Below are 54,195 nucleotides of genomic sequence, written 5' to 3' on the forward strand. Positions count from 1 at the left end.
GTCGCGGGCGGGCAGGCGGGCGACCTGCACGGCGGCGTCCAGCTCGACGACACGGGCGCGCGCCTGGGCCAGCGTCGTCGCGGCATCGTCCACGCGCGACCTGGCCACGAAGCCCTGTCCGAGCAGCTCCTGCTGACGGGTCAGGTCGATGCTGGCCAGGCGCTCGGCGGCGCGGGCCTGGTCCAGCTGCGCGCGGGTCACGGCCAGTTCTGGCGCGCGCCGGCCCTTGTCGGTGTCCTGCGCCTGGGCCTGGGCGCTCTGCACGCGGGCGCGGGCCTCGGCGTCGGCGGCGAGCTCGGGCGTGGCGTCCAGCTCGAAGAGGGCCTGGCCGGCGGCCACCGCTTCGCCAGAGCGCACGGACAGCGTCGTCAACCGGCCCGCCACCGGCGGCGCGATGTAGACCAGCTCAGCCTCGGCATAGCCCGTCCAACCCTCGGGCGGCTTGGGCGCGCAGCCGGCCAGCAGGGCGGGGATCAACAACAGCGCAACTCTCATTGGCATCTCCATCAGACTCCGCTCGCCAGGCCCAGCAGCGCCCATTCGATGCGGCGCTCCAGCGCCGCATCGGACAGCACCTCGTCGTCCACCGCCGCCAGCAGCACGGCCGGCACGGCGTTGACGGCCTTCATGCCACCCACCAGCACCAGCGGCGCGATGACGGCGCCCATCAGGAAGGAAAAGCGCGTCAGCAGCGGCCGCTGCGGCAGGCGGCCTTGCGCCTCGGCCTCCTGCAGCAAGGCCATCAGCACGCCCAGGTGGCGCGGCGCGTTGGCGCGCAAGAAATCTTGCGCCACGGCCTGGCCGGCCTGGGCGTCGGCCCAGACGCGGGCGATCAGCGGCCGGTGCTCGCGCACGAAGCGGCCCACGCCCAGCAGCGCGGCACCCAGCCGCGCCATCACATCGGCCTCGCCCTGGCTGGTCAGCGACAGCACGCTGAACATCTCCTCGTAGTGGCGCTGCAGCAGCGCACGCAGGAAGGCGTCCTTGCTGCCGAAGTGGTAATGGACCATGGCCGGGTTGACGCCGGCCGCCTCGGCCACGCGGCGCACCGACAGCCCGGCGCAGCCCAGCTGCGGGTAGAGCGCGGCGCCGGCGGCGAGCAGCAGCTGATCCTGATCCTGGCCGGGGCGGGGCATGCGGCGGATTATTGGTCAGCTGTTCAATAACGGCAAGCTCACTAGGATGAGACGCACAAAGAAAGACCTGCCCGAGCAGACCTTCAGGAGACACCATGGACCTCGCTACCTGGATGCGCAGCTTCACCATCCGCACCCGCATGCACGGGGCCATCGCGATGGTGCTGCTGATGTTCGCGGCCCTCGGGCTCACGGGCCTGCTGGGCGGCCGGCAGCTGATGGCGCTCAATGTCGACGTGACGACGCACGGCATGCGCGACCTGCAGCAGCTGGGCGCCATCCGCCAGGGCCTGGCTGATGTGCGGCTGGAGGAGAAGCAGATGGTCATCGCCTACGAGGACCCCGACCAGGTGAAGCAGTTCCGCCAACGCTGGGACGCCGCCGCCCAGCGCCTGGCCACGGCGCTGCAAGGCCTGCAGGCCGGCAAGCAGGAGGACATTAAGGCCGTGGCCGCCGAGGCCCTGAAATTCCTGCAGGACTACCGCACCGCCGCCCAGCCCGTGCTCAACCAGATCGAGGCCGGTGGCTTCGACACCGCCAAGGTGGCCGACCGCATGCTGAACCGACCCAAGGCGGCCATGCGCGAGATCGAGCAGCGCGTGGAGAAGGTGTCCGGCCTCATCGAGGCGCAGGCCAAGGCGACGGAGGCCGAGTTCGGCGCCGAGATGGGCCGCATCGGCTGGCGCTCGCTGGCGGTGCTGATCGTCGTGATGGTGCTGGTGGTGCCGCTGACGCTGATCAACTCGACCACCATCACCAGCCCCATGCGCTACGCCGGCAGCGTGGCCCAGTCCATTGCCGGCGGTGACCTCAACAACGACATCCGCATCGTCGGCCGCGACGAGGCTTCGGACCTGCTGCGCGCGCTGGACGCCATGCAGACCAGCCTGCGCGAGCTGGTGCGCCAGGTGAAGACCTCGGCCCAGAGCATAGAGACGGCCAGCAGCGAGGTCGCCTCGGGCAACCAGGACCTGAGCCAGCGCACCGAGCAGGCGGCCGCCAGCCTGCAGGAAACGACCAGCTCCATGGAAGACCTGACCAGCGGCGTGCGCCACGGCGCCGACGCAGCCGGCAAGGCGCGCCAGCTGGCCCAGAGCGCCGCCGAGGTGGCGCGCCGTGGCGGCCAGGAGGTGGCCGAGGTCGTCACGACCATGGATGAGATCAACACCAGCTCGCGGCGCATCGGCGACATCCTGGGCGTCATCGACAGCATTGCCTTCCAGACCAACATCCTGGCGCTGAACGCGGCCGTGGAGGCCGCGCGGGCGGGCGAGCAGGGGCGGGGCTTTGCCGTCGTTGCCAGCGAGGTGCGCCTGCTGGCCAAGCGCTCGGCGGACGCGGCGCGCGAGATCAAGTCGCTCATTGCCGCCAGCCTGGAGCGCACCGAGGCCGGCGCCCGCCTCGTGCAGCACGCCGGGGCGACCATGCACGATATCGTCAGCCATGTGCAGAAGGTCAGCGACATGATTGGCGAGGTGGCCGAGGGCGCGGCCGACCAGAGCGCACGCATCGGCCAGATCAACGGTGCCGTCTCGCAGCTGGACCACACGACGCAGCAGAACGCCGCCCTCGTGGAAGAGTCTGCCGCCGCGGCCGACAGCCTGCGCCAGCAGCTGCAGTTGCTGACCGGCGCCGTGGCGCAGTTCCGGCTGGACGGTCGGTCTTGAACGGCGGCACGATGGGACGCGCCACCGACGAGGGCCAGCGCTTGATGCTGGATCGCCGCCAGGCCCTGGTGATGACTCTGACGGCGGGGCTGGCACCGGGCGCGCATGCCGCCGAGGCGCTGCAACTGGTCAGCGCCGACTTCCCGGCGCTGATCAGCCCGCAGGGCCCGGACGCCCCCGGGCCTCTGGGCGACTTCCTGGTCCAGCTCTGCGCGCTGGCCGGCTGGAGCCTGCAGCCGCAGTTCTACCCCTTCGCGCGGGCCACGCAGATGGCCCGCAGCGGCTCACGTGTGCTGATGGCGCCACTGTCCCGCACCCCCGCGCGCGAAGCCCAGTACCGCTGGCTGCTGCCGCTGTTCGCCCAACGCTATGTGCTGATGGGCCTGCGCAGCCGCTGGCCCACCGGCATAGACACGACCGAGGCGCGCAATGCCACGGTGCTGGCGTTGCGGGGCACCGTCGGCACCGAGAGTCTGCAGCGCCAGGGCTTCACGCGGCTCGCGATGGAGGGCAACTATGCGGCCATGCTGCGTCGCATCGACGAGGGCAGCGCCGACCTGCTCTATGCCGCTGTGCCCGTGGTCACCGCCGCGTTGCGCGCCGCCGGCCGGGACCTGGCGCACTGGGTCCAGGGGGCGAGCTTCGACCAGCACGAGGTCTGGCTGGTCGGCAGTGCCGATCTGCAGCCCGCCGAGGTCCAGGCGCTCGCCGCGGCGCTGGACAAGCTCAAGCGCGATGGCGGGCACCAGCGCCTGCTGCAGCGCATTGGCGCCCAGCCGCCGGGAGCAGCTTCCTAGGCCACTGGCTGGCTCTAGAATCCCGCCACAGCGCCGATTTGTTCCGGATTGCGGGCGCTCTATAAATGCCGCTAAACAGGGCGCTCCGATCAACCGGCGTCCCGCAAGTGGCACCGGTTTTGTTTTATCTGGAGTGGGCCAATGACGGGCCGAAGCGTCGGCGAGGTCTCGCCGCAGAGTTTTCATTTCGACGAACCCCTGCCGCTGCGCAGCGGCGCCAGCCTGCCGGCCTATGACCTGACGGTCGAGACCTATGGCCAGCTCAATGCCGAGCGCAGCAACGCGGTGCTCGTCTGTCATGCGCTGAACGCCAGCCACCATGTCGCCGGCACCTACGCCGGCGAGGCCAAGAGCGAGGGCTGGTGGGACAACCTCATCGGCCCGGGCAAGGCGCTGGACACCGACAAGTTCTTCGTCATCGGTGTCAACAACCTCGGCTCCTGCTTCGGCTCCACAGGCCCCATGCACGTCAACCCGGCCACCGGCAAGGCCTGGGGCGCGGACTTCCCCGTCGTCACCGTGCAGGACTGGGTGGACGCGCAGGCCCGCCTCGTCGAGCGCTTCGGCATCCTCAAGCTCGCGGCCGTGCTGGGCGGCAGCCTGGGCGGCATGCAGGCACTGGACTGGGCGCTGCGCTACCCGGACCGGCTCGGCCACTGCATCGCCATCGCCACCGCGCCCAACCTGTCGGCGCAGAACATCGCCTTCAACGAGGTGGCCCGCCGCGCCATCGTGACGGACCCCGACTTCCACGGCGGCCACTTCTACGAGCACGGCGTGGTGCCCAAGCGCGGCCTGCGCGTGGCGCGCATGATCGGCCACATCACCTACCTGAGTGACGACGTCATGGCCGAGAAGTTCGGCCGCGAACTCAAGGGTGGGGCGCTGGGGTATTCGACGCAGGAGATCGAGTTCCAGATCGAGAGCTACCTGCGCTATCAAGGTGACAAGTTCAGCGACTACTTCGACGCCAACACCTATCTGCTCATCACCCGCGCGCTGGACTATTTCGACCCGGCCTCCGAGCATGGCGGCGACCTGACGCGCGCCTTTGCCACCGCGCGGGCCAAGTTCCTCATCGCCAGCTTCACGACCGACTGGCGCTTCTCGCCGCAGCGCTCGCGCGAAATCGTCAAGGCCCTGCTCGACAACCGGCTGGACGTCTCCTACGCGGAGATCGACGCCCCCCACGGCCACGACGCCTTCCTGCTGGACGACCCGCGCTATCACGGCGTGCTGCGCGCCTACTTCGCGCGCATCGCTGCGGAGCTGGAGCGGCCTGCGGCTCTTCAATTCAAGGGAGTCGCGATATGAGCTTCGACCCCGCGATTGCGGCTCTCGTGCCGGCCGGCTCACGCGTGCTCGACCTGGGCTGCGGCACCGGCGAGCTGCTGGAGCACCTCATCAAGCACAAGGGCTGCACGGGCTACGGCGTGGAGCTGGACGACGCCAACCTGCTGGCCTGCATGAAGCGTGGTGTCAGCGTCATCCAGCGCAACCTGGAAGAAGGCCTGGCCATCTTCGAGGACCAGAGCTTCGACGTCGTGCTGCAGCTGGAGACCCTGCAGAACCTGCGCAACGCCGAGGCCATGCTCAAGGAGACGGCGCGCGTCGGCAAGATGGGCATCGTCAGCTTCCCCAACTTTGCCCACTGGCCCAACCGGCTGCAGGTGCTGTTCGGCCGCATGCCGGTCACGCGGGCGCTGCCCTACGAGTGGTACGACACACCCAACATCCGCGTCGGCACGCTGGCCGATTTCGCCGTGCTGGCACGCAAGAACCGGCTCAAGATCCTGGACAGTTTCGGGCTGCAGAACGGCGCCATCGTGCGCACCATGCCCAACCTGATGGCCAGCGTGGCGGTGTTCAAGTTCGAGCGCGAGTAGCTCGAATAGAGCCGGCGCGGCCCAGCACCAGCAGGCCCGCCAGCCACAACGCCAGCGTGGCCGGCTCGGGAATGGCGGCGGGAATGGACAGCGTCACGCCGTGTGCCGAGAACAGGACCGAGGCGCCGCTGCCACCGCCTTCGATGGCGTAGGCAAAGCTGCTGCCGAACTCGCAGCCGCTGCCGCAGTCCAGCAGCGACAGCTCGGCAAGGCTGGCGCCGCCGACGTCGGTGCCGAGCTTGAAGAGCACGGTGCCGTTGAGCAGCATGTGGTCGGCCTTGACGAAGTCGAAGGCGAGCTGGCCGTCGCTGCTGCGCTCCACTTCAAGTTCCAGCACGCCGCCAGGCAGCAGCGTGAAGCCACCGTGGATGGTGAAGGTGCCCGGGCTGTGCGCCGGCTTGAAGCTCGCCGTGCCCGGGCCGCCACCGACGAAGAGCTCGCCGTTGATGAGGCCGGTGCCGGAGAGCACGCCGCCAATCAGTTCGACCTTGCCGGTGCTGTCCGGGAAGGCCGCGTTCGCCGTGGTCGTCAGCGTGCCGTCGACGATCAAACGGCCACCCTCGATCCTCACGCCGCCCTGGGCCATGTCGCCGTCGACCTGGGTCGTGCCGGCCGTCTGCAGATAGCTGCCACTGCCGGTCAGGCCGTGGAAGGGCAGCGGGCCCACCACCTTGACGGTGCCGGTGTTGGTCAGTTGGCCGTCGTTCCACAGCACGGTGTTCACGTCCATGTAGCCGGCGTTGAAGATCTGGCCGCCGCGCTGGTTGGTGACGGACTGCGAGATGTAGAGCGTGCCGCGGTTGTCGATGACGCCGGAGTTGCTCGTCGGTTGCCCGAAGGCGAGGATGCCGGCCGGCGCCACGTCGACGCGTGCGCTGGCGGCGTTGTCGAAGTAGGCGTTCTGATGATCGATGTCGTTGGTGAACAGGAAGTAGCCCACGACGGCCAGCCTGCCCTCGTTGCGGAACGTCACCGAGCGCATGACGCTGGCCCATTCGTTGGGCGTGTAGGTGGCGCGGTTGACCAGCGTGCTGCCGGGCAGCATTTCCAGGTGGTCCAGCATTGCCGCCGTCTGCGTGAAGTCGGCTTCCAGCGTCAGCGTGCCGGCGACGCGCAGGATGCCTGCGGTGAAGTCGTAGCTGGCGCCTGCGGCCAGGGTCAAACCGTCGCCGCCATCGGCCAACACGTTCACCACGCCGCTGTTGGCGATCTGCCCCTGGGCCAGCAGGCGGCCGCCGATGTCGAGCGTGCTGGTATTGGTCAACGTGGAGCCGGCCTCCAGCACCGAGGTGCCCAGCAGCCGGGTGATGCCGTCGTTGGTCAGCGCGCCGCCGGTGCGGTTGTTGAACTGCCCCTGGCTGACCAGCGTGACGCCGGCCTCGTTGCCGACGCGGGCGTAGTTGTTCAGCGTGCCGTCGTTGTGCAGCGCGCCCTGGTTGGTCAGGTCGCCGTAGTTCTCGATGTTGCCGGATACGGCATTGGTCATCACGCCGGAGGCGCCATTGATGAAGCTGGTGTAGTTGAGAACGAACAGCAGATTGTTGAATGTGCCGTCGTTCTGCAGGGTGCCGCGGTTGGTCAGCTGCCGGACGTTGTGGAAGCTTCCCCGCGCGCCGTTCGTCAGCAGGCCCCAGTTGTCCAGGCCCGCGTCCTGCACCCAGGTGTTGCCGCTGAGGTCACTGGCGCCGTTGATGAAAGTTCCCACGACCTGGTCAAACAGGGTCAGCGAGCCGCTCTCCCGAACCACCAGATAGGTCAGGTTGCAGGCGTTGATGTTCAGCGTCAGCGTGGCAGTGATGACCTGGCCCACATCATCCGCAAAGCTGCTGTTGCAGGCGGCCGTGGCGGCGCCGCCCGCGGCGGCCAGCGACGCGGCGAAGGTCAAGGCGGCGACACGGCGGAGCGCGGAGTTGGGCATTGCGGGTTCCTGACGGTGGGTTGGATGAAGCGAGCCGCTCAATGTCTTTCGAGTATGCGAGCGGGGCATGCGCTGCGACGCCGCCACTCAAGCCGGCCTCCCCTCGGTTATGGAGGATGGCGGCCTGCTTGTCATGCGCTGATTGGGTGATGCCGACCAGGGCCTGTAAACACGACGGCAGTGGGTCGCGAAGGCGATCCGCCAGGGGCCAATCAAGGCGCAGCGCGCTGCTCGCATTGACCTGCTGCGCAGTGCCATCGAGGACCTGCGGCTGACGAACGACTCGCTGGAGCACGAGCTGGCCAGGCTGCGCACGCGCGTGGGCCACCGACTGGAGAGCGCCGCGCTGAAGCTGGAATGGCAGATGGCCGACACGCCGCCGCTGCCCTGTCTGGAGCCGGCACTGGCGCTGCAGGCGCTGCGGCTGATTCAGAAGGCGATGATCAGTGTCATCAAGCATGCGCAGGCGCGCACGCTGAGCCTGTCGGCGCGGCAGGAGGGCGATGCGCTGGAGGTGCGCATCGAGGACGACGACCCTGGGTGCAACGCTGCACGGGGCGAGCGCCCCCGCGAGGGGACGCGGGTCAGCCCGCAGCTGCCGCTGCGACCCGCGTCAGCGGGCGGCCTGGAGTGACGCCTTCTTGGCGTGCTTCTTGTGCTTGGCCTTGCCGGCCTTCTTGCCTGCCTTCTTGCCGGTCTTGGCCTTGACCGTGCTGCTGGCGTGGCTGCTGTCCTGGTGCTTGGCCACGCGGGCCTCGGCGGCCGGGGCCAGGAAGGCGATGGCGAGGGCGGCAGCGGTGAGCAAGGTCTTCATGGCGGTCTCCTGAAAGTGTTGGGGCGAGGGTAGCGCAGCGGCAAGCGTTCAATTGCCTTTACGGATGGTGTGGCCGTCGTCGGTGCGTTCGTCGTCCTTGAAGACGCCCTCCCAGCGGTCGCCGCTGGGCCAGTAGAAGATGCCGGTGCCGTGCTTCAGGCCGCCCGCCCAGGCGCCTTCGTAGCGCTCGCCGCTCTTCCAGGCGTACTTGCCTTCGCCATGCGCCTTGCCGAGCTCGAACGTGCCTTCGTAGATGTCGCCGCTCGGGAAGATCATGCGGCCCCGGCCATGCGGCAGGCCGCCGCTGAGCTGGCCTTCGTACTGGTTGCCGTTGGCAAAGCGCATCTTGCCCGTGCCCTGCGGCTTGTCGTTGACCCAGTCGCCCTCGTAGCGCTGGCCGCTCATCCACACATAGCTGCCCTTGCCGTGCGGCAGGCCCTGGCGGATCTGGCCGGTGTAGACATCGTTGGAGGCATAGGTCATCTTGCCTTCGCCGTGCGGCTGGCCCTCCACCAGCGTGCCCTCGAACTGGTTGCCGTTGGCAAACACCATCAGGCCGCGGCCGGTGGCGCGGTCGGTCACCCACTCGCCCTTGTAGCGCTGGCCGTTGGCCCAACGAATCTCGCCCACGCCGTGGCGCTGACTGCGCACCAGCGGGCCTTCGTAGACATCGCCGTTCTTCCACTCGACGCGGCCGGTGCCGGTGACGGTGTCGTCGTCGTTGCGCACGAACTGGCCCAGGTAGCGCGTGTCGCCGGCGGTGCGGTCGAAGAGCTTGGGTTCGGGCGCGGGTGCGGTGGCTGTTGGCACGGGGGCGGGTGTGGGTGTCGGTGTGACGGCCTTGGCCAATGGCACGACCGGCACGCTGGCGGCCTGGCGCATCGGTGTGGTCGCGGCGGCAGCCGCCGCAGTGGCTGCGATCGCTGGCGCACCTGCCGGCTTGCCTGCGCTGCCGGCAGGTGCAGCCGTCGGCTTAGGCGCAGCGGCCACGGCGGTCGGCGGCGGCGCCCCGGGTAGCGGCGTCGAGACCCAGGGCGTGCCGCGCTCGCGGGCCAGGGCCTGGGCGTTGTTCATCGCCAGCTCCTGGGCGCTGCCCTTGCACTGGCCGGCAGTCTCGCGCCACAGCGTCTCGCCGATCTGGCTCTGCGTCTGACGCTCGGCCAGCGGCAGCGCGGCGGCGCTGTTGCGCAGCTTGCCGGAGAACTCCCGCGCCCGCTCGAAGGGCGGGGCGCAGAACTCGGCGTTGTGGCCGTCGATCTCAGCCTGCTCGCGGCGGCGCTGGGCGGTCTGCTGCTGGCTGCCGTTGCACTGCTCGGCGGCCACTTCCCACATGCCCTCGGACTTGCGATACAGGCTCGCGGCCTCGGCAAAGCGGCGCTCGCTGAAGGCGCCGCGCGCCAGCTCCTGCAGCGCGCCGGCATCGCGGTGGGCGTTCTCGCACTGGCTGCCGGCCTGCAGCTTCTCGGCCAGCGCGTCGTGGGCCTTCTGGCTGTCGGCCAGGTTGCGCTGGGCGCGCTCGCGGGCGCGGCCGTCACAGGTGGCGATGGCCGCACCCCATTGCGCCACCGCCTCGTCGTAGAGCTTGACCTGGACTTGCAGCGGCTGGTTCTGCGACTGCGCCGTGGCGGCCTTCAGGTCGGCCGAAAGCGCGCGGCTGGTCAGCTGGGGGCAGCTGGGCGGCGGCGGGGCGGGCGCCACCTGGGGCTCGGAGGCGGCGGGCTCGGGGGCGGACGCAGCCGCGTCGGGCGCGGAAGCTGCCGAGGCTGCGGGTTCGGGCGGCGTCTGGGCCCGGGCGGCGGTGGCCGTCAGCAGTGCCACGCAAAGGAGGAGGGCAAGCTTCATTACTTTTTGCGCGCGCCGGACTCGGCTGGCATGTCCAGCATCGCGTCGATGAGGCCGCGCGAGAAACGTCCTGCGCCGGGGTCGTCGGGGTTGTCGAAGGAGAAGGTGGCTTGCGTGGACGCCAGCGGCATGGCGCCGATCTCGGCCACCAGCGCGTCGGGGCGGAAGCCGCCGAGGATGGCCGTGATCTCGCGTTCGAAGCCGCGCGCGGCGGCCACCTTGTTCAGCGCGGCCAGGCGGTCGGCGTCGAACAGCAGCGCGTTGGACGCCAGGCTGCGCTCCAGCAGCTTCTGGTGCAGCGTGAAGCCGGCCAGCGGCGGCGCGCCCAGGGCGGCCATGCGCGAGAAGGCCCAGGCGTCCGCCTTCTCGAAGGCAGTGGCGGCAATACGCGAGATGCCCGACAGCGAGCCGCGGTTGGCGGCGGCCGCCTGCATGACGTTGAGCACCTGCTGGCGCGTGAGTTGCGTCGCAGCGTCCACCAGGCCTTCGCGGATCTTCTGCGTCGCCAGTGCCCGGCCCTGCTCGATGAGCTGCTGCTTCAGGAAGTCGGTGGCGACGTTGGCCGCAGCGCTCTTGGCGGCGGAGATGGCCGCGTCGGCCGCGAGTGCAGCGGCCTTCACGCCCGAGGCCAGCGTGGCCAGGTTGTAGAGGGTGCCGGCGATCTTGATGGCGTAGTGATACGTCTTCATGCGCGCCCCGCCTTCTTCGGAGATGCCCTGTGTCCACAGCACGGCCCACAGTGCCTCGTCGGGCGTGGGTTCGGCCTGCAGCACCTCCAGCGGGTGCAGGCTGAGCAGCCAGTGGTAGTCCTGCAGCTGCGGCGTGTTGGGCGGCGCAAAGCGCGTGTAGCCGCGGCAGACCTCGAAGGGCTTGACGAGCACGGTCTTGCCAGCAATGGTGCCAACGTTGAAGGGCTTGCCGGCGTCGCGCACCTCGGCCAGCCACTCCAGCAGCTTCTCGCCGTCGTCGCTGGCCTTGTCGCCGATGCGGTTCAGCCGCGTGCCCACGGGCAGGGGCGAGTCCTGGGTCACGGCGATGAGGGTCAGTCGCTCGTCCACCTGCAGGGCGCGCGCCCAGGCGACGCGGTCGTTGTCGCTCCAGCCCTCGCTGGTGGCAACGGCAAAGGGCAGCTCCCATTGCTTGTCGCACTCCTTGTCCTTGAGCGCGGCGCTGCGGGCGATGGCCGGGCGGATCAGGCGCTCGCCGGCGCCATAGGCGCGCATGCCGGCCAGCAGCGTCTCGTCGACCCTGCGGCCGTCATCGACGGTGAATTTGGGGCCGGAAGCGCAGCCCGTCAGCAGCGCCAGAAGAGCGATCAGTAACAAGCGGTTCATTGATGCCGAGCCTAAGCGGTCAACAAGACGAACGTCGCCCGTAGTTCTACGGAGCGGGTGTGGAGCCTGTCTCACAGACGCCTAAACTTGTTGGCTGCGCCACAAGCGCCTGCCGCCTGAAGGAGACCGCCATGAACGCTCGAGACCCGAACCTGCCCTTGCAAGCCGACGAAGCCACGGCGTTGGGCGACTTTGCCGCCCGCGTCTGGGACGAAGAGATCGTCCCCGCGTTGACCGACTACATCGCCATCCCGGCCAAGAGCCCGATGTTCGACGCCGACTGGGCGGCGAACGGCCACATCGACAAGGTGCTGACGCAGGCCGCCGCCTGGGTCGAGGGCCAGAAGGTCGCCGGGCTCAAGCTGGAAGTCATCCGCATCCCGGGCCGCACGCCGGTGATCTTCTTCGAGGTGCCGGGCACCAAGGCCGGCAACGATGACAGCATCGTGCTGTACGGCCACCTGGACAAGCAGCCCGAGTTCAGCGGCTGGCGCAACGACCTCGGCCCCTGGACGCCCAAGTACGAGAACGGCCTGCTCTACGGCCGCGGCGGTGCGGACGACGGCTACGCCATCTACGCGTCCCTCACGGCCATCATGGCGCTGGACAAGCAGGGCATCCCGCGCCCGCGCTGTGTCGGCCTCATCGAGACCTGCGAGGAATCCGGCTCCTTCGACCTGCCCGCCTATCTGGACGTGCTGCGTCCCCGCCTGGGCAATGTGTCCCTGGTCGTCTGCCTGGACTCGGGCGCCGGCAACTACGACCAGCTCTGGCTGACGACCTCGCTGCGCGGCATGGTGTCGGGCGTGCTCAAGGTGGAGGTGCTGACCGAGGGCATCCACAGCGGCGACGCCTCGGGCTGCGTGGCGTCGAGCTTCCGCATCCTGCGCCATGTGCTGGACCGGTTGGAAGACAGCAAGACCGGCCGCCTGCTGCCCGAGAGCTTCCACTGCGAAATCCCCGGCGCACGTCTTGACCAGGCCCGGGCGACGGCGGCCATACTCAAGGACGAGGTCTACAAGCGCATGCCCTGGGCCTGCGGCGCGGACGGCGGCCCGGTGCTGCCGGTCACGACCGACCCGGTCCAGGTGCTGCTCAACCGCACCTGGCGGCCGACGCTGTCGGTCGTCGGCGCTGACGGCTTCCCCGAACTGAAGAACGCTGGCAACGTGCTGCGCCCGCACACGGCCTTCAAGCTGAGCCTGCGCCTGCCGCCGCTGATCGACGGCAATGCCGCTGCGCTGGAGTTGAAGACGCTGCTGGAAGACAACGCGCCCTACAACGCCAAGGTCACCTTCACGCCCGACGGCCGGGCCGGGGCTTATGGCGCCACCGGCTGGAACACGCCCGAGCTGTCGCCCTGGCTCAGCCGGGCGCTGAACGACGCCAGCCAGGCCCACTTCGGTGCGCCGGTGGGCTATATCGGCCAGGGCGGCACCATCCCGTTGATGAGCATGCTTCAGAAGGGCTTCCCCAAGGCGCAGATGATGGTTTGCGGTGTGCTGGGCCCCAAGAGCAATGCCCACGGGCCCAACGAGTTCCTGCACGTGCCCTACGGCAAGCGGCTCACCGCCGCCGTGGCCCAGGTCATGGCCGCCCACCCCTGAAGGAGTTCAGCAAAGAATGGACCAGCTCCGCGCCATCAAGGTTTTCGTCCGCGTCATTGACGAGGGCAGCTTTGCCGGCGCGGCGCGGGCGCTGGACCTGGCGCCGGCCGTCGTCACCCGCCTCATTGCCGAGCTGGAAGACCATCTCGGCACGCGGCTGCTGAACCGCACGACGCGCCGCCTGTCGCTGACCGAGATCGGCGAGGCCTACCTGGAGCGGGCGCGGCGCATCATGGCCGACGTGGACGAAGCCGCCGCCCTGGCCGCATCGGCCACTCAGGAAGTGCGCGGCCTGCTGCGCATCCTGTGCCCGCCGGCCATCGCCGTGCACCAGCTTGCCAAGCACCTGCCCAAGTTCCACCGCGACTACCCGCTGGTGACGCTGGAGATCACGTCGCCCGGCCCGGTCGACACGGTGGACGACGCCTATGACCTGACCATCTTCCTGACCCGCGAGCTGCCGGATGGCGAGTTCATCGCCCGGCGCCTGGCGCGCAGCGAATTCATCATGTGCGCCTCGCCCGACTACCTGGACCAGCGCGGCCGGCCCCAGCACCCGCACGACCTGAAGCAGCACGACGCCCTGCTGCCGCCCACAGCGGCGCTGCAACGCGGCCTGACGCTGCAGCGCGGCGACGGCCAGGAGGAGATCACGCTGCCCATCGTCCCGTCGCGCGCCGCGCTGTCGACCACGCACATGGACACCAACTACGCCGCCGCCCTGCACGGCCTGGGCGTGGCCGGCCTGCCCAGCTTCATGGTGGAAGACGCGCTGTTGGAGCAGGCGCTGGAGCGCGTCATGCCGCAGTGGCGGCTGTTCGGCACCACGCTGTGGGCCGGCATGCCGACGCGCAAATACGTGCCCGCGCGAACGCGGGCCTTCCTGGACTTCCTGCTGGAAATCTTCGGCGGCGAGGACAAGGACCCGTGGCTGGTGGCCGCGGGTTGCGCGACCTGCCCGTAACTACCGCAGGCTGAAGCCCAGGTCGAAGAACTCCGGGTATTTGGCTTCCATCGCCCGCTTCAGGAACCCCAGCGCGACATAGCGGGCCGATGTCTTGGCGATGAGCGCGAGCAGCCGGCGTTCTTCCGCGTGCCCCTGGCCCAGCAGCGTCAGGTGTTGCCGAATAGCGCTCCACTCGATGCGACGCCAGTACTCGCCGAAGTCGGCCTCCAGTTCCTCGTCGAGCACGCCAGCGGCGCGGCAGGCCTGCCAGTGGCGCACGGCCCAGTCGATCTCTTGCGCCTCATCCCAGGCTTGCCAGGCCTGCTCAGGCGGGCGCAGCAGCGCGGCCAGCGCGTCGGTCGGGCTGCCCTGGGGTGCGTCGGCGACAAGGCGTTGCAGCACGACGTCCAGGCCGCTGTCCGCCACACGGGCCAGGCCGGCAGCCAGCGCGGCCGCGTCGGGTGGCACGAGCTCGGGGGGCTGTTCCAACAGCCGGGCGCAGGCGGCGCGCATCAGGGTGTCGGCTTCGGTGGAAGATGTCATGGGAGAAAGCCCTCGTGGATAATGAATTTTAAGAAGCCGGCCCCGGCAATCTCCCCAGTTTCGCGCCCTTGCCGCCTGTGCCGCGCCCGTCCCGCACCCCCCACCTCGCCCCGCTGCCCACCCTGATCGCCCTGGCCCTGTTCGCCTGGGGGCCGGCGTCTGCCCGGCCGGCTGAAGAGACCCTGTCGCTGCGCGGCAGCCGCGTGCTCAGCGCGCCGGCCAAGGTGGCGGTCAAGCCGGCCCTGGTCATCAGCGCCGACAAGCTCACCGCCCAGGCCGATCAAATGGCCGAGGCCTCGGGCGACGTGGAGTTGCGCTACGGCGAGTTGCTGCTGAACGGCGACAAGCTGAACTACCGCGTCGTCGACGACCTGGCCCGCGCCGAGGGCAACGTCCGCATCAACCACAACGGCAATGTCTTCTCCGGCCCGCTGCTGCAGCTCTACGTCAGCCGCTTCGAGGGTGAGTTCCTGACGCCCAGCTTCTTCCTGAAGGCCACTGGCGGCGCCGGCAAGGCCAAGGTCGTCAGGTTCCAGGACAGCCAGCACCTGAGCGCCACCGACGGCAGCTACAGCAGCTGTCCGGCCGTAGAGAACCAGGAGCCGGCCTGGCAGATCACCGCCAAGCAGCTGCGCCTGGACCTGGCCGCCAACGAGGGCGAGGCCGAGGGCGCGGTGCTGCGCTTCCTGGGCGTGCCCATTCTGGCGGCGCCCTCCTTCAGCTTCCCGCTGAGCTCGGCACGCAAGTCGGGCTGGCTGCCGCCCAATATCTTCCTGGACAACCGCAGTGGTCTCGAGCTGGGCGTGCCCTATTACTGGAACATCGCGCCGCAACGCGATGCCACGGTGGCGCCCTTCATCATGACCAAGCGCGGCGTGGGCGTGGATGGCGAGTTCCGCTACCTGGAGCCCGGCCACGCCGGCCGCATCAACGTCGACGTGCTGCCCAGCGACCGCGTCTTCGGCCATTCGCGCTGGAGCTTCAAGTTCAACAACGATGGTCAGCTCGGCGACTGGCGCTATCGCCTGAAGAGCGAGCGCGTCTCCGACGACGACTACTGGAAGGACATGTCGCGCCGCGTCGAGAGCCAGACGCCGCGCCTGCTGGCCAGCGACCTGAACATCAGCCGCCACCGCGAGCTGTCCTGGGGCGTCATCGACACCTATGCCCGCGTGCAGCGCTGGCAGACATTGCAAGGCGCCGACGCCCTGGCCCGGTTCGACTCGCCCTACCAGCGCAGCCCGCAGGTCGGCATGCGCGTGACGACGGCGGCCGACGAGGCCGTGCTGGACAGCTTCCGCCCCTGGGGCCGCAAGGCGCGGCTGGAGGGCGGCCTTGAGCTGGAATACAACCGCTTCGACCTGCCCGGCTCGGCCCAGCCCGGCCAGCCGCGCGGCGGCCAGCGCATGCACGCGCTGGGCCATGTGGCCGCGCCTCTGGGTGGCGAGGCCTGGTGGTTCATCCCCCGCCTGTCGGTCAACGCCGCCAGCTACAACCTGGATCAGCCGCTGGACGATGGCCGCCGCCGCATGGGCCGGGTCATCCCGACGCTGAGCGTCGACCACGGCTGGGTCTTCGAGCGCGACACCAAGCTCTTCGGCCGCGACATGCGCCAGAGCCTGGAGCCGCGTGTGCTGTACGTGAACACGCCATTCCGTGACCAGGCCACGCTGCCCAACTTCGACGCCGCGGCCAAGGACTTCAACTTCGACTCCATCTACACCGACAACCCCTTCTCGGGTGTCGACCGGGTGTCGGACCTGCATGCCGTCAGCGTCGGCGCCACCAGCCGCTGGGTCAGCGCCGCGCAGGGCGAGGAGATCCTGCGCGTCGGTGCCGTGCAGCGCTTCCTGTTCCGCGACCAGCGCATCACGCCCGACGGCCAGCCCGTCACCCAGCGCTTCTCCGACCTGCTGCTGGCCGCCGCCGCCCACCTGGACGAGAAGTGGTGGGCCGACAGCACGCTGGAGTTCAACCCCGAGACCAACCGCTCGGTACGCTCGGTCGTGCGGGCGCGCTACTCGCCGGGGCTGTACAAGACCGTCAGCGTCGCCTACCGGCTGGCGCGCGGGCAGAGCGAACAGGTCGAGCTGGCCTGGCAATGGCCCATCTACGGCACGCCGGTCACGCAGCGCGGCGCGGACAGCCAGGGCTGCGGCGGCGCCTGGTACAGCGCGGGCCGCGTGCAGTATTCGCTGCGCGACAAGCGCCTGACCGATTCGGTCGCCGGCTTCGAGTACGACGCCGGCTGCTGGGTGCTGCGCTTCGGCCTGGAGCGCCTGTCCACCGGCCGTGCCGAAACCAACACCCGGGTCATGCTCCAGCTCGAGCTCGTGGGCCTCAGCCAGCTCGGCTCCAATGCCCTGAAGGTCTTGAAGGACAATGTGCCCGGTTACCGCCGGTTGAGTTCCGACCGCTCGCCGAGTTCAGACTTCCTACCATGATCCATCGCCTAGCTCCTCTCGTTCTGGCCCTGGCCGCCCTCCATGCGGCCGCCCAGACGCCGCCCACGCTGCAGCCGGGGGATTACATCGCCGCCGTCGTCAACCAGGATGTCGTCGCCGCCAGCGAGGTCGTCGCGCGCACCGAGGTGCTGCGCGCCGAAGCGCGCAAGCAGGGCGAGGTCATGCCCGAGACGGCCGGCCTGCGCAAGAAGGCGTTGGAGGCCCTCATCGAGGACCGCGTGCTCGTCACCTACGCCCGCGACAGCGGCCAGAAGATCGACGAGGCCGAGCTGGACCGCGTGGTCGCCAACGTCGCTGCGCAGAACAAGCTGACGCTGGCCCAGCTGCGCGAGCGCCTCAAGGCCGACGGCACGGACTACAAGGGCTTCCGCGAGAACCTGCGCGACCAGATGATGACCGAGCGCGTGCGCGAGCGCGAAGTGCAGGGCCGCATCAAGGTCAGCGACGCCGAGATCGATGGCTACCTAGACAAGAAGCGCGCCGCGCTGGAGCAGGGCGGCCAGGTCAACCTGGCCCAGGTGCTGGTGACCGTGCCCGAGGGCGCGGCCGAGAGCGTCGTCGCCGAGCGGCGTGCCCGCGCCGAAGCCGCGCTGGCCCGCGTCAAGGGCGGCGAGGACTTCGCCAAGGTCGCCCAGGAGATCTCGGAAGACAGCAACAAGGCCAAGGGCGGCGAGATCGGCATGCGCCCGGCCGACCGCCTGCCCGACCTCTTCGTCTCGGCCATCAAGGACCTGAAGAGCGGCCAGGTCGCGCCCGCACTGCTGCGCAGCGGCGCGGGCTTCCACGTCATCAAGGTCGTCGAGCGCCAGGGCGCTTCGTCGCTGACGCACAGCCAGCAGACGCACGCCCGCCACATCCTGCTGCGCCCCTCGGCACAGCTCACCGCCGAAGTCGCCGGGCGCCGCCTGGCCGAGATGAAGCGCCAGATCGAAGCCGGTCAGGCCAAGTTCGAGGACCTCGCCAAGGCCAACTCCGAGGACGGCAGCGCCGAAGCCGGCGGCGACCTGGGCTGGATGGGCGCCGGTGGCTTCGTGCCCGAGTTCGAGGAAGCCATGAACGTGCTGGCGCTGAACGGCATCTCGGGTCCCGTCATGTCGCGCTTCGGCGTCCACCTGATCCAGGTGCTGGAGCGCCGCAGCGTCGAGATCGACCCCAAGCAGCTGCGTGAGCAGGCCCGTGGCGCGCTGCGCGAGCAGAAGTACGACGAGGTCTACCAGGACTGGGTCAAGGAACTGCGCGCCAAGGCCTTCGTCGAAGTGCGCGAATGGCTCGACTGAGCGGCGCCCACATCCCGCGCAAGCGCTTCGGCCAGCATTTCCTGGCCGACAAGGCGCTGATCGAGGCCATCGTCGACCTCATCGACCCGCAGGCTGGCGAGACCCTCGTCGAGATCGGCCCAGGCCTGGGTGCGATGACGCTGCCCATCCTGGCGCGCTACAAGCCGCTGACCGTCATCGAGCTCGACCGCGACCTGGCCGCGCGGCTGCGCAAGCGTGATGACGTTGAGGTCATCGAGAGCGACGTGCTCAAGGTCGACTTCAAGGCATTGGCCGCCGCCAAGGGCGCGAAGCTGCGCGTCGTCGGCAACCTGCCGTACAACATCTCCACGCCCATCCTCTTCCACCTGCTGGACGCGGTGGATGATGTCGTCGACCAGCATTTCATGCTGCAAAAAGAAGTCGTCGACCGCATGGCCGCAGCGCCCGGCCGCAAGGACTACGGCCGCCTCAGCGTGATGCTGCAATGGCGCTACGACATCGAGTCGGTGCTGGACGTGCCGCCCGAGTCCTTCGACCCGCCACCGCGCGTGGATTCGGCCATCGTGCGCATGGTGCCGCTCAAGACCCCGCCGGCGGTCGACCCCAGGCTGCTGGGCGCCGTCGTCACCAGCGCCTTCTCGCAGCGCCGCAAGCTGCTGCGCCACAGCCTGGGCCGCTGGCTGACCGAGCGCGGCTACGCCGGCCACTTTGACCTGCAACGTCGCGCCGAGGAAGTGCCGGTCGACGAGTTCATCGCGCTGGCGCTGGAAGTGCCTCAGCAGAAATGAAAAACGGGACCCGAGGGTCCCGTCTCTGTATCGACAGTTCAGCGCTTCAAGCTGCGCTGAGCCACATCGACGTATCGAAGGCACTGCACATCATCGGCATGTTCATGCCGAAGTTGGGGTTGCCAATCGCTGCCTTGGCGCTTTTCGGCGCAGGCTTCTCAATAACCGGGGCCACTTCAGTAGCCCGCTCCCATGACCCGTTATCTTGGGAGCGGGCTACTGAAAAGAATAGAAGCACCTGAACGCTATCTTCCTGTCGGCCCAGTAATCGGCCGTGTCTCGGAAGACATCGAGCAACTGCTCTCGTGCCTCGCGGTCGAAGCGCACGTTGTCTGGCAACTGCTCCAGCACCACGACAAAGCCAGGCTGGCTGCCGGCCTTGTGGACGAGGTCGGTCATGCAGTCATGCAGGGCGTCCAGGTTCTTGCCGAAATGTGTCGGGAACAGGAAGGCCTGCGCGATGCCATCGAGCACATCCTGCTTGGACTGCGCCTCCGACAGGTTGGCGTACAGGAAATGCTGGCCCGCTTCTTGGGCGGCCAACATCAAGTCCTCGACTCGGTAGGCCCGTATGGCCTGCACGATATTGGGACGGACGGTCTGCAAAAGCATGGTCGCGTTCCTCCTTTCAAGTCACAAAACTACTGAACCCCGACTCTCACCGGCCAGCCGAGGCGCGGATGCGCTGGAAGCTGGCATAGTGATCGCCGGTGTAATAACAAACTTCGGGCGCGGTTGGCGGTGAGCCGCCGCAGACGATGCGGCGAGCGCCCCGATTGCGCGCGCCAGGTGTCTTGACCGTGTATTCGCGATAGAAGCCGCGTGCCTTGCGGGGCAGCAGGCGTTCGCGGTTGCCGAACACCACGCCGTCTTTGGCTTGAGGAAACGGGCCGCCGGTGAGGACGAGCCGGTGTGTTTCCTGGGCCTGGACGGGCAGCTCGCTCAGCGCAATTTCGGCCAGAGCGGGCGTTGTGGTGGGCGTTGCTTCCTTGGCTTGCACGCCGCCGGACAAGCCGGACAGCAGCAAGGCGGTGGTGACCGCCGAGGCGCCGGAGCGCGCCAGCCACGAGAGCAAAAACACGGGTTTACCCTGTTCTGAAAACCGATATGGTACCGAAGCGACCCCAAAAGCTCAAGCCGCGACCGGGTGCCGCAGTGCGGAATAAGGTTGTGTGAGCCTGCGCTCACTTTCTGCTAAGTGCTTGTTTTTGCTGAGTTTGTGACGGAGAAATGACGCCTAAACCGGCGTGAAAACTTATGTCAATTGGGGGAGTCCGGGCGGTCTGAGCGCGCCCGGCCCACGGCTTGCGAGGCTTTCAGGCGCGCGCCGCGTTGGCGTCGGCCACGGTCAGGGCCGTCATGTTGACGATGCGCCGCACGGTCGCAGACGGCGTCAGGATGTGCACCGGCTGCGCGGCGCCGAGCAATACCGGGCCGATGGCGATGCCGCCGCCGGCCGCCGTCTTCAGCAGGTTGTAGGAGATGTTGGCGGCGTCAATGTTGGGCAGCACCAGCAGGTTGGCTTCGCCGCTCAGCGGGCTGTGCGGCATCAGCTGCTTGCGGTAGGCGGGGTCCAGCGCGGTGTCGCCGTGCATCTCGCCGTCGACCTCCAGCCAGGGCGCGAGCTGCTGGATCAGCGCCAGCGTGTCGCGCATCTTGATGGCCGAGGGCTTGTCGCTGGTGCCGAAGTTACTGTGCGACAGCAGGGCGGCTTTCGGCGTCAGGCCGAAGCGGCACATCTCCTGGGCGGCCAGGATAGTGATCTCGGCGAGTTGTTCGGCGCTGGGGTCGTAGTTGACATGGGTGTCGACCAGCATGACCTGGCGGCCCGGCAGGATGAGCCCGTTCATGCAGGCATAGGTCTTCACGCCGGCGCGCTTGCCGATGACCTGATCGATGTAGGCCAGGTGAGTGGCCGTCGTGCCCCAGGTGCCGCAGAGCATGCCGTCGACCTCGCCCTTGTGCAGCAGCATCGTGCTGATCAGCGTCAGGCGGCGGCGCATCTCGATTTTGGCGAGCTGTTGCGTCACGCCGCGGCGTTCGGTCATGCGCAGATAGGTCTGCCAGTAGTCGCGGTAGCGGTCGTCGTGTTCGACGTTGACGACGTCGTAGTCGCGACCGTGCTGCAGGCGCAGGCCGAAGCGCTCGCAGCGTTCGGCGATCACCGACGGCCGGCCGACCAGCGTCGGGCGTGCCAGGTTTTCGTCGACGACGACCTGGGCCGCGCGCAGCACGCGCTCTTCCTCACCCTCGGCGTAGGCGACGCGCTTGTTGGGCGCACGCTTGGCTGCGGTGAAGATGGGCTTCATCGTGTTGCCGGAGGCGTAGACGAAGCTCTGCAGCTTTTCGCGGTAGGCGTCCCAGTCCTTGATCGGCCGGGCGGCGACGCCAGAGTCTTCCGCAGCCTTGGCGACGGCCGGGGCGATGCGCATCATCAGCCGCGGGTCGAAGGGCTTGGGGATCAGGTACTCGGGGCCGAAGCTCAGCGTCGCGCCCACGTAGGCTGCGGCGACGACTTCACTCTGCTCGGCCTGGGCCAGGTCGGCAATGGCGTGGACGGCGGCGATCTCCATCTCGACGTTGATCGTCGTCGCGCCGGAATCCAGCGCGCCGCGGAAGATGTACGGGAAGCACAGGACGTTGTTGACCTGGTTCGGGTAGTCGGTGCGGCCAGTGGCCATGATGGCGTCGCTGCGCACGGACAGGACTTCCTCCGGCAGGATCTCGGGCGTCGGGTTGGCCAGCGCAAAGATCAGCGGCTGGGCGGCCATGGTCGCCACCATGTCGGCCTTCAGCACGCCGCCGGCCGACAGGCCCAGGAAGACGTCGGCGCCGGCAATCGCCTCGCGCAGGCTGCGCTGCGAAGTCGGCTGCGCAAACACCGCCTTGTCCGGGTCCATCAGCTCCGTGCGGCCCTCGTAGACGACACCGGCCAGGTCGGTCACCCAGATGTTCTCGCGCGGCAGGCCCAGCTTGACGAGCAGGCCCAGGCAGGCCAGCGCCGCCGCACCCGCGCCCGACGTGACCAGCTTGATCTGCTTGATGTCCTTGCCGACGACCTTGAGGCCGTTCAGGAAGGCCGCGCCGACGACGATGGCSGTGCCGTGCTGGTCGTCGTGGAAGACCGGGATCTTCATGCGCTCGCGCAGCTTGCGCTCGACGTAGAAGCAGTCCGGCGCCTTGATGTCCTCGAGGTTGATGCCGCCGAAGGTGGGCTCCAGCGCAGCGATGCAGTCGACGAGCTTGTCGAGGTCGTTCTCAGCCACTTCGAGGTCGAAGACGTCGATGCCGGCGAACTTCTTGAACAGGACGGCCTTGCCCTCCATGACCGGCTTGGACGCCAGCGGGCCGATGTTGCCCAGGCCCAGCACGGCCGTGCCGTTGGAGACGACGGCGACGAGGTTGCCGCGCGAGGTGTAGCGGAAGGCGTTGGCCGGGTCGGCGACGATTTCCTCGCACGCCGCGGCCACGCCGGGCGAGTAGGCCAGGGCCAGGTCGTGCTGGTTGACGAGCTGCTTGGTGGCCGCGATGGCGATCTTGCCCGGCGTCGGGAACTCGTGATATTCGAGGGCCGCCTGGCGGAGTTGGGCGCGTTTTTCTTCTGGACTTGGCATGGCGGGGGACGAGCAAGGGCCGGCGGCGGGGTGGGAATCATGCCACCGCAGCCGTGCCCGGGGCGATGTGGATCACCGCAGGGACAATGGCCGCATGGGCGAATTCGATCTGATCCGGCGCTACTTCCAGCGTCCCGCGGCTGAAGGTGTCGAGGTGGGCGTTGGCGACGACTGCGCCGTGCTCGTGCCGACGCCGGGCGCGCGCTGGCTGGTCTCCAGCGACATGCTGGTCGAGGGGCGGCACTTCCTGTCGACGGTCGACCCAGCGCGCCTCGGGCACAAGGCGCTGGCCGTCAACCTGAGCGACCTGGCCGCCTGCGGCGCGACGCCGCGAGGCTTCACATTGGCCCTGGCCCTGCCGCGTGTTGACGAAGCCTGGCTGGCCGGGTTCGCTCGCGGCCTGTGGGCGCTGGCCGACGCGAGCGGCTGCCCGCTGATCGGCGGCGATACGACGCAGGGGCCGCTGAACCTCTGCATCACCGTCTTCGGCGAGGCGCCGCCCGGCCAGGCCCTGCTGCGCGGCGGCGCGCGGGTGGGCGACGAGATCTGGGTGTCGGGCCGGCTGGGCGATGCGCGGCTGGCGCTGGAGGTGTTTCGCGGCACGGTGGCGCTGGGCGGCGACGGCTTCGAGACCGTGCGCGCGGCGATGGAGCTGCCGACACCACGGCTGGCGCTGGGTCAGGCGCTGCGCGGTGTGGCGACGGCGGCCATCGACGTGTCGGACGGGTTGCTGGGGGATCTCGGTCACATCCTGGCGGCCTCGGGTGTCGGTGCGCGGCTGGACGTGGACGCGTTGCCGCGCAGCGCCGTGCTGGCCGCCCAGCCTGCCGTGTTGCAGCACACCTGCGTACTGACCGGTGGTGACGACTACGAGCTGGTCTTCACGGCGCCACCCGGCGCGCGCCTGCCGAACGTGGGCGTCGCGGTGACGCGCATCGGTGTTATCGAGACCGAGACCGGGTTGCGCGTCGTCGATGCGCGTGGCGCCGCCGTCGAGCACGGCCTCCGCTCCTTCGACCACTTCGCCTCATGAGCGGCGCACCGATCCGCCCGACCATGGCCTTCATGCTGCGCCACCCCGCGCGCTGGATCGCGCTGGGCTTCGGCAGCGGCCTCAGCCCCAAGGCGCCCGGCACCTTCGGCACGCTGTGGGCCTGGGGCGTGTTCCTGCTCATCTCGCCCTGGCTCACCGACCTCGGCTGGGCCACGCTGATCGGCCTGGGCACGGTCGTCGGCTGGTGGGCCTGCACGCGCTGCGCCCAGCACATGAACGTGCCCGACCCGGGCGCCATCGTCTGGGACGAGGTGCTGGCCTTCTGGCTCATCCTGTGGCTGATCGGCCCCGCGTCCTTGCTCGGCCAGCTCATCGCTTTCGGCCTCTTCCGCTTCTTCGATGCGGCCAAGCCCGGGCCGGTGCGCTGGGCCGACCAGATGTTCAAGTCCGAGCGCGGTGCGCCCATCGGCTGGCGACAGGGCCTGGGCATCCTGATCGACGACTTCGTCGCAGCCGGTTGTACGCTCGCGGTCATCGCGCTCTACCGCTACCTGCTGGGGTGATGCCATGCCGCCTGCCGACCAAGCCGAACTGATCGACCGCATCGCCGTGGCGTTGATGCAGCGACGCGAGCGCATCGGCACGGCCGAGAGCTGTACCGGCGGCCTCATCGCCGCGGCGTGCACTGACCTGGCCGGCTCCAGCCAGTGGTTCGAGCGCGGCGTCGTCAGCTACAGCAACGACGCCAAGGCCGAGCTGCTGGGAGTGCCCAAGGGCTTGATCGCGCTGCACGGTGCCGTCAGTGCCGAGGTGGCCGAGCACATGGCGCGGGGGCTGCTGGCGCATGCGCCCATCGACTGGGCGTTGTCGGTCACCGGCGTGGCCGGGCCCACGGGCGGCAGCGAGGCCAAGCCGGTCGGCACGGTCTGGTTGGCGCTGGTGCATGCGGGGCGACCGGCTCAGGTCTGGCGCGAGAACTTCAGCGGTGATCGCCACGCGGTGCGGGCGCAGACGGTGACGGCGGGACTGGCGGCGCTTTGCGAGGCGCTGGAAGACCGCGACAACTAGGGCCAGTTCAGCCTAGCTTGGCGATGACGCTCTCTGCCGACAGCGTCGAGGTGTCCGGCGGCTGCCAGCTCCGCGCCCAGGCGATGAACTGCTCCTGCGGCATGGGCTTGCAGATGAAGTAGCCCTGGCCCTCGTCGCAGCCCAGCCGCGCCAGCATGGCCCAGGCCTTGGCCGTCTCCAGGCCCTCGGCGACCACCGTCAGACCGAGGTTGTGGGCCAGCTCGATGGTAGAGCGCACGATGCGCGCATCGTCCAGGTCGCGCTCCATGGCCATGACGAAGCTCTTGTCGATCTTGAGCTCGTCCACCGGCAGGCGCTTTAGGTAGGCCAGCGACGAGTAGCCGGTGCCGAAGTCATCGATGGACAGCTTGAAGCCCATTGCATGCAGGTGCTCCAGCGTCGACAGCGCCCGTTCGGGGTCGTCCATGATGGCGCTCTCGGTGATCTCCAGGCACAACGATTCGGCGGGCACATGCAGCGGCGTGATGAGGGCCTCAATCTTGGCCGGCAGGTCCTGGTCCATCAGGTCACGCGTGGACAGGTTGACGGACAGCTGCACCTTCAGGCCCGCGTCTGCCGCCTGCCGCGCAAACCTGGCTGCGTTGGACAGCACCCAGGCGCTCAGCAGGCGGATGAAGCCCGTCTGCTCGGCGAACGGGATGAACTGCATCGGCGGCACCAGGCCGCGCGTCGGGTGCTGCCAGCGCACCAGCGCCTCGGCGCCGATGACGCGGCCGTGCTGCAGGTCGATCTTGGGCTGCAGGAACAGGCGCAGCTCCTCGTTCTCGACGGCATGGCGCAGCTCGGTCAGCAGCGACAGCGATTCCTGGCTGCCGGCGTCCAGCTGCGCGTGATAGATCAGGCTGCCGCATTGGCGCGTCTTGGCGGCATACATGGCCAGCTCGGCGCGGCCCAGCAGCTGGTTGACGTCGTGGCCATGCTCGGGGAAGAGGGCGATGCCGATGCCGGCGCCGAGGTCGATGGTCTCGTTGTCGATGTGCAGCGGGTGCTCGAAGTCCTTCAGGATGGCCAGGGCCGCCTCGCTGGCCGCGTGCGCGTCGGTGTGGGCCAGCAGGATGGCGAACTCGTCGCCCGACAGCCGCGCCAGCACCGAATGCGCCGGCGCGCACAGCGCCTGCAGCCGCTCGGCCACGCTCTGCAGCAGGCGGTCGCCCACGTCGTGGCCCAGCACGTCGTTGACGTGCTTGAAGCGGTCCAGGTCCAGCATCAGCACGGCGCCGGGCGTGTCGCTGTGGGTCAGGTGATGCAGCAGGAACTCGGCGAAGCGCGCGCGGTTGGGCAGCAGCGTCAACTGGTCCACATAGGCGAGGTTGTTGACGAGGGCGTCGCGGCGGCGGATGCCTTCGCGCATGCTCTCCAGCGCGAGGGTCAGCTTGTGCACTTCGTCCAGCCGCGACGTGGAGGGCACGGGCGTGTCGTAGTCGCCGCGCTCCAGCCGCCGCGCGGCGGCGGACAGCGCCTTGATCGGCCCGCTGATGCCGCGCGCCAGCAGCACGCTGACGAGAGCAAAGACGGCCACGCCCAGCAGCGTCAGGCCCAGCAGCACCAGCTGCAGCTGCTGGTAGGGCGCCAGCGCCGCGTCCAGCGAGCGCAGCAGCAGCACGCCCAGGTGCTGCTCGCCATCGAGCAGCGGCACGAAGCGCGCGCGCAGGCGTTCGCCGTCCAGCTCCAGCACGCCGTCGGCCGGCGGCCGGTCGCCCAGCCCGGCTCGCAGCGCGGCGGTGGGGCCGGTGCCGAGGTTGGCGACGATGCTGAGCCAGGGCTGGCCGGCCGGCTGCAGCAGCACCACGCTCTCCAGCTCGGACAGCGCCTTGAGGTCGTCCAGCACCTCATGGTCCAGCTCGAAGCCCATCAGCACCCAGCCCACCGGTGCCGGCGTGCGCACCTGCACTGCGACGACCTGGTAGACCCTGCTGCCCAGCACGGCCAGTGCGGTGCCGTCCTTGTTCTTGACGGTCTGCTGCAGCGCCGTGCCGAAGGAGGCCGCGCCGTCGCGCGTGGCGGTGACGAGATGGAGTTGCACGTCGAAGTAGGCGACCACCGAGGCGCCGATGCGCTCGCCCTGGTTGACGAGGGCGTCCTTGATGGTGTCGACCGTGCCCTCCTCGGCCAGCGACAGGCCGATGGTGGTGCGAAAGCCGTAGTCCTTGGCCAGCAGCTCGGCCGCGTCGTGCAGCTTGCCGGCGCGCTGGTCCAGCAGGCGGCGCAGCACGCGCTCGCCGGTCTGCAGCTCGGCGGCCAGCGAGTCCTCGGCGTTGTGGGTGATGCTGGCGTTGATGGCGACGAAGCTGACCAGCTGCACGACGAGCAGCAGCGCCAGGAACAGGCCGACGATGCGGCCCTCGAGACGGCGCAGATTCAGCCAGGCCGGCAATTGCATCGTGTTGCCGGCCCTACTCGCCGAGCGTCAGCACGCTGGGGCCGCCGCCGGCCGGCACGCTGATCCTGAGGCTTTGCAGCGTGGCCGACTTCTGGCCGGCGTGCCAGGCCTTGACGGCATGCTCGCCGACCGGCAGGTCGAACGTGGCCTGGCCCTTGTCGTCGGTGCGCGCAAAGGTCGCTGTGTCGACGACGATGACGTAGGCACTCATGCGGTCGTGGATGTTGCAGCCCAGGGCCGCCACACCGGGTTTGTCGAACACGATGGGTTCGGTCGGCGTGCCCGAGTACAGCTTGATGTCGATGACCTTGATGGGCGAGATCGAATAGACGTGATGCCGCACGGTGTCGAAGTTCGGGAAGTTCACCGCCGTGCCGGTCTGCACGATGAGAAGCTGGGGTGTGAACTGGCGGTCACGCTGGCCGACCTCAGCCTTGGCCGTGGTCGTCTTGGCGGGCCGGCCCTTGACCTCGACGGCCACCACCGCGCCGGCCAGCGGCTGGCCGCCCGGCCCGCGCAACTGCACGGTGACGGGCACCGCCAGCGCGGCGAGCGGGCTCAGCGCAAGGGCGACAGCGGTGAGATGACGGAGGTTGGGCATGGCGGACGGGGTTGCGCCCCGACGATAGCCCAATCGTGCTCAGCGAACCGTGAGAACTACCCCGGTTTTGCCGCTGGCGGCCTCGGCCAGCATCAGGGCGAAGCGGCGCAGTGCGGCCCAGGGGTTGCTGGGCCAGTCGGGGTGACGCAATCCCTTGACGAGGCCGTCGCAGACCTGGGCGGCCTGCACCAGCGCGCCGGCCTGGGCGCTGTCCAGCCGGGGCGCGATGCGCTCCACCAGCCGCTCCTTGGCGCCCCAGACACGGGCTTCTCGCAGCGCCAGCGGCAGCGGCTTGCCGGCGTCCAGCGCGGCGCGCACGCGGGCCAGCGCTCGCGCGTCTTCGGACAGCGTCCAGTGCACCAGCACGGCCGCCTCGCCCTCGGCCTCCAGGCCGTCGAGCATGCGCAGCAGGCGCGGCACGGCGCCCGAGAGCACGGCCTCGCTGAGCTTGAAGACGTCGAAACGCGCCACGTCCAGCACGGCGGCCTCGATGTGGGCCAGCGTCAGCTCGCCCCTGGGGTGCAGCAGGGCGAGCTTCTGCAGCTCCTGGTGGGCGGCGAGCAGATTGCCCTCGACGCGGTCGGCAAAGAAGGCGAGTGCCCGCTGGCCGTCCTCGCCCTCGGGCACGGACTGGCCCTGGGCCTTGAGGCGCTGGGCCAGCCAGGCCGGCAGCAGGCGGCGCTCGACCGGCTCGACGCGGATGGACGCGCCATTGCCGTCCAGCGCCATGAACCAGGCGCTGGAGAGCTGGGTCTTGTCCAGGCGCGGCAGTGTCACCAGCGTCAGCACGTCGTCGGGCGCGGCCTGGGCATAACGCTGCAAGGCCTCGGAGCCGTCCTTGCCGGGCTTGCCGTTCGGGATGCGGATCTCGATGAACTGGCGGTCGGCAAACAGGCTCATCGCCTGGGCGGCGGCGAGCACCGGTGCCCAGTCGAAATAGGCGCCCGAGACGATGAAGATCTGCCGCTCGCCAAAGCCGTTGGCCCGGGCAGCGGCGCGGATCTGGTCGGCCGCCTCCTGGGCGAGCAGGGGCTCGTCGCCGTGGACGGTGTAGATGCGGGCCAGTCCCTTGCTCAGGTGGGCGCCGAGGCCTTCCGCGCGGAGCTGCATCAGGTGGGGAGTTTCACGGCCGCGAGGCGGCGCAAGACTTGCGCGATGGCGTCGGAATGCATGGCGCCGTAGAGGTTGGCGGCTTCCTGCTCCTTGGCCAGGGCTGCCGTCTCGGTGTAGTTCATGTCGCGCGCCAGGCGCAACTCGACCTTGGGCACCAGCAGCTCGCCGGCCGCCGTGCGGATCATGTAGTCGAACTGCAGGCGCAGCGACCACTCACGCACCTGGCCGACGCTGGTCGACGCGACGACGGTGCGGTCGCGCGACTCGTGCAGCACCTCCAGCACGACCTCGGCGCGGGCCGGGTCGTCCAGCAGCTGCACCGGCGTGCGCCTGATCTGGCGCCTGAGGCCGGCGGCCAGCGGCGAGTTGGGCTCGAAGCCGGTCAGCGCCAGCGTCTTGAACGGCAGCTCGGCTTCTCGGCGCAGCTCGAAGCCGCAGCCGGTGAGGGCTGCGAGGCTGATGAGCGCAAGGCGGCGGTCCATCAGACGACGATGTTGACGAGGCGGCCGGGCACGATGACGACCTTCTTGGGCGGCTTGCCTTCGCTGAACTTGGCGAACTCGGGGTTGGCCAAGGCTGCTGCCTCGATCGCCGCCTTGTCGGCCGATGCCGACACCTTGACCGCGCCGCGCAGCTTGCCGTTGACCTGCAGCATCAGCTCGATCTCGTCCTGCACCAGCGCCGCTTCGTCCACCGAGGGCCAGGGCGCGTCGAGCAGGTCACCCAGCTCGGCGGCGAAGCCCAGGTCTTGCCACAGCTGGTGGCTGATGTGCGGCGTGGCGGGGTAGAGCACGCGCAGCAGCACCGAGAAGCCGTCGCGCACCGCGGCCGACTGGCCTTCCGCCTTGAAGCCTTCCAGCGCATTGAGCAGCTTCATCGCTCCGGAGACGACGGTATTGTACTGCATGCGCTCGTAGTCGTAGCTGACCTGCTTGAGCACGTTGTGCACCTCGCGGCGCAGCGCCTTGCCGTCGCCGCTCAGCGCGGCGTAGTCGGCGCCGCCGGACTTGATCGCATCGGCATTGCGCGCGCCGAAGTTCCACACGCGCTTCAGGAAGCGGTGCGCGCCTTCCACAGCCGCGTCATTCCACTCCAGCGTCTGCTCCGGCGGGCTCGCGAACATGACGAACAGGCGGGCCGTGTCGGCGCCGTATTGGTCGATCAGGGCCTGCGGGTCCACGCCGTTGTTCTTCGACTTGGACATCGTCGTCATCTCGTACGTCAACGGCAGGCCATCGGCCTTCAGCGTGCCGCCAACGATCGCGTCGTGCTCGTTGCGGATGACGTCGACTTCGTGTTCCCAGTAGTAGTTCTTGCCCGCGTCTTCCGGCTTACGGAAGAAGGCGCCCTTCAAGACCATGCCCTGAGTCAGCAGCTTCTCGAACGGCTCGCTGATCGTCACCAGGCCGAGGTCGCGCATCGCCTTGGTCCAGAAGCGCGCGTACAGCAGGTGCAGGATGGCGTGCTCGATGCCGCCGATGTACTGGTTCATGCCAATCCGGCCAGGGTTGGCCTTGTCAGCCCCCATCCAGTACTCGGTGCCGTCCGCGACCATGGCCTGGTCGTTGTTCGGGTCGCAATAGCGCATGAAGTACCAGGACGAATCGACGAACGTGTCCATCGTGTCCGTCTCGCGCTTGGCCGGCTTGCCGCATTTGGGGCAGCCCACGTTCAGGAAGGCCGCGTGCTTGTTCAGCGGGTTGCCGCTGCCGTCGGGGATCAGGTCGTCGGGCAGCACGACGGGCAGGTCCTTCTCGGGGACCGGGACGACGCCGCAGCCGTCCGGGGAGGGGGCCCCGGGCGTACCGGAGCCGTGGCAATGGATGATGGGGATAGGCGTGCCCCAGTAGCGCTGGCGGCTGACGCCCCAGTCGCGCAGGCGCCAGGTGGTCTTCTTCTCGCCCAGGCCCTTGTCGGCCAGCAGTTCGGCGATCTTGTTGACGGCGTCGACATGCGACAGGCCGTCCAGCACGCCCGAGTTGATGCAGCGCGCCTTCTGCTTGTCGCCGTACCACTCGGCCCACTTCTTGTCGTCGTAGGCCTGGCCGTCGACGTCGATGACCTGCTTGATCGGCAGCTGGTACTTCAGCGCGAACGCGAAGTCGCGCTCGTCATGCGCCGGCACGCCCATGACGGCACCGTCGCCGTAGCTCATCAGCACGTAGTTGCCGACCCAGACCTCGACCTGCGCACCGGTGATCGGGTGCGTGACGAACAGGCCCGTGGGCACGCCCTTCTTGTCCTGCGTGGCCAGCTCGGCCTCGGTCGTGCCGCCGGCCTTGCATTCCTCGATGAAGCGAGCGACTTCGGGCTTGTCCTTGGCCGCGACGGTTGCGAGCGGATGCTCAGGAGCTACGGCGCAGAAGGTCACGCCCATGATGGTGTCAGCGCGGGTCGTGAACACCCACAGGCGGCCACCGCCGCCTTCGATGCTGTGCGGGAAGGCGAAGCGCACGCCCTGGCTCTTGCCGATCCAGTTCTCCTGCATCAGCCGCACGCGCTCGGGCCAGCCGGACAGGTAGTTGGGGTCCGCCGGGTCGGCGACCGCCGACAGCAGCTCCTCGGCGTACTGCGTGATCTTCAGGTAGTAGCCGGGGATCTCGCGCTTCTCGACCAGCGCGCCCGAGCGCCAGCCGCGGCCGTCGATGACCTGCTCATTGGCCAGCACGGTCTGGTCCACCGGGTCCCAGTTGACGACCTGGGTGCGGCGTTCGGCGATGCCCTTTTCCAGCATCTTCAGGAACAGCCACTGGTTCCACTTGTAGTAGCTGGGCTGGCAGGTCGCGACCTCGCGGCTCCAGTCGATGGCCAGGCCCATGGCCTGCATCTGGCCCTTCATGTGGGCGATGTTGGAGTAGGTCCACTGCGCGGGCGGCAGCTTGCCCTTCATCGCGGCGTTCTCGGCCGGCAGGCCGAAGGCGTCCCAGCCCATGGGCATGAGGACGTTGTAGCCCTTCATGCGCAGCTGGCGGGCCAGCATGTCGTTGATCGTGTAGTTGCGCACATGGCCCATGTGCAGCTTGCCCGAGGGGTAGGGCAGCATGGAACAGGCGTAGAAGTGCGGCTTGCTCGCGTCTTCGGTGACTCGGTAGGCGTCGCGCTCCGTCCAGTAGGCACGGGCGGCGGCTTCGATCTCGTTCGGGTTGTAGCTGGGCGCTTCGGTCTTGGCGTTCATGGACCAAATTGTAGGTGGCGCCCCTGCGCGGGCCTGGGCCAGCACGCCCCGTCTGCCCCGACCCCTAGCTTGAACTTTCAGAAATTCAAGTCAGAGCCTTTACTGGTTTGACTACTTGGCCAGGGAGCCCGTCCATGTCTGCTGCGCGCCTTCATTCCTTCGCCCTCGCATGCCGCTGGGCCGCCGCCACCGTGCTGGCGCTGTTGGGCCCGGTGACGGCGCACGCCGCCGTGGCGTCGGTGGGTTTCGGCATCCAGGGCGAATTCCCGCCGACCAGCTTCAGCGATCCGGTTTTCACCGAGAACAGCCGCCACGTCGACACGACGTCGCTGCTCGCCGACCTGTGGGGCGCCGCCGACCTGCGCGACGGCACGGTGCGGGCGAAGATGACCACCATGCCCGTGACGGTCTACCAGAGCAGCCCCATCGCCATCACATCGGTGTCGATCACGGACGACCTGCACGTCATCGGCCCCGGCACGGCGCCCGTGCCCATGACCATGACGCTGGACGTCGATGCGCTCCTGCCGATCAACCCCGCCCTGGGCGCCAGCAGCTACGAATCGCTGATCTTCCGAGCCACGATGTCGGCCCTCGGCGCGCCGGGCAAGGAAATGCGGGTGATACGGTCCAAGAGCCTGGACGAGAACGGCGCCGTCACGCAGGACGACATCATTTGCCAGTGGGATTGCGGCCTGCTCAACGAGCCGTTGACGCTGGCCGGTGTCGTCAATGGCAAGTTGATGGTGCAGGGCATGGTGGTCCCGAACACCAGCTTCACCTTTTGGGCCACTGTGGAGCTGCAGACCTACATCTACCCGGTGGGGCTGAATGCCGAAATCGACGCGAGCCATACGGCGCGCGTGTCCTATTCGCTGCCGACGGGCTACACGCTGGGGTCGCAGTCCGGCGTCTTCCTGACGGCCCCGGTGCCAGAGCCTTCAACGACAGCGCTTGCCCTGGCGGGCGGCGTGCTGCTGGTGGGCCTGCTGCGCCGGCGCCCGGTTACTCGGGCTGCTGCGCCACGAACGCGATGCGATTGAGGCCGGCGGCCTGCACCCAGCCAATCAGCTCGGCCACCTGGCCGTAGGGCACGGCGCGGTCGGCGCGCAGTTGCACTTCAAGCTGCGTGTTCGCGCGGCCCAGCTCGTTGATGCGCTGCTGGAAGGCTTTCGCATCCAGCTCGTCCTCGCCCAGATGCAGCTTGCCGTCCGGCGTGATGGCCACGGCGATGAAGCTGGGCGCGTCGCTGGGCGTTGCGGCCTCGCTCTTGGGCAGGTCCAGCCGAAGAGACGCGGTCATCAAGGGCGCGGTGATCATGAAGATGACCAGCAGCACCATCATCACGTCGATCAGCGGCGTCATGTTGATGTCGCTCATGGGGCGAGCGGCGTCGGTGCGTTCGAGCCGACCGAAAGCCATGATCAGTCTTGGTCGAGGAGTTCGCGCAGGTCGTGCGCAAAGCCTTCGAGGTCGGCCTCGCAGGCGGCCACCAGCTTGCCGAACACGTTGTAGGCCAGCACGGCGGGGATGGCGACCGCGAGGCCGGCGGCCGTCATGATGAGCGCCTCGCCGACCGGGCCGGAGATCTTCTCGATGGTGATGTTGCCGGCCACCGAGATGCTGCCCAGCGCGTGGTAGATGCCCCAGACGGTGCCGAACAGGCCCACGAAGGGCGCGGTCGCGCCGATGGAGGCCAGCAACACCTGACCGAACTGCAGCTTGGCCAGCACCGCGTGCAGTGCGTCGCGCAGGCGGCGGGTCAGACGGGATTCACGTTTGCCCGCCGCGTCCAGCGTGGCCGTGCGGGTCTCGGCGGTGGCGGCGTCCAGCAGCGGCAGCAGCAGGCCCTCGGTGTCGAAGCTCTGCAGTGCGCTGCGGCCTTCATGCACGCCTGCGGCAGCCCAGAAGGCCGGCACGGCGCGCACCAGGCCACGGCGGGCACGGCGCAGCAGCCAGGTCTTCCACAGGATCAGTGCCCAGGCGCTGACGGACATGACCAGCAGCAGCAGCGCTACCGCGCGGCCGACGAGGTCGCTCTGGCCCCAGAAGTCCGCGAAGCCGCCCATGTCAGGCGAAACCCAGCACGTCGTTCATGCCGAACAAGCCCGTCTTCTGGCCCATCAGGAAGCGCGCCGCGCGCAGGCTGCCCTGGGCATAAATGCCGCGGTTGCTGGCCTTGTGGCTGATCTCGATGCGCTCGCCGGTGCCGGCGAACAGCACGGTGTGGTCGCCGATGACGTCGCCGCCGCGCACGGTGGCGAAGCCGATGGTGGACGGGTCGCGCACGCCGGTGACGCCTTCGCGGCCGTAGACGGCGCATTGCTTCAGGTCACGGCCGAGCGCGTCGGCGACAACCTGGCCCATCTGCAGCGCGGTGCCGCTGGGCGCATCGACCTTGTTGCGGTGATGGGCCTCGACGATCTCGATGTCGAAGCCCTCGTTCATCGCGCGGGCGGCCATGTCGAGCAGCTTGAGCACGACGTTGACGCCGACGCTCATGTTGGGCGCGAAGACGATGGCCGTGCGCTCGGCGAGCTTGGCGAGTTCAGCCTTCTGGGCTGCGTCGAAGCCTGTGGTGCCGACGACGGCCTTGACGCCCAGCTCCGCGCAGGCGGCCAGGTGCTCCAGCGTCGCCTCGGGGCGGGTGAAGTCGATCAGCACATCGGCGCCGGCCAGGCCCGCGCGAACATCGTCGCCCTTGTCCAGCGTGACGTGCAGCGTGCAGTCCTCGGCGGCTTCGACGGCCTCGATGAGCATCTTGCCCATGCGGCCCGAAGAGCCCGTGATGGCAACCTTGATCAAGAACCGGCTCCCACCTTGGCGTCCAGCGGCGGATAAGTGCGGCCCGGCGCCGGGCCTTCGGCGGCGGCCGTCGGTGCGGCGTCGGCGCTGCGCTTGGGCGGCGGCAGCGCGCTGCGCTCGGCCTCGCTCAGCTCAAGCTTGGGCTGCTTGCTGCCGGGCTTGAAGGTGTTGACCGAAGAGACGAATTCGTTCTCGGTGGGCAGGTCGTCGGGCACCGTCAGGGTCTTGAGCTTGTCACCGTCGAACTCGGCGATCACCAGGCGCTGCTGGTAGGCGGCACCCTGGCGGCGGATGGTGAAGGGGTAGTCCCAGCGTGACTCGTGGAAGACGTCGGTCAACAGCGGCGAGCCGAGCAGGTCGCGCACCTGCGCCTTGGGCATGCCGGGCTTGACGCGGGCAACCATCTCCTTGGTCAGCACATTGCCCTGCACCACCTCGACGCGGTAGGGCGTCACAAAGCCCAGCACCTTCTCACCGGTGATGGTGGGCAGGGTGGGCCATGAGGGCATGTAGGAGCAGCCGCCAAGCAGCGCAATCAGCGGGAGAGAGGCAAGCAGGGGACGCATGGGGCGGCTGGACAGAGTGCGGAGAGCGCCTGCCGGAGGTTCGGCTGGCTATGATCGGCGGATTCTAGCGGGGCCCCTTCCGGGGCTCCGGCCCACGCGCCATGCCCTCTTCCGTCAAAGACCAGACCAGCGACATCAAGAACAGCGGCCTCAAGGCGACGCTGCCACGCATCAAGATCCTCGAGATCTTCCAGCGCACACAGCAGCGTCACATGACGGCCGAAGATGTTTACAAGGCTTTGCTCGGCGAAGGCGCCGACATCGGCCTGGCGACGGTCTACCGCGTGCTGCAGCAGTTCGAGCAGGCCGGCCTGCTGAGCCGCAACCATTTCGAGACCGGCAAGGCCGTTTACGAGCTCAACGAGGGGCACCACCATGACCACCTCGTCTGCCTGAACTGCGGCAAGGTCGAGGAGTTCTTCGACTCCGGCATCGAGGAACGCCAGCACGCCATCGCGAGCGAGAAGGGCTTCCAGTTGCAGGAGCACTCGCTGGCGCTGTACGCGACCTGCGTGAAGCCCAACTGCCCCAACAAGGGTTAAGCGCTTAGCTGCTGACCCGCGCGCGGATCGCCGCGAAGCTGTCGTCCACCAGCAGGCGGCCGTTCTCGAAGACGGTGCGCAGCGCCTCGGTCGCGCCGTCGGCCAGGGCCTGCTGGTGGCCGGGTGAGTCCAGGCGCACGGTGGCGAAGGCGCAGACATCGTCATTGGTGCGGCGCATCAGCGTCAGTCGGCCGGCCTTGCTGCGCTTGGCCAGGTCGGTGACCGGGGCCTTGAAGACGTCGCGCCATGCGCCGCCCACCTCCGCAGCCGAGGCCTTCATCGCAAAGCCCAGCGTGTCGCGGTTGACCTGCTGCAGCAGCGCGCCGCCCTGGCCGAAGGCGACGTTGTCGGCCGAGTAGCCGGCGGATTCCAGCGCACCCAGGATGCTGCCGATGGACTCGCGCGTGATGCCGTCGCCCTGGATGACGCGCACATGCTTCAGCACTTTGTAGCCCTTGGCGTTGACGGCGCTGCCGAAACTCGCGTCCAGCGCGCGCACGGTGCGCAGCACGGCGCTGGTGGGGTCGCCGCTGTCGGGGCGGATGACGACGGTGGCGCCGCTGGCGATGACCTCCTCGCGCAGGGCGCCGCCCCAGAGCTGGGCCACGGCGGCGTCGAGGTCGTAGGAGTCGGACACGACGGCCAGCAGCGCGCCGGGCCGGCCGAACTGCGTGAGCATGTTGCGATAGGCATCCAGCTCGCCGTCACGGCCCCAGGCGGTGATGGTGCTGTGCTCGGCCGCCGGGATGGAGAAGCCGGCCATGGGCTCGCCGTAATAGAGGCGGGCGCCGAGCAGCGCCGTGAGGTTGTCGGTGCCCTGGAAGTTCACCAGGTGGGCCATGCCGCCCAGCATGGCCGACTCCAGCGACGACACGCCGCGCGCGCCGAAGTCGTGCAGCTTGAAGGGCAGGCCTTCGGGCGAGCCGGTGCGCGCGAGCGAGTCGCCGATGAGGCGGCGCGTGGACAGGCCGTGGCTGGCCACCGTTGTCGGGTACCAGACGCGCAGCAGCGCCGTCTCGACATAACTCGTCAACCACCAGCATGCCGGGTCGGTGTTCTCGACCGTGACGAGGGCATGGTTGACCGGCACGACGGTCCCCTCGGGCACCGCGCGGATGCGCAGCGGCAGCCGGCCGCCGTGGGCGCTGACGATGTGCAGCCAGCCCTCGCGGTTGAAGGGCACGCCGTGGGCCGCGCAGACCTCGACCGCCAAGGCCACATCATCGGCCGTGACGGGTTGGGTGAGGTATTCCTTCAGCAGCGCCTGCAGGCCGAAGAAGACGGTGTAAGGCAGCGTGCCGCCGCGGGCTTCGATGTAGCTGAAGACGGTGCTGGTGCCGGGCGGGTATTGCCGCCAGTGGCTGGTCTTGTAGCTGTCCGTGTTGAGGACGAGCAGGCGGGCGATGTCTTTGAAGGCCTGCAGCGCCATCAGTCCATCGAGCCGCTGTCGATCGCGCGCTGGTGGCGCTCGACGAATTCCTTGTAGGTGTCGATGCCGCGCAGCTGCAGGATGGTGTTGCGCACGGCGGCTTCCACCAGCACGGCCAGGTTGCGGCCCGCGTCCACGGCGATGACGACCTTGCGCACCGGCATGCCCAGCACGTCCTCGTGCAGCGGCTCGTAGGGCAGGCGCTCGAAGTCGCGCTCCATCGTCTCCTTGCGCACCAGGTGGACGATGAGCTTGAGGCGCATCTTGCGACGCACGGCGGTCTCGCCAAAGATGGCCTTGATGTCCAGCAGGCCGATGCCGCGCACTTCCAGCAGGTTGAGCAGCAGTTCGGGGCAGCGGCCCTCGATGGCCGTCTGGGCGATGCGGAAGAAGTCGACGGCGTCGTCCGCCACCAGGCCGTGGCCGCGCGAGATCAGCTCCAGGCCCAGCTCACTCTTGCCCAGGCCCGATTCGCCGGTCAGCAGCACGCCCAGGCCGAGGATGTCCATGAAGACGCCGTGGCGGGTCGTGCGGTTGGCAAAGAGCTGCGACAGGTAGCCGCGCACCAGGTCGATGACGTGGCCGGCGGATTCCTTGGTGCGGAACAGCGGGATCTCGGCGCGGTCGCACATGGCCACCAGGCGCGGTGGCGGCGTGGTGTCGTCGGCGACGATGATGACCGGCGGCTCCAGCGTGACGATGCGCGAGATGCGGCGGTCCTGGACGTCGGTGCCTTCCTGGTTCAGGTAGGCGACCTCACGGCGGCCGACGATCTGCACGCGGTAGGGGTGGATGTAGTTCAGGTAGCCGACCAGGTCGGCCGCGCTCTGCGCATCGCGCACGGCGGCTTCGTCGAATCGGCGCTCCGGGTGGCCGTGGCCGGCGATCCATTCCCAACGAAGAGCTTCGCGGTGCTCTTCAAACAACCGCTCAGCGCTGATGGAGGTTGGTTTCAAGTCGGAACGTAAGTCGCTAAGGGTTTACGCGAAGCGCCGATCAGCGGCATCAGGCGACGGACTTCAGCGGCTCCCAGGATGCGATGAGCTTGTGCAGCGTCGCGGCCTCGGGTTCGGTCTTGAGTTGCTCGCGCAGTTCGCGGTCGGACAGCATCTCGGCGATCTCGGACAGGATCTCCAGATGACGCTGCGTGGCGGCTTCGGGCACGAGCAGGAAGATCAGCAGGCCGACGGGCTCGTCATCCGGTGCGTCGAAGGCGATGGGCTGCTGCAGGCGCAGCACGGCGGCCAGCGGGTTTTTCAGGCCCTTGACGCGGCCATGCGGAATGGCAACGCCATGGCCGAGGCCGGTCGAGCCCAGGCGCTCGCGGGCGAACAGGTTGTCGGTGACCAGCGCGCGGGCCATCTGGTGGTGGTTTTCGAACAGCAGGCCGGCGTGTTCGAAAGCGCGCTTCTTGCTGGACGCATCCACATTCACCAACACGTTGTCGGCGGGCAGGATGGCGGCTAGACGGTTCATGGGCTGGGGCCGAGCGTCGGGGGCGCCTGGTGGGCGCGGCCGGAGCCGGCGGTTGGGTCAATCAGAGTCGCAGATTATGGAACTGCGGGCTGTTTTGGGGTGAGGGGTCGATCCCGGAGGCGTGCAAAAGGCCTCTGCTCACCCCTGAATGCGGGTCTTTGCGGCACTGCAACAACAACCGTTTGCCGCGGATGGGCGCCGGATTGCGCATGGCAAAAACGCGAAAGCGGCCCGGAGGCCGCTTGGGGGACAAACCACCTGGGTGGATTTAGCGGGCGGGCACCTCAAGGCGCTTGGCCGAGGCGTGGTGGTGGTCTTGCACCTTGTCCTTGTGGCGGCAGACCTGGCGATCCAGCTTGTCCATCAATTGGTCGATGGCGGCGTAGAGGTCCTCATGGGACTGCTCCACGAAGATGTCGCGGCCCTTCACATGCAGCGTGACTTCGGCGCGCTGCCGGCGGTCCTTTTCCTTTTGCTTTTCTACGGTCAGCAGGACGTTGATGTCAACGACCTGGTCAAAGTGGCGGGTCACGCGGTCCAGCTTGGTGAGCACGTATTCGCGCAATGCTGGGGTGACGTCGAGATGATGGCCACTGATCGTCAGATTCATAGAGCTTCCTTTCACAGGAATGGGTCGGAAAAAACGGAACCAGAAAACTGAGGAAAGTTGCGGAGTAAGTAGCTGTTTACAAGGTAGCGGAGGTGGGTGGGAGTGGGGAATCGACGAGGCCAGTTTGCGCGCGAAGCGGCTGCGTGACAAGGGGATGACGGTGAGGTTTTGTGGCCATGCGAGCCGCGTTTTTGCGTCTTCTTTCACGTCTTGCGCCGGTGCAATAATCCGCGGCTATTCCCCCCTACGGAGCCCTTCTTGGACAGCGATCACCCTCGGTGACCGTCCACTCCCGCAACGTGCGCTGAGCAGCGCGCCCCGCCCGGAGTGAGACGGTTGAACTGAATCCCGCCACCCCGGACGGCGCCCCGCGTCGTCCTGTTCCTGTAGCCAGCGCTGCTGGAGACGATGCATGCTGAATGTGTTCACGCTGGATAACGGCCGCCTCAAGGGCGGGCTGTTCCAGGAAGAAATCGAAACCGCCGCGGACCTGGCTCTGTCGCGCCCCATCTGGGTCGACCTGGAGAGCCCGAGCGCCGAGGAAAAAGGCTGGATAACCGACCGCTTCGGGCTGACCATTCCCGAGGACATCGTCGACGAGGATCTGGAGGAGTCGGCGCGCTTCTACGAGGAAGACAACGGCGAGCTGCACATCCGCTCCGACTTTCTCATCGAGGGCGACGACGGCCCGGACGGCAAGTCGGCGCGCAACGTGCGCGTGGCCTTCATCCTGTTCAACAACGTGCTGTTCTCCATCCACAACGAGGACCTGCCGGTATTCCGCCTGCTGCGCCTGCGCGCGCGGCGCATCCCGGCGTTGATCGAGGATGCCAAGGACGTTCTGCTCAAGCTCTACGACGCCGATGCCGAGTACTCGGCCGACGTGCTGGAGGGCATCTACGACAAGCTGGAGGCGGTGAGCGCCCGCGTGCTGAAGAGCGACGTGACCGACGCCGAGGCCGGCGAAGTGCTGTCGGCCATCGCCCGCGAGGAAGACATGAACGGCCGTATCCGCCGCAACGTGATGGACACGCGCCGTGCGGTCAGCTTCATGATGCGCAGCCGCATGCTGAACGCAGAGCAGTTCGAGGAATCGCGACAGATTCTTCGTGACATCGACTCACTCGATTCACACACTGCTTTCCTCTTCGACAAGATCAACTTCCTGATGGACGCCACGGTTGGCTTCATCAACATCAACCAGAACAAGATCATCAAGATCTTCTCGGTGGCCAGCGTGGCTTTGCTGCCGCCGACGCTGATCGCGTCGATCTACGGCATGAACTTCGACCACATGCCCGAGCTTCACGTGCCCTGGGGCTACCCGCTGGCGCTGGGGCTGATGCTGCTGTCGGTGGCCGCGCCCTTCATCTACTTCCGCCGCAAGGGCTGGCTCCGGTAGGCCTCGGTCATCGGTTGGCCTTGCTGACGAGCTTGAAATAGGCGCCGTCGCCGAGCAGGCGCAGCAGCTTCATGAAGCGCGTGAAGCGCTTGGGGAAGTGGATCTCGAACTCGCCCGCCGCCCAGCCGGCCAGCATCGCCCTTGCTGCCTGCTCGGGGCTGATCTCGGCGGGCATGGCGAAGTCGTTCTGCGCGGTCATTGGCGTTGTCACGAAGCCGGGGTGGATGACGGAGACGCCAACGCCGCGCGGGTGCAGGTCGAGGTAGAGGGCCTCGGCCAGATGCGTCAGCGCGGCCTTGCTCGGGCCGTAGGCGAGCGCCTTGGGCAGGCCGCGGTAGCCGGCGACGCTGGAGACTAGGCTGAGGTGGCCGCTCCCGACAGCCAGCAGGCGTGGCAGCAGCGCGTCGAGCAGGTTCAGCGCGCCGACGAGGTTGATGTCGAGGTGGCGGCGCGCGTCCGCCAGGTCGAAGCTGGCCGCCGTCATCGGCCGGTAGTAGCCGGCGCAATAGACGCACAGGTCGGGCACGCCGATCTGGGCCACGGCGGCGCGCAGCGCGGGCAGGTCCATCACGTCCAGCGGCAGCGCGTGGCTGCCGGGGTGCAGGGCGGTGAATTCGTTCAGCAGCGCGGCCTGCCGTGCCGACACGATGACGCGCGCGCCGGCGGCGTGCAGCGCGCTCGCCGTGGCGCGGCCGATGCCGGTGGACGCGCCGATCAGCCAGACCGTTTTGCCCTGCCAGTCGCGCAGTCGCGGATTGAGGCTCATGGTTTGTAGAACGACAAGGTCACGTCGCCGACGTGGAAGCCGAACTTGCTCATGCGCGCCTTGTTCAGCATGACCTTGCCGTCCATCAGATACATCCAGTCGTCGAACTGCACGTCGTAGGTCGTGCCGTCGACGGGCAAGCGCAGCGTGTAGCTCCAGCGCAGCGCATTGCCGCGCGCCTCGCCGGCCGCCTCGCCGACGACGTCGGCCGCCGTGCCCTTGTAGCGGCCGTTGCCGAGAGAAGTGATCGTCCAGACGCGGCGTTCGGTCTTGCCGTCGCTGTAGGTGAAATCCTCCTCCAGCGTGCCGACGCCGCCCTGCCAGCGGCCTACCAGTTGCACGACGAAGCGGCGCTGCACCTTGCCCGCGCGGTCGGTGAACAGGCCGTGGGCGGTCATCGGGCCGTTGAAGTAGGACTTCAGGTCCAGCACCGGCTTTTCGGCGGCGTAATCCTCGGGCACGGGTGCGCTGGCGCATCCAGCTAGCACGAGGGTGGTCAACAACAGGCGTCGGTTCACGGTGTGGCGATGAAGTGGCGATACAGCAGCGCGGCGGCGGCGAGCTTGAGGGCGCAGGGCAGCAGGCAGTAGGCGATGGTGAGCGCCTGCAGGGCCTGCGGGTCGCGCTGGCCGGGCGCGTAGCCCAGGGCTTGGAGCAGCGGCAGCGCCACGCCGGCGGCCAGTGCGAGGTTGAGCTTGGTAGCGGCGTTCCACCAGCCGAAGAAGGCGCCCTCGGCACGACCCGAGAGGCCGGCGCGCTGGATGACGCCGGCCAGCAGCGCGCCGGGGATGGCGAGGTCAGCGCCCAGAGCGGCGCCGCTGGCGACGCAGACGGCGAGAAAGCCGAGGCGGTCACCCGCACCGAGGGCCGCCGCCCATGCGAAGGCCGCGACAGCGAGCGCCATGCCCAAAGCCCAGGCGCGCGGCTGGCCCAGGCGAGCGATGACGCGCAGCCAGACGGGCAGCGACACCACCGCCGCGACGAAATAGCTGGCAAGGAAAAGGCCTTGCGACTCGGGCAGGCGCAGGCGGTCGTCGATGAAGAAGAGCAGCAGAGTGGCCGGCACGGCGGCGGCGATGCCGTTGAGCAGGAAGACGGTGAGCAACCGGCGGAACTCGGGCACGCGCCAGGCCAGGGCCAGCGATGCCGGTGCGTCAGCAGTGGGCGCGGGCCGGGGCGCGCGGCTCAGCAGGGCAAGGCCCATGGCCAGCGCGATCGCCAGCACGAGGGCCGTGGCGCCGAAGCCGGCGAGGGACGGCAGCAGGCTGGCGCTAACGACGCCAACGAGCGCAAAACCTTCCCGCCAGGCCACCACTCGGCTCTGCGTGGCCGTGCCGCCGCCCAGTCGCGCGCCCCAGGCCTGGTGCAGCACGGCCAGCCAGCTGTAGGCGAGGTAGGTCAGCACCAGGCCTGCGCCGGCCCAGGCGAGCAGCGCAGTGGGTTCGGTCAGCGGCGGGAAGAACAGGCCGGCGAAGCCGAGCACCAGCAGCAGGGCCGCAGCGGGCAGTTGCCAGGCCAGCGCACGGCGGCCCAGCGCCCGGTCGCAGAGCCGGCCTATCCAGGGGTCGACGAGGGCGTCCAGCGCGCGGGCGGCCAGCAGCAGCGCGCCCAGGCTGGCCAGCGGCAGGCCGAAGCGAGTCGCGTAGTAGGCCGGCAGATGCACGTAGAGCGGCAGCGCGACGAAGGCGAGCGCGAGGCCCAGCGCGCCGTAGCGCAGCCCGTCGCGAGGCGTGAATTCAAGGCTTGCCATCGCTGGCCAGCAATTGCTCGCGCAACGCCGGCTCCGAGGTCTGCGGGCTGAGCCAGATGCCGAGGAAGAGCCGTGCGAAGGTGGCGTCCGCCACGCGCCGGCGCGGCTGGCCGTTGACGAAGAACTGCACCGCCACGCCGGGTTCATGGCTGCCGCTGATGCGGTCGCCGGCCTTCACGTCGGGGAAGGCGGCCTGCATCTCGGCGAGCCAGGCCTGGGCCTGCGCGTCGCTGACGGTGGCCTGGCGGCGCATCTCCTTCAGCGAGCGTTTGGCGATCTCGGCGCCGTCCAGGCTGCGCGCGTATTCGATCTCCAGCGTCAGCGGCTGCTCCTGCCAGTTCGCGGCCGTGATGGGTGCGGCCGACCACAGGCGGATGTCGTAGACGTGCAGGCCCAGGAAGCGAAAGCGCGCCTGGCCGCGCCGCATCAGCCCGGTCAGCTCGGGGGCAGCCTGGGCGAGCGTGACCGCTGCGAAGGAGATCAGGACGGCGCGGCGCCGCATGGCTCAGTCCCGCACCAGCGTGAACTGCATGACGTCGGTATTGCCCGCTGCAAAGGCGCCTTCGCAATAGGCGAGATAGAACTCCCACAGTCGCATGAAGCGGGTGTCGAAGCCCAGCTCGCGCACGGGGCCGTCGTGGCGCAGGAACGCCTCGCGCCAGTGGCGCAGCGTCAGGGCGTAGTCGGCGCCGAAGGCCAGCTCATTGACAACGCGCAGTCCTGCCTTGCTGGCATGAGCGCGGAACTGGCTGGGGCTGGGCAGCAGGCCACCGGGGAAGATGTACTGCTGGATGAAGTCGGTCGAGTTGACGTAGCGGTCGAAGAGGTCATCGCGGATGGTGATGCTCTGGATGCAAGCCCGGCCGCCGGGCTTGAGCTTGTCACGCACGGTGTTGAAGTAGCCGTCCCAGTACTCGCGGCCGACGGCCTCGAACATCTCGATGGAGACGATGGCGTCGAAGGGCTCATCGGCAATGTCGCGGTAGTCCTGCAGGCGCAGGTCGGCGCTCAGGCCGGCGTTTTGCAGGCGGCGCTGCGCCCAGGCGAGCTGCTCGGTCGACAGCGTGACACCGGTCAGCCGCGCATCGAAGTCGCGCGCGGCCACCTCGGCAATGGCGCCCCAGCCGCAGCCGATCTCCAGCACGCGGCTGCCGAGGGTGACGCCGGCTTCACTGAGCGCGCGGTGCATCTTGGCCTGCTGGGCGGCGGGCAGGGAGCGCTCCGGCACGCCGTCGAACCAGGCGCTGGAGTAGTTCATCGTCGGGTCCAGCCACAGCTTGTAGAAGGCGTTGCCGAGGTCGTAGTGGGCGTGGATGTTCTTGCGGCTGCCCTGGCGCGTGTTGCGGTTGAGCAGGTGGCGTGCGCGGTGCAGCAGCCCGCCCCAGAAGCCGCCGTAGACCAGTGACTCCAGCGCCGTGCGGTTGCGGACCAGCAGCTCCACCAGCGCGCGCAGGTCGGAGCTGGTCCATTGACCGTCGACATAGCTCTCGGCAAAGCCGACATCGCCCGAGGCGAGTGCGGCGGCGCAGACCTGCCAGTCGACGATGCGGATGGCCGCGCGCGGTTCGCGGCCGTGGCCAAAGTGCAGCATCTCGCCTTCAGGCGTCTGCAGGTCGAGGCTGCCGTGCTGAAGGTGGTTCAGCAGCGCCAGCACGCGGCGCGCGTGGCGTGGCAGGGTGGCAGGAAGCGTGACGGAGGCGGGAGCGGAGGTCGTTGTCGTCATGGCGGTCAGCGCGTCACAAAGCGCTCTGGCGGCTGGGGTTTGGAGAAGAAGGGCACGCGCTTGAAGGCCAGCTTCAGCGCCTGCCAGTGAATGCGCGCGGCGACCATCAACGTCAGCGCGGGCATGGCGAAGAACGCGGCGCGGGCGCTGCGCGTGGTGAGCGGTTGCAGGTGGCCGCTGAGGCTGGTGTGCAGCAGCGGGCCTTGCTCGTCGTCGTGGTCCACGCGGGCGACGACACGCCCCTCGGCCCGCATGAAGCGGAAGCGGTAGCGGCCCTCGACGGCGCAGAACGGTGACACGTGAAAAACCTTGGCCGCCTGCTGCTCGCGGCCCCAGGCCAGCTCGGGCCCGCGCAGCAGATAGCAGTGGCGTTCGCCGAAGGTGTTGTTGACCTCGACGACGACGGCCGCGAGCGAGGCGTCTGCACGCTCGCAGAACCAGAAGCTGACCGGCTTGAACACATGGCCCAGCACGCGCGGATAGGTCTGCAGCCAGACCTCGCCGTCGGCGTCGGCGATGCCCTCGGCCGCAAGCAGCGCCTCCAGCCAGGACAAAGCATTGGCGCCACCGTCGCCGTGGTCGGCGTCATGAAAGCTGAGCCAGCCTCGACCGTTGCGGTTCAACGGCGCCGAGGGCTCGCGACGCAGCGCGCGCATGGGCAGCCACAGGAAGTAGCTGGCGTAGTCGAAGGCATGCTCGCGCGGACGCAGCCGGCGGTGGCGCACGACGCCTGTGCCCAGCTGCGCCGTGTTCATGTCAGCACCGTGTCGATGACGCCCTGCGCGGCGTTCAAGCCCGACAGCAGGCCGTCCTCATGGAAGCCATAACGCGTCCATGCGCCGGCAAACCACACGCCGCCCGAGCCCTGGATGTCGGCCAGGCGGGCCTGGGCGCGCACGGCGTCGTCGTCGAAGACGGGATGGGCGTAGGCGTAGCGGCCGATGACGCGGGCCGGGTCGGGCTGGCGCAGCGGGTTGAGCGACACGACGACCGGCTGCTCCCACGGCAGCGGCTGGAGCTGGTTGAGCAGGTAGTGCAGGCAGACGGCGCCAGCCTCACTGCCGCTCTCGTAGTTCCACGCGGCCCAGGCGGCGCGGCGGCGCGGCAGCAGGCTTGCATCGGTGTGCAGCACCGCGACGTTGGGTTGGTAGCGGATGGCCGCCAGCACCTGATGCTCGACGTCCGTGGGCAGGGCGAGCAGCGCCAGGCTCTGGTCGCTGTGGCCGGCCAGGACCACGGCGTCGAAATGCTCGCGGCCGCCTGGGCTCTGCACGACGACATCGCTACCCGCCGCCGGCCGGTGGATGGCCTGCACGTGCGTGCCCAGGCGCACCTCGTGGATGGCGGGCAGCATGGCGTTCACGTAGTGGCGCGCGCCGCCGGTGACCGTCCACCATTGCGGCCGGTCGTTGACCTGCAGCAGGCCGTGGTTGTGGCAGAAGCGGATCAGCGTGCGGATGGGGAACTGCAGCATCTGCGCCGTCGGGCAGGACCAGATGCAGGCGACCATGGGCAGCAGATACCAGTCCCGAAAGCCGCGGCCGAAGCGGTGGCGGTTCAGGAAGTCACCAATGGGTTCGGCCAGCGCGGCCTCCTCGCCGTTGGCGGCCAGCGCCGTGCACAGGCGGTTGAAGCGCAGCAGGTCGGCCAGCATTCCCCAGAAGGCCGGCCTTGCTAAGTTGCGGCGTTGCGCAAAGACGGTGGACAGGTTGTTGCCGCTCCACTCGATGCCGTCGCCCGGCACCTGGGCAGAGAAGCTCATGTCGCTTCTGGCGGTGGCGATGCCGAGCTGCGCGAAGAGCTGGATCAGCAGCGGGTAGGTGCGCTCGTTGAAGACGAGGAAGCCGGTGTCGACGCCGTGGGTGATGCCATCCAGCGTCACGTCGACCGTGTGCGTGTGGCCGCCTGCGTAGCTGCCGGCCTCGAACAGCGTGACGTGGGCTCGGTCGCTCAGAGCCCAGGCGGCGGACAGGCCAGCGATGCCAGCGCCGACGACGGCGATGCGCTTGGTCGTCTGGCCGCCCGGTGCGCGCGGATGGCCGCGGCCGCGCAGCAGGCCGAGCAACTCGGCCGAGGCGTGGCCGCCGGGCAAAAACGAAGGGCCCGCGTCACCGACACGGGCCCTGTTTGTAAAAGCGGCCGCAGAACGCCTCGAAGCCAACGAGGGAGGGAGGGAGGAGGAGGAGAACGGCTTCGAGATTGCTGCTCTGGACTCAGAGAGGTTGAGCGGCCTGAATTCCGTGGGTGTGTGCAGCGCCTCCGTTCGAGCACGAGTCGGGTTTTCACTGCCTGTGTAGCCTGAGTGCAGGCCGTAAGCATGAAGTTCTACGGGGCTGTACCGGGTTCGGGCGACGATTGTTGTCGTCATGGTTGGGTGTCCGGCGCTGCTTTCCTGCTCAGGCTCCCGATTGCGAACAGTTCCGCCGAAGGAAGCCGGTGGCGCGCAGGGAGAGCAAAATGTTGATGTTTTGTCCAGTTCAAATCTCGGCTGGCATGTCTATATTAGGTCAATCAGCGAAAGTTGTCTTATGTTTGTCCAGGACAAATTATGGTTAACGGGCCTGTAGAGCTCATGGCCGCCGGAAAGGCGGGCCATGGCTGAACACCAGGTCTACGTCGACGGCGACGCTGCGGATGCGGGCGCGCCAGCGGCCGGCGTGGGCATCACGGCGGTCGAGCGGGAGACCGGCATCAACAAGGAGACGCTGCGTGTCTGGGAGCGCCGCTACGGCTTCCCCGCGCCCGGGCGCGATGCCGCGGGCGAGCGCCTCTACCCGCCCGAACAGGTGCACCGGCTGCACCTCGTCAAGCGCCTGCTGGATGCCGGCCACCGCCCAGGCCGTGTCGTCGCGGCTTCGGCGCAGGAGCTGGCGGCGCTGCTGCAGCCCGCCGCCGGGGCTAGCACCGCTGGCGCTGCGGTCGAGGCGCCGGAGATTGCCGCCTGCGCCGCGCTGCTGCAGGGCCACGACATCGACGGCCTGCGGCGCCTTCTGTCTCAGGCGGTGCTGCGCCGCGGCCTTGCGGGCGGCATCGGCGAGGTCTTCGCGCCGCTGACGACGCGCATCGGCGAGCTGTGGATGAGCGGCGAGGTGCAGGTCTTCCAGGAGCACATCTACAGCGAGTCACTGCAGCTGGTGCTGCGCCAGGCCATCCATGCGCTGCCGACGGCGCCCGGCGACGGCCCGCGTGTGTTGCTGACGACGCTGCCCGGCGAGAGCCATGCGCTGGGCCTGTTGATGGCCGAGGCGCTGCTGAGCCTGGAGGGCGCGGCCTGCCTGTCGCTGGGCGTGCAGACGCCGCCGGCCCAGCTGCCAGGCGCCGTGGCCGCGCACCGGGCAGACGTCGTCGCGTTGAGCTTCAGCGGCCAGTTGCCCAACCGGGCGGTGCTGGACGGCCTGGCCGAGCTGCGCGCGCTGCTGCCGAGCAGCGTCGAGATCTGGGTCGGCGGCAGCAGCCGGGCACTGCGTTTGCCGGGTGTGCCGGAGGGCGTTTTCTGCCTGGATGGCCTGGGCGCAATTGCACCCGAAATGAAGCGCTGGCGCGAACTTTTAGAATCTCCCCTCTAAACGAGGAATCACCATGCTTTACCCCGAACTGTTCAAGCAACTCGAAGCCGTGCGATGGAACATGGACAGCGACATCCCTTGGGACAAGTTCGATGCCAGCCTGCTCTCCGACGAGCAGGCGCAGACCATCAAGATGAACGCCATCACGGAGTGGGCGGCGCTGCCGGCCACCGAGATGTTCCTGCGCGACAACCGCGGGGACAGCGACTTTTCGGCCTTCATGAGCGTGTGGTTCTTCGAGGAGCAGAAGCACAGCCTCGTGCTGATGGAATACCTCCGGCGCTTCCGCCCCGAGCTCGTGCCCACCGAGGCCGAGCTGCACGAGGTGCGCTTCGATTTCGACCCCGCACCGGCGCTTGAAACGCTGATGCTGCACTTCTGCGGCGAGATCCGCCTCAACCACTGGTACCGCCGCGCGGCCGAGTGGCACAGCGAGCCGGTCATCAAGGCCATCTACGAAACCCTGTCGCGCGACGAGGCCCGCCACGGCGGCGCCTACCTGCGCTACATGAAGCGCGCCATGGTCAAGTTCGGTGACGAGGCGCGTGCCGCCTTCGCCAAGGTGGGTGTGCTGATGGCCAGCGCCCGCCGCACCGCGCAAGCGCTGCACCCGACCAACCTGCACGTCAACGCCGCGCTGTTCCCGCGCGACACCATCCAGAGCCGCCTGCCCGACCCCGAGTGGCTGGAGCACTGGCTGGACAAGCAGATCCAGTTCGACAGCGTCTGGGAGAACAAGGTCGTCGAGCGCATCCTGCACAACATGAGCCTGCTGATGGACCGCAGCTTCGCGACCGTGCAGGAGCTGAATCGTTTCCGCAAGGAAATGGCGGCACGCATCGTGCCGCCGGCCGGGTCGACCTCGGCTGCCTGATCAGCCGCCGCGCGAGCGCTTCATCACGGTCAGCGCGAAGGCTGCCGCGGCCACCGCCGTCCAGCCGAGGAAGTCCAGCGTGGCCAGTTCGGCCAGCGTGTGGCCCAGGTCCTGCAAGGCCCAGGTGACGAGGTTGGTGCCGGACTGCATCGCCTCGGCCAGGCTCCTTCCGTCATGGACCAGCGTGCGGGCGATGTGATCGTTGAGGCCCTGGAGCGCCTCCAGCGGCCAGCTGATGCCGTAGGCCTTGTGGAGCACGGCCACCGCCACGCCGCCGCCGATCAGCACCACCGGCGTGCCCAGGCGCTTGAGCCAGCTCGACGCGGCCATCAGCACGAAGATGACCGGCGCCAGCCACAGCATCAGCGGCAGAGTGCCGGCCAGGCCGCGCAGCAGCAGCGGTGACGACGCCAGGATGACCTCGCCCCAGTTCACCGCCAGCGCGGTCGAGAAGTCGGCCCGGCTGGTCAGCACGCTCATCGCGATCGGAATGCCGAACAGCACGCCGACGACGGCGCCACCCAGCGGCGCCAGCCAGGCATGGGCGATCACCGTCGACATGACGCTCTCGCTGGGCCGTCCGGGCAGGGACAGCCAGAACTCGATGGAGCGGTCCTGCGTGTCGCGCCGCGCCAGGCCGGGCAGCTGGAACAGCGCCACCAGCAGAGAGATCGCGTAGACGGCGCAGGCGCTGATCATCACGATGCCGATCGAGAGCAACTCGGGGCTCTCCATAGGCAGGCCGCTGACCTTGCCAAAGGGCAGCATGGCCAGGAAGAGCAGCGGTGGCGCGAACGCGGCGATCAGCCAGCCGCGCTTGTGCTGCATCCATTCGCGTTGCAGCAGGGTGGGGATGTGGTTGTTCATGGCATCAGTCCTTAGGCTTGCTTGCTGTTCAGCGCCGGGTTGCGGGTCAGCGCCATGAAGAGGTCCACCAGGCTGGGGCGCACGCGCTGGCCCAGGCTGGTGATGTGCTCGGGCGGCACGCCGTCGAACAGCGAGGTCGTGCGGCCCTGCTCACGGTAGCGCAGCAGCGGGTGGGCGGCGGCCATCGCGTCGGCCGCGGCCGGGTCGTGGTTCAGCGCCACGAAGCGGCGGTCGATGTCCTCCAGGCTGATGGCCAGCGCCACGCGGCCCTCGTCCAGCATGATCACGTCGCTCAGCAGCGCCTCGACCTCCTCGACCTGGTGGGTCGAGATCAGCACGCTGCGCTCGCCGTCGCACCACTCGTCTATGAGCATCTCGTAGAAGCTCTTGCGCGACACCACGTCCAGGCCCAGCGTCGGCTCGTCCAGGATCATCAGCTTGGCGTCGATGGCGGCGATCAGCGCGAGGTGGGTCTGCGCCACCATGCCCTTGGACAGGCTCTTCACCTTGTCGTTCTCGCTGACGCTGGTGCGCTTGAGCAGCGCCCGGGCGCGCTCGGCCGAGAACTTGGGCTGCAGCCGGCTCATCAGCGTGATCAGCTCATGCACGCGGGCCCAGCGCGGCAGCACGGCCACGTCGGGGATGTAGCTCAGCTCCGTCAGCAGCTGCTGGCGGTTCTTCGTGGGCTCCAGGCCCAGCACGCTCAGTTCGCCCTGCACCGGCAGCAGGCCCACGAGGGCCTTCATCAGCGAGGTTTTGCCAGCGCCGTTATGGCCCAGCAGGCCCACCACGCGGCCCTTGGGCACGGCGACGGACACGTCGTCCAGCGCTGTCTTCTTGCCGTAGCGCAGCGTCAGGTTTTTGGCTTCGATGAGGTTCATGTTGTTCATGTCGACTCCCAGTTCAGATCCTTGGCGCTCAGGCCCAGCCGATTGAGCTTGGCGCGCAGCGCGGGCCAGTCCCTTTTCAGGAACTGTTCGCGCTCATGGCGCAGCAGCCGTTCCCGGGCGCCGGCCATCACATACATGCCCAGGCCGCGGCGCGTCTCGATGAGCCCGTGCTCGCTGAGCGCCTGCAGGGCCCGCGTGACCGTCAGCGGGTTGATGACGTACTGCGTCGCGAGTGCGCGGACCGAGGGCAAGGCCTCGCCTTCCGGGGGGCTGCCGTCCAGCAGTTGCACGGCCAGTCGGTCGGCGAGCTGCTGGTAGATCGGTGCCTGGTCTGTCCAGGTGGGAGTCATGGGTGCTCCGAGGTGTGTTGCTGATGTAGCACACCATATCTGCAGGCCCGGGGGTGGACCTAACGGGGAGCGACAGACTGCAGATTCGGGGGGATGGGCTGTAAAGCATTGAAAGAGTGCTGGCCAGCAAGGTCGGCGCCTTCGTGGCGCTGCTCGACCAGAAGGACGACTGCGAGCGCCTGCTGAGGGCCAACCAGCGCATGGCCGCCGAACTGGCGCCATATCCTCAAGCTCGCGGCCAGCGCCCTCGCCGACCCCCGGCGGCAGGCAGACGCCTTCACGGCGATCGAACGTGTGCGCGATACGCCGACGGCACATGCCGGCATTTCGTACACCTTCTCTGCGGGCGTTGCGCGGGCCCGACCGCATGAGTCTCTGGACGCAGTGATCAAGCGCGCTGACCGAGCGCTCTACCTCTCGAAGGAGCGCGGTAGGGATTGCACCTCCAGCGAGCTGATGGGCCTTTGAGCCGTCGCGCTCTTGCGTCAAACCCGCTGTGAGCCGCAGTAACGACTCGTCTATTCAGTGCTGCGCCTGAACAGACGATTGCTGACGCTCATGCGCGGCGATGGGGTCGTCTGCACAGGGGCTGTCTTCCTGTTCAAGCCACTTGAACGCTCCGGCAATATCGGAGTAAAAAATCCGGTGATCGCTACCGCCGAACGCTAGCCGAGCCATGTAGGCAAGGTGGCTGTCCGGGACGACGATTGCTCGCCGCAGCCCGACACCCGCGCCGCCCTCATCCAGATAGACCTGCGACAGGGCTGCATCCGCGCTGAGCGAATGGGCTTCCAGCAGGTCATAGAGGACGCAGCGACTGCCAGTCTTGGCGACGATCTCAAGCACCCGCGTCTGGCATCGCCACAGCAAGGCCTCGGTCGCCTCTCCGCGAATCCTCGCAATCACCAACTTACCGACAGGTTCAATCCAAAGCCCTTGATCCACAGCTCGCACCGTTCAATTGACGCGCTATTTCGGCATCTGAATGCCCAAGCGCCTGGCGCTACTCTTGCGTCAGAAAGCGGCGGAGCGGGTAGGACGCGGCGCCGCTTACATGCCCCGCGCAGTCGTGCGGCCTATCAAATCGTGGGGGGTCGAGGGGTGCCGCCGTGCATGACTGTGAGTTGGTAGCAGACAAGGGCTTGACCACAGCAGCAGCGTACGTTCAGGGAAACGGCAGTTCAAGGTTCCGTGAGCCGGGCGTCATGACAAGCGGCCCAGCTCCTTCAGCAGCTTCTCCCGCGCCGCCGGATCGCTCACCGCTTCCGCCAGCCGGTTGAAGAACACCGCGCGGCTGTCGATGCCGGCTGCGGCGCGCTTGACCAGTACCTTGGCGATGGGCCCGACGTACTGGGCCAGCAGCGTCTGGGCCTTGTCCATCACCGCGTCGTTAAGCGGCCCGCCAATGGTGGTGCCACTGCTGGCTGACCCCGCCGACCCGGCTGAACCTTTGGACCCGGGCGGGGCGCCGCTGGTGCCGCCGGCCGTTTTCACGCTGCCGCCGGTGACGAGGCTGGCCTGGCCGAGGAAGCTGTCCCTCGCCCGCGGGTCGCTGACCTGATCGGCCAGCTTGGCGTAGAGCTCGTTCAGGTCGGTGCACTCGCGCGCCGCGCGGCGCACGAGGACGCTGGCGAGCGGGCCGACCAGCTTGGCCAGCGTCTGCTCGGCCTGGGTGAGCTGGGCCTTGTCCCAGTGCGTCGGCGGCGGCGCGCCGCTGGAGCCGCCGGCCGTGGTGGGCGGGGCGATGGTGGGCGGCGCAATCGTGGCCGAGAGAGGCGGGCGGGCCGGGCGGGGCGGCGCCATCATCAGCGTGCGTTCCCAGGCGGTGTCGTCGATGCCGCTGCCGGCGCCATCGAGCAAGGCCTGCTTGAATTCCTCGGTGTCGGCGAAGCGGTCGGCCGGGCGCTTGGCGAGCGCACGGGCGACGATGGCGTCGAACCAGCCGGGGCGCTCGGCGCCGTCGACGATGGACGGCGGCATAGCGTCCTCGTTGACGACCTTGTACATGAGGGCTTCGGTCGTGCCGGCAAAGGGCGCGCGGCCGGTCAGCAGCTGGTATAGCACCACGCCGGCGCCGTAGATGTCGACGCGCCGGTCCATGGGCTTGCCGAGGAACTGCTCGGGCGCCATGTGGCTGGGCGTGCCCACCATGTAGTGGGTCTGCGTGAGGCTCTGCGACTCGATGCGCGCGATGCCGAAGTCGGCCACCTTGAGCCGGCCATTGCCCATCATGATGATGTTGCTGGGCTTGACGTCGCGGTGCCAGACACCCTTCTCGTGCGCATGGCCCAGCGCGTCGAGCAGCTGGCTCATGATGCCGGGGATGTCGGTGTCGGTGAAGCGGACCTTGGAACTGAGGTAGCTCGCCAGCGAGCGGCCCTCGACGAACTCCATCGCGATGAAGGCGACCTGCTCGGTGCGGCCGAAGTCGTAGACGGCGACGATGCCCGGGTGACCGAGGCGGCCTGCGGCCTGGGCCTCGTTACGGAAGCGCGAGGCCGGCGCGCCGGGGCTGTCGTCGTCGGCGTCGAGGTTGGTGCGGATGGTCTTCAGCGCGACGGTGCGCTGGATGTCGGGGTCGAAGCCCTTGTAGACGACGCCCATCGCGCCT

General features: G+C 68.6%; 54 protein-coding genes and 1 riboswitch (1 of these 55 only partly in view). Of the genes, 19 read left to right on the forward strand and 35 right to left on the reverse strand.

Annotated elements, in window-relative coordinates; genetic code table 11:
- Both ACXRVZ_RS05635 and ACXRVZ_RS05640 read right to left on the reverse strand, forming a co-directional pair.
- The coding region (locus tag ACXRVZ_RS05635) for an HlyD family secretion protein (RefSeq protein ID WP_458232235.1) at positions 1 to 495 on the reverse strand (495 nt) is incomplete at its 3' end.
- A gap of 11 nt (positions 496 to 506) precedes the next feature.
- A complete protein-coding gene (locus tag ACXRVZ_RS05640) occupies positions 507 to 1,136 on the reverse strand; it encodes a TetR/AcrR family transcriptional regulator (protein ID WP_457418542.1) in 630 nt (209 codons plus the stop codon).
- A gap of 95 nt (positions 1,137 to 1,231) precedes the next feature.
- On the opposite strand from ACXRVZ_RS05640, the gene ACXRVZ_RS05645 reads away from it, so the two are divergent.
- From ACXRVZ_RS05645 to metW, 4 genes are all read left to right on the forward strand, one after another.
- Positions 1,232 to 2,803 (forward strand): methyl-accepting chemotaxis protein, encoded by a 1,572-nt coding sequence (locus ACXRVZ_RS05645; protein WP_458232236.1) that lies wholly within the window; start codon positions 1,232 to 1,234, stop codon positions 2,801 to 2,803.
- 11 nt (positions 2,804 to 2,814) lie between these two features.
- Entirely contained in the window at positions 2,815 to 3,600 is a 786-nt protein-coding gene (locus ACXRVZ_RS05650) for a substrate-binding periplasmic protein (protein ID WP_457418546.1), read from the forward strand.
- 20 nt (positions 3,601 to 3,620) lie between these two features.
- A riboswitch (SAM riboswitch) is annotated at positions 3,621 to 3,696 on the forward strand.
- 45 nt (positions 3,697 to 3,741) lie between these two features.
- Positions 3,742 to 4,914, forward strand: coding sequence for a homoserine O-succinyltransferase MetX (gene metX / locus ACXRVZ_RS05655; protein WP_457418548.1), 1,173 nt, complete (start codon positions 3,742 to 3,744; stop codon positions 4,912 to 4,914).
- A complete protein-coding gene (metW, locus tag ACXRVZ_RS05660; protein ID WP_457418550.1) occupies positions 4,911 to 5,486 on the forward strand; it encodes a methionine biosynthesis protein MetW in 576 nt (191 codons plus the stop codon). The genes metX and metW overlap by 4 nt, the downstream gene beginning before the upstream one ends.
- On the opposite strand, the gene ACXRVZ_RS05665 is transcribed toward metW, so the two are convergent.
- Positions 5,467 to 7,404 carry a hypothetical protein gene (locus ACXRVZ_RS05665; RefSeq protein ID WP_457418552.1) on the reverse strand — a complete coding sequence of 646 codons (1,938 nt, stop codon included), beginning with the start codon at positions 7,402 to 7,404 and terminating at the stop codon, positions 5,467 to 5,469. The genes metW and ACXRVZ_RS05665 overlap by 20 nt on opposite strands.
- Before the next feature lie 319 nt (positions 7,405 to 7,723).
- Here ACXRVZ_RS05665 and ACXRVZ_RS05670 point away from each other — a divergent pair, with 319 nt between their 5' ends.
- Positions 7,724 to 8,038, forward strand: a complete 315-nt coding sequence (locus ACXRVZ_RS05670) for a hypothetical protein (RefSeq protein WP_457418554.1) — start codon at positions 7,724 to 7,726, stop codon at positions 8,036 to 8,038.
- Here the strand turns inward: ACXRVZ_RS05670 and ACXRVZ_RS05675 are convergent.
- Genes ACXRVZ_RS05675 through ACXRVZ_RS05685 form a run of 3 tightly spaced genes read right to left on the reverse strand, consistent with a single transcriptional unit; the run spans position 8,018 to position 11,394 of the window.
- A complete protein-coding gene (locus ACXRVZ_RS05675) occupies positions 8,018 to 8,218 on the reverse strand; it encodes a hypothetical protein (protein WP_457418556.1) in 201 nt (66 codons plus the stop codon). The genes ACXRVZ_RS05670 and ACXRVZ_RS05675 overlap by 21 nt on opposite strands.
- Positions 8,219 to 8,266: 48 nt before the next feature.
- Entirely contained in the window at positions 8,267 to 10,060 is a 1,794-nt protein-coding gene (locus ACXRVZ_RS05680; protein ID WP_457418558.1) for an MORN repeat-containing protein, read from the reverse strand.
- Positions 10,060 to 11,394 (reverse strand): hypothetical protein, encoded by a 1,335-nt coding sequence (locus ACXRVZ_RS05685; protein WP_457418560.1) that lies wholly within the window; start codon positions 11,392 to 11,394, stop codon positions 10,060 to 10,062. The genes ACXRVZ_RS05680 and ACXRVZ_RS05685 overlap by 1 nt, the downstream gene beginning before the upstream one ends.
- 131 nt (positions 11,395 to 11,525) lie before the next feature.
- Between ACXRVZ_RS05685 and ACXRVZ_RS05690 the strand changes: the two genes are divergently transcribed.
- On the forward strand, positions 11,526 to 13,001 hold the full coding sequence (locus ACXRVZ_RS05690; RefSeq protein ID WP_457418562.1) for a M20 family metallopeptidase: 1,476 nt from the start codon (positions 11,526 to 11,528) through the stop codon (positions 12,999 to 13,001).
- A 16-nt stretch (positions 13,002 to 13,017) separates the two neighbouring features.
- Entirely contained in the window at positions 13,018 to 13,965 is a 948-nt protein-coding gene (locus tag ACXRVZ_RS05695) for a LysR family transcriptional regulator (RefSeq protein ID WP_457418564.1), read from the forward strand.
- On the opposite strand, the gene ACXRVZ_RS05700 is transcribed toward ACXRVZ_RS05695, so the two are convergent.
- Positions 13,966 to 14,490 (reverse strand): hypothetical protein, encoded by a 525-nt coding sequence (locus ACXRVZ_RS05700; RefSeq protein WP_457418566.1) that lies wholly within the window; start codon positions 14,488 to 14,490, stop codon positions 13,966 to 13,968.
- A 77-nt stretch (positions 14,491 to 14,567) separates the two neighbouring features.
- Between ACXRVZ_RS05700 and ACXRVZ_RS05705 the strand changes: the two genes are divergently transcribed.
- The 3 genes from ACXRVZ_RS05705 to rsmA are packed head-to-tail and all read left to right on the forward strand — an operon-like array spanning position 14,568 to position 19,002.
- Positions 14,568 to 16,934, forward strand: coding sequence for an LPS-assembly protein LptD (locus tag ACXRVZ_RS05705; RefSeq protein ID WP_457418812.1), 2,367 nt, complete (start codon positions 14,568 to 14,570; stop codon positions 16,932 to 16,934).
- Positions 16,931 to 18,232: a peptidylprolyl isomerase gene (locus ACXRVZ_RS05710; RefSeq protein ID WP_457418568.1), complete on the forward strand. Its 1,302-nt coding sequence runs from the start codon at positions 16,931 to 16,933 to the stop codon at positions 18,230 to 18,232. The genes ACXRVZ_RS05705 and ACXRVZ_RS05710 overlap by 4 nt, the downstream gene beginning before the upstream one ends.
- Positions 18,220 to 19,002, forward strand: coding sequence for a 16S rRNA (adenine(1518)-N(6)/adenine(1519)-N(6))-dimethyltransferase RsmA (gene rsmA, locus ACXRVZ_RS05715; protein ID WP_457418570.1), 783 nt, complete (start codon positions 18,220 to 18,222; stop codon positions 19,000 to 19,002). Before ACXRVZ_RS05710 ends, rsmA begins: the two co-directional genes overlap by 13 nt.
- Positions 19,003 to 19,218: 216 nt before the next feature.
- On the opposite strand, the gene ACXRVZ_RS05720 is transcribed toward rsmA, so the two are convergent.
- The 3 genes from ACXRVZ_RS05720 to ACXRVZ_RS05730 all read right to left on the reverse strand — a co-directional run bounded on the left by ACXRVZ_RS05720 (position 19,219) and on the right by ACXRVZ_RS05730 (position 22,616).
- Entirely contained in the window at positions 19,219 to 19,614 is a 396-nt protein-coding gene (locus ACXRVZ_RS05720) for a barstar family protein (RefSeq protein ID WP_457418572.1), read from the reverse strand.
- Between the two features lie 46 nt (positions 19,615 to 19,660).
- Entirely contained in the window at positions 19,661 to 20,083 is a 423-nt protein-coding gene (locus ACXRVZ_RS05725; RefSeq protein WP_458232237.1) for a ribonuclease domain-containing protein, read from the reverse strand.
- 235 nt (positions 20,084 to 20,318) lie between these two features.
- Positions 20,319 to 22,616 carry an NADP-dependent malic enzyme gene (locus tag ACXRVZ_RS05730; protein ID WP_457418574.1) on the reverse strand — a complete coding sequence of 766 codons (2,298 nt, stop codon included), beginning with the start codon at positions 22,614 to 22,616 and terminating at the stop codon, positions 20,319 to 20,321.
- Positions 22,617 to 22,710: 94 nt separating this feature from the next.
- On the opposite strand from ACXRVZ_RS05730, the gene thiL reads away from it, so the two are divergent.
- The 3 genes from thiL to ACXRVZ_RS05745 are packed head-to-tail and all read left to right on the forward strand — an operon-like array spanning position 22,711 to position 24,678.
- Complete coding sequence (gene thiL / locus ACXRVZ_RS05735) at positions 22,711 to 23,649, forward strand: thiamine-phosphate kinase (RefSeq protein ID WP_457418576.1); 939 nt, start codon at positions 22,711 to 22,713, stop codon at positions 23,647 to 23,649.
- Positions 23,646 to 24,173, forward strand: coding sequence for a phosphatidylglycerophosphatase A family protein (locus tag ACXRVZ_RS05740; protein WP_457418578.1), 528 nt, complete (start codon positions 23,646 to 23,648; stop codon positions 24,171 to 24,173). The genes thiL and ACXRVZ_RS05740 overlap by 4 nt, the downstream gene beginning before the upstream one ends.
- Positions 24,174 to 24,177: 4 nt before the next feature.
- Positions 24,178 to 24,678, forward strand: a complete 501-nt coding sequence (locus tag ACXRVZ_RS05745) for a CinA family protein (RefSeq protein ID WP_457418580.1) — start codon at positions 24,178 to 24,180, stop codon at positions 24,676 to 24,678.
- Between the two features lie 7 nt (positions 24,679 to 24,685).
- Here the strand turns inward: ACXRVZ_RS05745 and ACXRVZ_RS05750 are convergent, their stop codons facing one another.
- The 5 genes from ACXRVZ_RS05750 to leuS are packed head-to-tail and all read right to left on the reverse strand — an operon-like array spanning position 24,686 to position 31,968.
- Complete coding sequence (locus ACXRVZ_RS05750) at positions 24,686 to 27,079, reverse strand: EAL domain-containing protein (RefSeq protein ID WP_457418582.1); 2,394 nt, start codon at positions 27,077 to 27,079, stop codon at positions 24,686 to 24,688.
- A gap of 13 nt (positions 27,080 to 27,092) precedes the next feature.
- Positions 27,093 to 27,680, reverse strand: a complete 588-nt coding sequence (locus tag ACXRVZ_RS05755) for a methylamine utilization protein (protein ID WP_457418584.1) — start codon at positions 27,678 to 27,680, stop codon at positions 27,093 to 27,095.
- Positions 27,681 to 27,719: 39 nt separating this feature from the next.
- Positions 27,720 to 28,790 (reverse strand): DNA polymerase III subunit delta, encoded by a 1,071-nt coding sequence (holA, locus tag ACXRVZ_RS05760; protein WP_457418586.1) that lies wholly within the window; start codon positions 28,788 to 28,790, stop codon positions 27,720 to 27,722.
- A complete protein-coding gene (locus tag ACXRVZ_RS05765) occupies positions 28,790 to 29,275 on the reverse strand; it encodes an LPS-assembly lipoprotein LptE (protein ID WP_457418588.1) in 486 nt (161 codons plus the stop codon). The genes holA and ACXRVZ_RS05765 overlap by 1 nt, the downstream gene beginning before the upstream one ends.
- Positions 29,275 to 31,968, reverse strand: coding sequence for a leucine--tRNA ligase (gene leuS, locus ACXRVZ_RS05770; RefSeq protein ID WP_457418590.1), 2,694 nt, complete (start codon positions 31,966 to 31,968; stop codon positions 29,275 to 29,277). The genes ACXRVZ_RS05765 and leuS overlap by 1 nt, the downstream gene beginning before the upstream one ends.
- Positions 31,969 to 32,102: 134 nt before the next feature.
- On the opposite strand from leuS, the gene ACXRVZ_RS05775 reads away from it, so the two are divergent.
- Positions 32,103 to 33,011 (forward strand): PEP-CTERM sorting domain-containing protein, encoded by a 909-nt coding sequence (locus ACXRVZ_RS05775; protein WP_457418592.1) that lies wholly within the window; start codon positions 32,103 to 32,105, stop codon positions 33,009 to 33,011.
- On the opposite strand, the gene ACXRVZ_RS05780 is transcribed toward ACXRVZ_RS05775, so the two are convergent.
- Genes ACXRVZ_RS05780 through ACXRVZ_RS05795 form a run of 4 tightly spaced genes read right to left on the reverse strand, consistent with a single transcriptional unit; the run spans position 32,974 to position 35,282 of the window.
- Positions 32,974 to 33,390: an ExbD/TolR family protein gene (locus tag ACXRVZ_RS05780; protein ID WP_457418594.1), complete on the reverse strand. Its 417-nt coding sequence runs from the start codon at positions 33,388 to 33,390 to the stop codon at positions 32,974 to 32,976. The genes ACXRVZ_RS05775 and ACXRVZ_RS05780 overlap by 38 nt on opposite strands.
- 2 nt (positions 33,391 to 33,392) lie before the next feature.
- Complete coding sequence (locus ACXRVZ_RS05785) at positions 33,393 to 34,037, reverse strand: MotA/TolQ/ExbB proton channel family protein (protein WP_457418596.1); 645 nt, start codon at positions 34,035 to 34,037, stop codon at positions 33,393 to 33,395.
- A 1-nt stretch (position 34,038) separates the two neighbouring features.
- On the reverse strand, positions 34,039 to 34,773 hold the full coding sequence (gene dapB / locus ACXRVZ_RS05790; RefSeq protein ID WP_457418598.1) for a 4-hydroxy-tetrahydrodipicolinate reductase: 735 nt from the start codon (positions 34,771 to 34,773) through the stop codon (positions 34,039 to 34,041).
- Complete coding sequence (locus tag ACXRVZ_RS05795; protein ID WP_458232238.1) at positions 34,770 to 35,282, reverse strand: outer membrane protein assembly factor BamE; 513 nt, start codon at positions 35,280 to 35,282, stop codon at positions 34,770 to 34,772. Before ACXRVZ_RS05795 ends, dapB begins: the two co-directional genes overlap by 4 nt.
- 158 nt (positions 35,283 to 35,440) lie before the next feature.
- Between ACXRVZ_RS05795 and fur the strand changes: the two genes are divergently transcribed.
- Positions 35,441 to 35,881, forward strand: a complete 441-nt coding sequence (gene fur, locus ACXRVZ_RS05800) for a ferric iron uptake transcriptional regulator (RefSeq protein ID WP_457418602.1) — start codon at positions 35,441 to 35,443, stop codon at positions 35,879 to 35,881.
- Positions 35,882 to 35,885: 4 nt separating this feature from the next.
- Here fur and ACXRVZ_RS05805 read toward each other — a convergent pair whose 3' ends face one another.
- From ACXRVZ_RS05805 to hpf, 4 genes are all read right to left on the reverse strand, one after another.
- Entirely contained in the window at positions 35,886 to 37,310 is a 1,425-nt protein-coding gene (locus ACXRVZ_RS05805) for a nicotinate phosphoribosyltransferase (protein WP_457418604.1), read from the reverse strand.
- The gene (gene hprK, locus ACXRVZ_RS05810) at positions 37,310 to 38,266 is read right to left on the reverse strand and encodes an HPr(Ser) kinase/phosphatase (RefSeq protein WP_457418606.1); all 957 of its coding nucleotides are present in this window, start codon (positions 38,264 to 38,266) and stop codon (positions 37,310 to 37,312) included. The genes ACXRVZ_RS05805 and hprK overlap by 1 nt, the downstream gene beginning before the upstream one ends.
- Before the next feature lie 49 nt (positions 38,267 to 38,315).
- A complete protein-coding gene (ptsN, locus tag ACXRVZ_RS05815) occupies positions 38,316 to 38,786 on the reverse strand; it encodes a PTS IIA-like nitrogen regulatory protein PtsN (protein ID WP_457418608.1) in 471 nt (156 codons plus the stop codon).
- Positions 38,787 to 39,054: 268 nt separating this feature from the next.
- Positions 39,055 to 39,396, reverse strand: a complete 342-nt coding sequence (gene hpf, locus ACXRVZ_RS05820) for a ribosome hibernation-promoting factor, HPF/YfiA family (protein WP_457418610.1) — start codon at positions 39,394 to 39,396, stop codon at positions 39,055 to 39,057.
- A gap of 412 nt (positions 39,397 to 39,808) precedes the next feature.
- Here hpf and corA point away from each other — a divergent pair, with 412 nt between their 5' ends.
- Positions 39,809 to 40,798: a magnesium/cobalt transporter CorA gene (corA, locus tag ACXRVZ_RS05825; protein WP_457418612.1), complete on the forward strand. Its 990-nt coding sequence runs from the start codon at positions 39,809 to 39,811 to the stop codon at positions 40,796 to 40,798.
- Positions 40,799 to 40,805: 7 nt separating this feature from the next.
- Here the strand turns inward: corA and ACXRVZ_RS05830 are convergent, their stop codons facing one another.
- The 7 genes from ACXRVZ_RS05830 to ACXRVZ_RS05860 are packed head-to-tail and all read right to left on the reverse strand — an operon-like array spanning position 40,806 to position 47,090.
- Entirely contained in the window at positions 40,806 to 41,564 is a 759-nt protein-coding gene (locus ACXRVZ_RS05830; RefSeq protein WP_457418614.1) for an SDR family NAD(P)-dependent oxidoreductase, read from the reverse strand.
- Positions 41,561 to 42,082, reverse strand: coding sequence for a DUF3833 domain-containing protein (locus ACXRVZ_RS05835; RefSeq protein WP_457418616.1), 522 nt, complete (start codon positions 42,080 to 42,082; stop codon positions 41,561 to 41,563). The genes ACXRVZ_RS05830 and ACXRVZ_RS05835 overlap by 4 nt, the downstream gene beginning before the upstream one ends.
- Positions 42,079 to 43,314 carry an MFS transporter gene (locus ACXRVZ_RS05840; protein ID WP_457418618.1) on the reverse strand — a complete coding sequence of 412 codons (1,236 nt, stop codon included), beginning with the start codon at positions 43,312 to 43,314 and terminating at the stop codon, positions 42,079 to 42,081. Before ACXRVZ_RS05840 ends, ACXRVZ_RS05835 begins: the two co-directional genes overlap by 4 nt.
- Positions 43,301 to 43,816, reverse strand: a complete 516-nt coding sequence (locus ACXRVZ_RS05845; RefSeq protein ID WP_457418620.1) for a chalcone isomerase family protein — start codon at positions 43,814 to 43,816, stop codon at positions 43,301 to 43,303. Before ACXRVZ_RS05845 ends, ACXRVZ_RS05840 begins: the two co-directional genes overlap by 14 nt.
- Positions 43,817 to 43,819: 3 nt before the next feature.
- A complete protein-coding gene (locus ACXRVZ_RS05850; protein ID WP_457418622.1) occupies positions 43,820 to 45,037 on the reverse strand; it encodes a class I SAM-dependent methyltransferase in 1,218 nt (405 codons plus the stop codon).
- A gap of 5 nt (positions 45,038 to 45,042) precedes the next feature.
- Positions 45,043 to 45,792: a DUF1365 domain-containing protein gene (locus ACXRVZ_RS05855; RefSeq protein WP_457418624.1), complete on the reverse strand. Its 750-nt coding sequence runs from the start codon at positions 45,790 to 45,792 to the stop codon at positions 45,043 to 45,045.
- Positions 45,789 to 47,090 (reverse strand): NAD(P)/FAD-dependent oxidoreductase, encoded by a 1,302-nt coding sequence (locus ACXRVZ_RS05860; RefSeq protein ID WP_457418816.1) that lies wholly within the window; start codon positions 47,088 to 47,090, stop codon positions 45,789 to 45,791. The genes ACXRVZ_RS05855 and ACXRVZ_RS05860 overlap by 4 nt, the downstream gene beginning before the upstream one ends.
- A gap of 541 nt (positions 47,091 to 47,631) precedes the next feature.
- On the opposite strand from ACXRVZ_RS05860, the gene ACXRVZ_RS05865 reads away from it, so the two are divergent.
- Both ACXRVZ_RS05865 and ACXRVZ_RS05870 read left to right on the forward strand, forming a co-directional pair.
- Complete coding sequence (locus ACXRVZ_RS05865; protein WP_457418626.1) at positions 47,632 to 48,603, forward strand: MerR family transcriptional regulator; 972 nt, start codon at positions 47,632 to 47,634, stop codon at positions 48,601 to 48,603.
- 13 nt (positions 48,604 to 48,616) lie between these two features.
- Positions 48,617 to 49,477, forward strand: a complete 861-nt coding sequence (locus ACXRVZ_RS05870; RefSeq protein ID WP_457418628.1) for a ferritin-like domain-containing protein — start codon at positions 48,617 to 48,619, stop codon at positions 49,475 to 49,477.
- On the opposite strand, the gene ACXRVZ_RS05875 is transcribed toward ACXRVZ_RS05870, so the two are convergent.
- From ACXRVZ_RS05875 to ACXRVZ_RS05885, 3 genes are read right to left on the reverse strand one after another with little or no spacing between them, the layout of a single operon-like run.
- Positions 49,478 to 50,344, reverse strand: coding sequence for a hypothetical protein (locus tag ACXRVZ_RS05875; protein WP_457418630.1), 867 nt, complete (start codon positions 50,342 to 50,344; stop codon positions 49,478 to 49,480). It abuts the gene before it with no gap.
- An 11-nt stretch (positions 50,345 to 50,355) separates the two neighbouring features.
- Positions 50,356 to 51,234, reverse strand: a complete 879-nt coding sequence (locus ACXRVZ_RS05880; protein ID WP_457418632.1) for an ABC transporter ATP-binding protein — start codon at positions 51,232 to 51,234, stop codon at positions 50,356 to 50,358.
- The gene (locus ACXRVZ_RS05885; protein WP_457418634.1) at positions 51,231 to 51,584 is read right to left on the reverse strand and encodes a GntR family transcriptional regulator; all 354 of its coding nucleotides are present in this window, start codon (positions 51,582 to 51,584) and stop codon (positions 51,231 to 51,233) included. The genes ACXRVZ_RS05880 and ACXRVZ_RS05885 overlap by 4 nt, the downstream gene beginning before the upstream one ends.
- 294 nt (positions 51,585 to 51,878) lie before the next feature.
- On the opposite strand from ACXRVZ_RS05885, the gene ACXRVZ_RS05890 reads away from it, so the two are divergent.
- Positions 51,879 to 52,052, forward strand: coding sequence for a diguanylate cyclase domain-containing protein (locus ACXRVZ_RS05890; protein ID WP_457418636.1), 174 nt, complete (start codon positions 51,879 to 51,881; stop codon positions 52,050 to 52,052).
- 54 nt (positions 52,053 to 52,106) lie between these two features.
- Here the strand turns inward: ACXRVZ_RS05890 and ACXRVZ_RS05895 are convergent, their stop codons facing one another.
- Together ACXRVZ_RS05895 and ACXRVZ_RS05900 are read right to left on the reverse strand one after the other, a co-directional pair.
- The gene (locus tag ACXRVZ_RS05895; protein ID WP_457418638.1) at positions 52,107 to 52,430 is read right to left on the reverse strand and encodes a hypothetical protein; all 324 of its coding nucleotides are present in this window, start codon (positions 52,428 to 52,430) and stop codon (positions 52,107 to 52,109) included.
- A gap of 357 nt (positions 52,431 to 52,787) precedes the next feature.
- Positions 52,788 to 54,195: the 3' portion of a serine/threonine-protein kinase gene (locus ACXRVZ_RS05900; RefSeq protein WP_457418640.1), read on the reverse strand. It continues 65 nt past the right edge of the window; the window shows 1,408 of its 1,473 coding nt (coding positions 66-1,473); its start codon lies beyond the right edge, outside the window; its stop codon occupies positions 52,788 to 52,790.

The sequence above is a fragment of the Roseateles sp. P5_E8 genome (assembly GCF_054177665.1).

What these genes read in the sequence shown, in the direction of transcription:
- ACXRVZ_RS05780 (WP_457418594.1), bottom strand. Translation starts at nt 33,390, where the DNA reads ATGGCTTTCGGTCGGCTCGAACGCACCGACGCCGCTCGCCCCATGAGC.
- ACXRVZ_RS05875 (WP_457418630.1), bottom strand. Translation starts at nt 50,344, where the DNA reads ATGAACAACCACATCCCCACCCTGCTGCAACGCGAATGGATGCAGCAC.
- ACXRVZ_RS05775 (WP_457418592.1), top strand. Translation starts at nt 32,103, where the DNA reads ATGTCTGCTGCGCGCCTTCATTCCTTCGCCCTCGCATGCCGCTGGGCC.
- ACXRVZ_RS05650 (WP_457418546.1), top strand. Translation starts at nt 2,815, where the DNA reads ATGGGACGCGCCACCGACGAGGGCCAGCGCTTGATGCTGGATCGCCGC.
- ACXRVZ_RS05885 (WP_457418634.1), bottom strand. Translation starts at nt 51,584, where the DNA reads ATGACTCCCACCTGGACAGACCAGGCACCGATCTACCAGCAGCTCGCC.
- ptsN (WP_457418608.1), bottom strand. Translation starts at nt 38,786, where the DNA reads ATGAACCGTCTAGCCGCCATCCTGCCCGCCGACAACGTGTTGGTGAAT.
- ACXRVZ_RS05785 (WP_457418596.1), bottom strand. Translation starts at nt 34,037, where the DNA reads ATGGGCGGCTTCGCGGACTTCTGGGGCCAGAGCGACCTCGTCGGCCGC.
- ACXRVZ_RS05665 (WP_457418552.1), bottom strand. Translation starts at nt 7,404, where the DNA reads ATGCCCAACTCCGCGCTCCGCCGTGTCGCCGCCTTGACCTTCGCCGCG.
- ACXRVZ_RS05865 (WP_457418626.1), top strand. Translation starts at nt 47,632, where the DNA reads ATGGCTGAACACCAGGTCTACGTCGACGGCGACGCTGCGGATGCGGGC.
- fur (WP_457418602.1), top strand. Translation starts at nt 35,441, where the DNA reads ATGCCCTCTTCCGTCAAAGACCAGACCAGCGACATCAAGAACAGCGGC.
- metX (WP_457418548.1), top strand. Translation starts at nt 3,742, where the DNA reads ATGACGGGCCGAAGCGTCGGCGAGGTCTCGCCGCAGAGTTTTCATTTC.
- ACXRVZ_RS05795 (WP_458232238.1), bottom strand. Translation starts at nt 35,282, where the DNA reads ATGCCCTCATGGCCCACCCTGCCCACCATCACCGGTGAGAAGGTGCTG.
- ACXRVZ_RS05700 (WP_457418566.1), bottom strand. Translation starts at nt 14,490, where the DNA reads ATGACATCTTCCACCGAAGCCGACACCCTGATGCGCGCCGCCTGCGCC.
- ACXRVZ_RS05870 (WP_457418628.1), top strand. Translation starts at nt 48,617, where the DNA reads ATGCTTTACCCCGAACTGTTCAAGCAACTCGAAGCCGTGCGATGGAAC.
- ACXRVZ_RS05765 (WP_457418588.1), bottom strand. Translation starts at nt 29,275, where the DNA reads ATGGACCGCCGCCTTGCGCTCATCAGCCTCGCAGCCCTCACCGGCTGC.
- ACXRVZ_RS05750 (WP_457418582.1), bottom strand. Translation starts at nt 27,079, where the DNA reads ATGCAATTGCCGGCCTGGCTGAATCTGCGCCGTCTCGAGGGCCGCATC.
- ACXRVZ_RS05640 (WP_457418542.1), bottom strand. Translation starts at nt 1,136, where the DNA reads ATGCCCCGCCCCGGCCAGGATCAGGATCAGCTGCTGCTCGCCGCCGGC.
- ACXRVZ_RS05880 (WP_457418632.1), bottom strand. Translation starts at nt 51,234, where the DNA reads ATGAACAACATGAACCTCATCGAAGCCAAAAACCTGACGCTGCGCTAC.
- holA (WP_457418586.1), bottom strand. Translation starts at nt 28,790, where the DNA reads ATGCAGCTCCGCGCGGAAGGCCTCGGCGCCCACCTGAGCAAGGGACTG.
- metW (WP_457418550.1), top strand. Translation starts at nt 4,911, where the DNA reads ATGAGCTTCGACCCCGCGATTGCGGCTCTCGTGCCGGCCGGCTCACGC.
- ACXRVZ_RS05645 (WP_458232236.1), top strand. Translation starts at nt 1,232, where the DNA reads ATGGACCTCGCTACCTGGATGCGCAGCTTCACCATCCGCACCCGCATG.
- ACXRVZ_RS05850 (WP_457418622.1), bottom strand. Translation starts at nt 45,037, where the DNA reads ATGACGACAACGACCTCCGCTCCCGCCTCCGTCACGCTTCCTGCCACC.
- ACXRVZ_RS05690 (WP_457418562.1), top strand. Translation starts at nt 11,526, where the DNA reads ATGAACGCTCGAGACCCGAACCTGCCCTTGCAAGCCGACGAAGCCACG.
- rsmA (WP_457418570.1), top strand. Translation starts at nt 18,220, where the DNA reads ATGGCTCGACTGAGCGGCGCCCACATCCCGCGCAAGCGCTTCGGCCAG.
- ACXRVZ_RS05755 (WP_457418584.1), bottom strand. Translation starts at nt 27,680, where the DNA reads ATGCCCAACCTCCGTCATCTCACCGCTGTCGCCCTTGCGCTGAGCCCG.
- hpf (WP_457418610.1), bottom strand. Translation starts at nt 39,396, where the DNA reads ATGAATCTGACGATCAGTGGCCATCATCTCGACGTCACCCCAGCATTG.
- ACXRVZ_RS05840 (WP_457418618.1), bottom strand. Translation starts at nt 43,314, where the DNA reads ATGGCAAGCCTTGAATTCACGCCTCGCGACGGGCTGCGCTACGGCGCG.
- ACXRVZ_RS05740 (WP_457418578.1), top strand. Translation starts at nt 23,646, where the DNA reads ATGAGCGGCGCACCGATCCGCCCGACCATGGCCTTCATGCTGCGCCAC.
- ACXRVZ_RS05745 (WP_457418580.1), top strand. Translation starts at nt 24,178, where the DNA reads ATGCCGCCTGCCGACCAAGCCGAACTGATCGACCGCATCGCCGTGGCG.
- corA (WP_457418612.1), top strand. Translation starts at nt 39,809, where the DNA reads ATGCTGAATGTGTTCACGCTGGATAACGGCCGCCTCAAGGGCGGGCTG.
- thiL (WP_457418576.1), top strand. Translation starts at nt 22,711, where the DNA reads ATGGGCGAATTCGATCTGATCCGGCGCTACTTCCAGCGTCCCGCGGCT.
- ACXRVZ_RS05685 (WP_457418560.1), bottom strand. Translation starts at nt 11,394, where the DNA reads ATGAACCGCTTGTTACTGATCGCTCTTCTGGCGCTGCTGACGGGCTGC.
- ACXRVZ_RS05720 (WP_457418572.1), bottom strand. Translation starts at nt 19,614, where the DNA reads ATGCTTTTGCAGACCGTCCGTCCCAATATCGTGCAGGCCATACGGGCC.
- ACXRVZ_RS05710 (WP_457418568.1), top strand. Translation starts at nt 16,931, where the DNA reads ATGATCCATCGCCTAGCTCCTCTCGTTCTGGCCCTGGCCGCCCTCCAT.
- ACXRVZ_RS05695 (WP_457418564.1), top strand. Translation starts at nt 13,018, where the DNA reads ATGGACCAGCTCCGCGCCATCAAGGTTTTCGTCCGCGTCATTGACGAG.
- ACXRVZ_RS05845 (WP_457418620.1), bottom strand. Translation starts at nt 43,816, where the DNA reads ATGCGGCGCCGCGCCGTCCTGATCTCCTTCGCAGCGGTCACGCTCGCC.
- ACXRVZ_RS05680 (WP_457418558.1), bottom strand. Translation starts at nt 10,060, where the DNA reads ATGAAGCTTGCCCTCCTCCTTTGCGTGGCACTGCTGACGGCCACCGCC.
- ACXRVZ_RS05675 (WP_457418556.1), bottom strand. Translation starts at nt 8,218, where the DNA reads ATGAAGACCTTGCTCACCGCTGCCGCCCTCGCCATCGCCTTCCTGGCC.
- ACXRVZ_RS05805 (WP_457418604.1), bottom strand. Translation starts at nt 37,310, where the DNA reads ATGGCGCTGCAGGCCTTCAAAGACATCGCCCGCCTGCTCGTCCTCAAC.
- leuS (WP_457418590.1), bottom strand. Translation starts at nt 31,968, where the DNA reads ATGAACGCCAAGACCGAAGCGCCCAGCTACAACCCGAACGAGATCGAA.
- ACXRVZ_RS05830 (WP_457418614.1), bottom strand. Translation starts at nt 41,564, where the DNA reads ATGAGCCTCAATCCGCGACTGCGCGACTGGCAGGGCAAAACGGTCTGG.
- ACXRVZ_RS05855 (WP_457418624.1), bottom strand. Translation starts at nt 45,792, where the DNA reads ATGAACACGGCGCAGCTGGGCACAGGCGTCGTGCGCCACCGCCGGCTG.